The sequence below is a fragment of the Clostridium sp. genome (assembly GCF_050717635.1).
Taxonomy (GTDB): Bacteria; Bacillota; Clostridia; order Clostridiales; family Clostridiaceae; genus Clostridium_AD.
Genome location: NZ_JBOITO010000025.1, coordinates 1 through 57,671, shown reverse-complemented (window position 1 = coordinate 57,671; position 57,671 = coordinate 1). Strand labels below are relative to the sequence as shown.

Annotated in this window: 59 protein-coding genes, 7 tRNA genes, 2 pseudogenes, 2 riboswitches and 1 other annotated feature (1 of these 71 running past the window's edge); of the genes and pseudogenes, 18 read left to right on the top strand and 50 right to left on the bottom strand. The window is 32.0% G+C overall.

Going from position 1 to position 57,671, the window contains the following annotated elements; genetic code table 11:
- Positions 1-224, top strand: the 3' end of a protein-coding gene (trhA, locus tag ACREWB_RS11075) for a PAQR family membrane homeostasis protein TrhA (protein WP_431547497.1). 430 nt of this gene lie to the left of the window's left edge; 224 of the gene's 654 nt are visible here — the last part of the coding sequence; its start codon lies off the left edge, out of view; the stop codon is at positions 222-224.
- Between the two features lie 68 nt (positions 225-292).
- On the top strand, positions 293-781 hold the full coding sequence (locus ACREWB_RS11070; RefSeq protein WP_431547496.1) for a thioredoxin family protein: 489 nt from the start codon (positions 293-295) through the stop codon (positions 779-781).
- A gap of 76 nt (positions 782-857) precedes the next feature.
- Here ACREWB_RS11070 and nth read toward each other — a convergent pair whose 3' ends face one another.
- The 10 genes from nth to ACREWB_RS11020 form a co-directional block, all read right to left on the bottom strand.
- Positions 858-1,535: an endonuclease III gene (gene nth, locus ACREWB_RS11065; RefSeq protein ID WP_431547495.1), complete on the bottom strand. Its 678-nt coding sequence runs from the start codon at positions 1,533-1,535 to the stop codon at positions 858-860.
- A complete protein-coding gene (locus ACREWB_RS11060) occupies positions 1,532-2,491 on the bottom strand; it encodes an L-threonine 3-dehydrogenase (protein WP_431547494.1) in 960 nt (319 codons plus the stop codon). The genes nth and ACREWB_RS11060 overlap by 4 nt, the downstream gene beginning before the upstream one ends.
- A 56-nt stretch (positions 2,492-2,547) precedes the next feature.
- A complete protein-coding gene (locus ACREWB_RS11055; protein ID WP_431547493.1) occupies positions 2,548-3,741 on the bottom strand; it encodes a glycine C-acetyltransferase in 1,194 nt (397 codons plus the stop codon).
- A 325-nt stretch (positions 3,742-4,066) separates the two neighbouring features.
- Positions 4,067-4,771 carry a lysophospholipid acyltransferase family protein gene (locus ACREWB_RS11050; protein ID WP_431547492.1) on the bottom strand — a complete coding sequence of 235 codons (705 nt, stop codon included), beginning with the start codon at positions 4,769-4,771 and terminating at the stop codon, positions 4,067-4,069.
- A 38-nt stretch (positions 4,772-4,809) separates the two neighbouring features.
- On the bottom strand, positions 4,810-5,802 hold the full coding sequence (queG, locus tag ACREWB_RS11045; protein ID WP_431547491.1) for a tRNA epoxyqueuosine(34) reductase QueG: 993 nt from the start codon (positions 5,800-5,802) through the stop codon (positions 4,810-4,812).
- A 14-nt stretch (positions 5,803-5,816) separates the two neighbouring features.
- Positions 5,817-6,401 carry a serine O-acetyltransferase EpsC gene (epsC, locus tag ACREWB_RS11040; protein WP_431547490.1) on the bottom strand — a complete coding sequence of 195 codons (585 nt, stop codon included), beginning with the start codon at positions 6,399-6,401 and terminating at the stop codon, positions 5,817-5,819.
- 29 nt (positions 6,402-6,430) lie between these two features.
- Positions 6,431-7,342, bottom strand: coding sequence for a cysteine synthase A (gene cysK / locus ACREWB_RS11035; RefSeq protein WP_431547489.1), 912 nt, complete (start codon positions 7,340-7,342; stop codon positions 6,431-6,433).
- A 109-nt stretch (positions 7,343-7,451) separates the two neighbouring features.
- Positions 7,452-7,700: a binding site (T-box leader), on the bottom strand.
- Between the two features lie 150 nt (positions 7,701-7,850).
- Entirely contained in the window at positions 7,851-8,831 is a 981-nt protein-coding gene (locus ACREWB_RS11030) for an NAD(P)/FAD-dependent oxidoreductase (RefSeq protein ID WP_431547488.1), read from the bottom strand.
- A 131-nt stretch (positions 8,832-8,962) separates the two neighbouring features.
- Positions 8,963-9,038 (bottom strand) — tRNA-Trp (locus ACREWB_RS11025).
- Positions 9,039-9,062: 24 nt separating this feature from the next.
- A tRNA-Trp gene (locus ACREWB_RS11020) sits at positions 9,063-9,138 on the bottom strand.
- 116 nt (positions 9,139-9,254) lie between these two features.
- On the opposite strand from ACREWB_RS11020, the gene tsaE reads away from it, so the two are divergent.
- The 4 genes from tsaE to ACREWB_RS11000 all read left to right on the top strand — a co-directional run bounded on the left by tsaE (position 9,255) and on the right by ACREWB_RS11000 (position 11,909).
- Positions 9,255-9,713 carry a tRNA (adenosine(37)-N6)-threonylcarbamoyltransferase complex ATPase subunit type 1 TsaE gene (gene tsaE, locus ACREWB_RS11015; RefSeq protein WP_431547487.1) on the top strand — a complete coding sequence of 153 codons (459 nt, stop codon included), beginning with the start codon at positions 9,255-9,257 and terminating at the stop codon, positions 9,711-9,713.
- Positions 9,710-10,423, top strand: coding sequence for a tRNA (adenosine(37)-N6)-threonylcarbamoyltransferase complex dimerization subunit type 1 TsaB (tsaB, locus tag ACREWB_RS11010; RefSeq protein ID WP_431547486.1), 714 nt, complete (start codon positions 9,710-9,712; stop codon positions 10,421-10,423). The genes tsaE and tsaB overlap by 4 nt, the downstream gene beginning before the upstream one ends.
- Positions 10,416-10,865, top strand: coding sequence for a ribosomal protein S18-alanine N-acetyltransferase (gene rimI, locus ACREWB_RS11005; protein ID WP_431547485.1), 450 nt, complete (start codon positions 10,416-10,418; stop codon positions 10,863-10,865). The genes tsaB and rimI overlap by 8 nt, the downstream gene beginning before the upstream one ends.
- Positions 10,866-10,994: 129 nt before the next feature.
- Positions 10,995-11,909, top strand: coding sequence for a polysaccharide deacetylase family protein (locus tag ACREWB_RS11000; RefSeq protein ID WP_431547484.1), 915 nt, complete (start codon positions 10,995-10,997; stop codon positions 11,907-11,909).
- Positions 11,910-11,969: 60 nt separating this feature from the next.
- Here ACREWB_RS11000 and ACREWB_RS10995 read toward each other — a convergent pair whose 3' ends face one another.
- Together ACREWB_RS10995 and ACREWB_RS10990 are read right to left on the bottom strand one after the other, a co-directional pair.
- Entirely contained in the window at positions 11,970-12,596 is a 627-nt protein-coding gene (locus tag ACREWB_RS10995; protein WP_431547483.1) for an ECF transporter S component, read from the bottom strand.
- Positions 12,597-12,683: 87 nt separating this feature from the next.
- A riboswitch (FMN riboswitch) is annotated at positions 12,684-12,797 on the bottom strand.
- 57 nt (positions 12,798-12,854) lie between these two features.
- Positions 12,855-15,017 (bottom strand): Tex family protein, encoded by a 2,163-nt coding sequence (locus ACREWB_RS10990; RefSeq protein ID WP_431547605.1) that lies wholly within the window; start codon positions 15,015-15,017, stop codon positions 12,855-12,857.
- Between the two features lie 144 nt (positions 15,018-15,161).
- On the opposite strand from ACREWB_RS10990, the gene ACREWB_RS10985 reads away from it, so the two are divergent.
- Positions 15,162-16,508: a M28 family metallopeptidase gene (locus tag ACREWB_RS10985; protein WP_431547482.1), complete on the top strand. Its 1,347-nt coding sequence runs from the start codon at positions 15,162-15,164 to the stop codon at positions 16,506-16,508.
- Positions 16,509-16,575: 67 nt separating this feature from the next.
- Here ACREWB_RS10985 and prfB read toward each other — a convergent pair.
- The 13 genes from prfB to ACREWB_RS10920 form a co-directional block, all read right to left on the bottom strand.
- A protein-coding gene (gene prfB, locus ACREWB_RS10980; protein ID WP_431547481.1) for a peptide chain release factor 2 occupies positions 16,576-17,683 on the bottom strand; the annotation gives its coding sequence in 2 pieces (ribosomal slippage) (positions 16,576-17,604 and positions 17,606-17,683; 1,107 coding nt in all).
- Positions 17,684-17,798: 115 nt separating this feature from the next.
- On the bottom strand, positions 17,799-20,300 hold the full coding sequence (gene secA / locus ACREWB_RS10975; protein ID WP_431547480.1) for a preprotein translocase subunit SecA: 2,502 nt from the start codon (positions 20,298-20,300) through the stop codon (positions 17,799-17,801).
- A gap of 195 nt (positions 20,301-20,495) precedes the next feature.
- Positions 20,496-21,026 (bottom strand): ribosome hibernation-promoting factor, HPF/YfiA family, encoded by a 531-nt coding sequence (gene hpf / locus ACREWB_RS10970; RefSeq protein WP_431547479.1) that lies wholly within the window; start codon positions 21,024-21,026, stop codon positions 20,496-20,498.
- Positions 21,027-21,539: 513 nt separating this feature from the next.
- The gene (locus ACREWB_RS10965; RefSeq protein ID WP_431547478.1) at positions 21,540-22,220 is read right to left on the bottom strand and encodes a ComF family protein; all 681 of its coding nucleotides are present in this window, start codon (positions 22,218-22,220) and stop codon (positions 21,540-21,542) included.
- Positions 22,193-23,221 carry a hypothetical protein gene (locus ACREWB_RS10960; RefSeq protein ID WP_431547477.1) on the bottom strand — a complete coding sequence of 343 codons (1,029 nt, stop codon included), beginning with the start codon at positions 23,219-23,221 and terminating at the stop codon, positions 22,193-22,195. Before ACREWB_RS10960 ends, ACREWB_RS10965 begins: the two co-directional genes overlap by 28 nt.
- A 50-nt stretch (positions 23,222-23,271) precedes the next feature.
- On the bottom strand, positions 23,272-25,503 hold the full coding sequence (gene recD2, locus ACREWB_RS10955; RefSeq protein ID WP_431547476.1) for an SF1B family DNA helicase RecD2: 2,232 nt from the start codon (positions 25,501-25,503) through the stop codon (positions 23,272-23,274).
- 219 nt (positions 25,504-25,722) lie between these two features.
- Complete coding sequence (gene metK, locus ACREWB_RS10950) at positions 25,723-26,898, bottom strand: methionine adenosyltransferase (protein WP_431547475.1); 1,176 nt, start codon at positions 26,896-26,898, stop codon at positions 25,723-25,725.
- 81 nt (positions 26,899-26,979) lie between these two features.
- Positions 26,980-27,082, bottom strand: a riboswitch (SAM riboswitch).
- A 109-nt stretch (positions 27,083-27,191) separates the two neighbouring features.
- A tRNA-Tyr gene (locus tag ACREWB_RS10945) sits at positions 27,192-27,276 on the bottom strand.
- 85 nt (positions 27,277-27,361) lie between these two features.
- Positions 27,362-27,446: transfer RNA gene (locus ACREWB_RS10940), tRNA-Tyr, on the bottom strand.
- A 62-nt stretch (positions 27,447-27,508) separates the two neighbouring features.
- Positions 27,509-27,584: transfer RNA gene (locus ACREWB_RS10935), tRNA-Val, on the bottom strand.
- 37 nt (positions 27,585-27,621) lie between these two features.
- Positions 27,622-27,706, bottom strand: a tRNA-Tyr gene (locus ACREWB_RS10930).
- A 5-nt stretch (positions 27,707-27,711) separates the two neighbouring features.
- Positions 27,712-27,786 (bottom strand) — tRNA-Thr (locus ACREWB_RS10925).
- Positions 27,787-27,870: 84 nt separating this feature from the next.
- Positions 27,871-28,539 (bottom strand): hypothetical protein, encoded by a 669-nt coding sequence (locus ACREWB_RS10920; RefSeq protein ID WP_431547474.1) that lies wholly within the window; start codon positions 28,537-28,539, stop codon positions 27,871-27,873.
- Positions 28,540-28,670: 131 nt separating this feature from the next.
- Between ACREWB_RS10920 and yyaC the strand changes: the two genes are divergently transcribed.
- Positions 28,671-29,222: a spore protease YyaC gene (gene yyaC / locus ACREWB_RS10915; RefSeq protein ID WP_431547473.1), complete on the top strand. Its 552-nt coding sequence runs from the start codon at positions 28,671-28,673 to the stop codon at positions 29,220-29,222.
- An 87-nt stretch (positions 29,223-29,309) separates the two neighbouring features.
- Here the strand turns inward: yyaC and ACREWB_RS10910 are convergent, their stop codons facing one another.
- The 19 genes and pseudogenes from ACREWB_RS10910 to ACREWB_RS10820 form a co-directional block, all read right to left on the bottom strand.
- The gene (locus tag ACREWB_RS10910) at positions 29,310-30,344 is read right to left on the bottom strand and encodes a rod shape-determining protein (RefSeq protein WP_431547472.1); all 1,035 of its coding nucleotides are present in this window, start codon (positions 30,342-30,344) and stop codon (positions 29,310-29,312) included.
- A 126-nt stretch (positions 30,345-30,470) separates the two neighbouring features.
- Positions 30,471-30,725 carry a sporulation transcriptional regulator SpoIIID gene (gene spoIIID / locus ACREWB_RS10905; protein WP_431547471.1) on the bottom strand — a complete coding sequence of 85 codons (255 nt, stop codon included), beginning with the start codon at positions 30,723-30,725 and terminating at the stop codon, positions 30,471-30,473.
- Positions 30,726-30,844: 119 nt separating this feature from the next.
- On the bottom strand, positions 30,845-31,627 hold the full coding sequence (locus tag ACREWB_RS10900; protein ID WP_431547470.1) for a peptidoglycan DD-metalloendopeptidase family protein: 783 nt from the start codon (positions 31,625-31,627) through the stop codon (positions 30,845-30,847).
- 209 nt (positions 31,628-31,836) lie between these two features.
- Positions 31,837-32,889, bottom strand: a complete 1,053-nt coding sequence (gene spoIID / locus ACREWB_RS10895) for a stage II sporulation protein D (RefSeq protein WP_431547469.1) — start codon at positions 32,887-32,889, stop codon at positions 31,837-31,839.
- 152 nt (positions 32,890-33,041) lie between these two features.
- Positions 33,042-34,313, bottom strand: coding sequence for a UDP-N-acetylglucosamine 1-carboxyvinyltransferase (murA, locus tag ACREWB_RS10890; RefSeq protein ID WP_431547468.1), 1,272 nt, complete (start codon positions 34,311-34,313; stop codon positions 33,042-33,044).
- A 27-nt stretch (positions 34,314-34,340) separates the two neighbouring features.
- Positions 34,341-35,054, bottom strand: coding sequence for a YwmB family TATA-box binding protein (locus ACREWB_RS10885; RefSeq protein ID WP_431547467.1), 714 nt, complete (start codon positions 35,052-35,054; stop codon positions 34,341-34,343).
- A gap of 304 nt (positions 35,055-35,358) precedes the next feature.
- A complete protein-coding gene (locus ACREWB_RS10880; protein WP_431547604.1) occupies positions 35,359-35,757 on the bottom strand; it encodes a F0F1 ATP synthase subunit epsilon in 399 nt (132 codons plus the stop codon).
- Between the two features lie 45 nt (positions 35,758-35,802).
- A complete protein-coding gene (gene atpD / locus ACREWB_RS10875) occupies positions 35,803-37,200 on the bottom strand; it encodes a F0F1 ATP synthase subunit beta (protein ID WP_431547466.1) in 1,398 nt (465 codons plus the stop codon).
- Between the two features lie 15 nt (positions 37,201-37,215).
- Positions 37,216-38,070: an ATP synthase F1 subunit gamma gene (gene atpG / locus ACREWB_RS10870; RefSeq protein ID WP_431547465.1), complete on the bottom strand. Its 855-nt coding sequence runs from the start codon at positions 38,068-38,070 to the stop codon at positions 37,216-37,218.
- A 93-nt stretch (positions 38,071-38,163) separates the two neighbouring features.
- Complete coding sequence (gene atpA / locus ACREWB_RS10865) at positions 38,164-39,681, bottom strand: F0F1 ATP synthase subunit alpha (RefSeq protein ID WP_431547464.1); 1,518 nt, start codon at positions 39,679-39,681, stop codon at positions 38,164-38,166.
- 16 nt (positions 39,682-39,697) lie between these two features.
- On the bottom strand, positions 39,698-40,231 hold the full coding sequence (locus ACREWB_RS10860; protein ID WP_431547463.1) for a F0F1 ATP synthase subunit delta: 534 nt from the start codon (positions 40,229-40,231) through the stop codon (positions 39,698-39,700).
- Position 40,232: 1 nt separating this feature from the next.
- Positions 40,233-40,715: a F0F1 ATP synthase subunit B gene (locus ACREWB_RS10855; RefSeq protein ID WP_431547462.1), complete on the bottom strand. Its 483-nt coding sequence runs from the start codon at positions 40,713-40,715 to the stop codon at positions 40,233-40,235.
- 77 nt (positions 40,716-40,792) lie between these two features.
- Positions 40,793-41,041: an ATP synthase F0 subunit C gene (gene atpE, locus ACREWB_RS10850; RefSeq protein ID WP_431547461.1), complete on the bottom strand. Its 249-nt coding sequence runs from the start codon at positions 41,039-41,041 to the stop codon at positions 40,793-40,795.
- Positions 41,042-41,069: 28 nt separating this feature from the next.
- Complete coding sequence (locus tag ACREWB_RS10845) at positions 41,070-41,750, bottom strand: F0F1 ATP synthase subunit A (protein WP_431547460.1); 681 nt, start codon at positions 41,748-41,750, stop codon at positions 41,070-41,072.
- Between the two features lie 4 nt (positions 41,751-41,754).
- Complete coding sequence (locus ACREWB_RS10840) at positions 41,755-42,129, bottom strand: ATP synthase subunit I (RefSeq protein ID WP_431547459.1); 375 nt, start codon at positions 42,127-42,129, stop codon at positions 41,755-41,757.
- Between the two features lie 549 nt (positions 42,130-42,678).
- Entirely contained in the window at positions 42,679-43,806 is a 1,128-nt protein-coding gene (gene wecB / locus ACREWB_RS10835; protein ID WP_431547458.1) for a non-hydrolyzing UDP-N-acetylglucosamine 2-epimerase, read from the bottom strand.
- A 60-nt stretch (positions 43,807-43,866) separates the two neighbouring features.
- Positions 43,867-44,895 (bottom strand): MraY family glycosyltransferase, encoded by a 1,029-nt coding sequence (locus tag ACREWB_RS10830; protein WP_431547457.1) that lies wholly within the window; start codon positions 44,893-44,895, stop codon positions 43,867-43,869.
- A 43-nt stretch (positions 44,896-44,938) separates the two neighbouring features.
- Positions 44,939-45,130: pseudogene (locus ACREWB_RS10825) on the bottom strand (cytidine deaminase); the annotation flags it as partial.
- On the bottom strand, positions 45,124-45,549 hold the full coding sequence (locus ACREWB_RS10820; RefSeq protein WP_431547456.1) for a deoxycytidylate deaminase: 426 nt from the start codon (positions 45,547-45,549) through the stop codon (positions 45,124-45,126). The gene ACREWB_RS10820 and the pseudogene ACREWB_RS10825, both read right to left, overlap by 7 nt.
- A gap of 280 nt (positions 45,550-45,829) precedes the next feature.
- Here ACREWB_RS10820 and ACREWB_RS10815 point away from each other — a divergent pair, with 280 nt between their 5' ends.
- The 5 genes and pseudogenes from ACREWB_RS10815 to ACREWB_RS10795 form a co-directional block, all read left to right on the top strand.
- Positions 45,830-46,048 carry a PadR family transcriptional regulator gene (locus tag ACREWB_RS10815; protein ID WP_431547455.1) on the top strand — a complete coding sequence of 73 codons (219 nt, stop codon included), beginning with the start codon at positions 45,830-45,832 and terminating at the stop codon, positions 46,046-46,048.
- A gap of 21 nt (positions 46,049-46,069) precedes the next feature.
- Positions 46,070-46,687, top strand: a complete 618-nt coding sequence (locus tag ACREWB_RS10810; protein ID WP_431547454.1) for a DUF2812 domain-containing protein — start codon at positions 46,070-46,072, stop codon at positions 46,685-46,687.
- Between the two features lie 340 nt (positions 46,688-47,027).
- Entirely contained in the window at positions 47,028-47,246 is a 219-nt protein-coding gene (locus ACREWB_RS10805) for a hypothetical protein (protein WP_431547453.1), read from the top strand.
- A 313-nt stretch (positions 47,247-47,559) separates the two neighbouring features.
- Positions 47,560-48,417, top strand: a complete 858-nt coding sequence (gene xerA, locus ACREWB_RS10800; RefSeq protein WP_431547452.1) for a site-specific tyrosine recombinase/integron integrase — start codon at positions 47,560-47,562, stop codon at positions 48,415-48,417.
- Positions 48,410-48,739, top strand: a pseudogene (locus ACREWB_RS10795) (IS91 family transposase); the annotation flags it as partial. The gene xerA and the pseudogene ACREWB_RS10795, both read left to right, overlap by 8 nt.
- A gap of 16 nt (positions 48,740-48,755) precedes the next feature.
- On the opposite strand, the gene ACREWB_RS10790 reads toward ACREWB_RS10795, so the two are convergent.
- The 6 genes from ACREWB_RS10790 to ACREWB_RS10765 all read right to left on the bottom strand — a co-directional run bounded on the left by ACREWB_RS10790 (position 48,756) and on the right by ACREWB_RS10765 (position 52,386).
- Positions 48,756-48,905: a hypothetical protein gene (locus ACREWB_RS10790; RefSeq protein ID WP_431547451.1), complete on the bottom strand. Its 150-nt coding sequence runs from the start codon at positions 48,903-48,905 to the stop codon at positions 48,756-48,758.
- A 93-nt stretch (positions 48,906-48,998) separates the two neighbouring features.
- Positions 48,999-49,139, bottom strand: coding sequence for a hypothetical protein (locus ACREWB_RS10785; protein WP_431547450.1), 141 nt, complete (start codon positions 49,137-49,139; stop codon positions 48,999-49,001).
- A 457-nt stretch (positions 49,140-49,596) separates the two neighbouring features.
- Positions 49,597-50,472, bottom strand: a complete 876-nt coding sequence (locus tag ACREWB_RS10780) for a hypothetical protein (protein WP_431547449.1) — start codon at positions 50,470-50,472, stop codon at positions 49,597-49,599.
- A 132-nt stretch (positions 50,473-50,604) separates the two neighbouring features.
- On the bottom strand, positions 50,605-51,012 hold the full coding sequence (locus ACREWB_RS10775) for an ASCH domain-containing protein (protein WP_431547448.1): 408 nt from the start codon (positions 51,010-51,012) through the stop codon (positions 50,605-50,607).
- Positions 51,013-51,074: 62 nt separating this feature from the next.
- Positions 51,075-51,368, bottom strand: coding sequence for a hypothetical protein (locus ACREWB_RS10770; RefSeq protein WP_431547447.1), 294 nt, complete (start codon positions 51,366-51,368; stop codon positions 51,075-51,077).
- A 370-nt stretch (positions 51,369-51,738) separates the two neighbouring features.
- Positions 51,739-52,386: a TetR/AcrR family transcriptional regulator gene (locus ACREWB_RS10765; RefSeq protein ID WP_431547446.1), complete on the bottom strand. Its 648-nt coding sequence runs from the start codon at positions 52,384-52,386 to the stop codon at positions 51,739-51,741.
- A gap of 274 nt (positions 52,387-52,660) precedes the next feature.
- On the opposite strand from ACREWB_RS10765, the gene ACREWB_RS10760 reads away from it, so the two are divergent.
- The 5 genes from ACREWB_RS10760 to ACREWB_RS10740 all read left to right on the top strand — a co-directional run bounded on the left by ACREWB_RS10760 (position 52,661) and on the right by ACREWB_RS10740 (position 57,293).
- A complete protein-coding gene (locus ACREWB_RS10760) occupies positions 52,661-53,365 on the top strand; it encodes a response regulator transcription factor (RefSeq protein WP_431547445.1) in 705 nt (234 codons plus the stop codon).
- Positions 53,362-54,768 carry a HAMP domain-containing sensor histidine kinase gene (locus ACREWB_RS10755; protein WP_431547444.1) on the top strand — a complete coding sequence of 469 codons (1,407 nt, stop codon included), beginning with the start codon at positions 53,362-53,364 and terminating at the stop codon, positions 54,766-54,768. The genes ACREWB_RS10760 and ACREWB_RS10755 overlap by 4 nt, the downstream gene beginning before the upstream one ends.
- A gap of 78 nt (positions 54,769-54,846) precedes the next feature.
- Positions 54,847-55,509 carry a methyltransferase family protein gene (locus ACREWB_RS10750; protein WP_431547443.1) on the top strand — a complete coding sequence of 221 codons (663 nt, stop codon included), beginning with the start codon at positions 54,847-54,849 and terminating at the stop codon, positions 55,507-55,509.
- A gap of 53 nt (positions 55,510-55,562) precedes the next feature.
- A complete protein-coding gene (locus ACREWB_RS10745) occupies positions 55,563-55,886 on the top strand; it encodes a hypothetical protein (RefSeq protein WP_431547442.1) in 324 nt (107 codons plus the stop codon).
- Between the two features lie 36 nt (positions 55,887-55,922).
- Complete coding sequence (locus tag ACREWB_RS10740) at positions 55,923-57,293, top strand: alpha/beta fold hydrolase (protein WP_431547441.1); 1,371 nt, start codon at positions 55,923-55,925, stop codon at positions 57,291-57,293.
- Positions 57,294-57,671 lie beyond the last annotated feature (378 nt).

The following is a 57,671-nucleotide window of genomic DNA, read 5'->3' as shown; positions in this document are numbered from 1 at the left end:
TTTTTGCTATTGTGCCTATTATAAAAGCTATTTCCTTAGGTGGTTTTATGTGGCTACTCGGTGGTGGTCTCTTTTATACAGTAGGTGGTATTATATATGCCACTAAACGTCCTAAAATAAACCTAAAGTTTTTTGGATTTCACGAAATATTTCACATCTTTATTATGTTAGGAAGTTTATGTCATTTTATACTTATGTTCAAATATATAATGTACATTAACTAATTTGCAATAGTTATTATTGGATGGTAAAATTATAATTAATAATTTTACAGAAAGTAGGGATATTAATTATGATAAACTTATCAGATGGTACAACATTTGAAACTTATTTAGACCAATCAAAGCTTAACTATGGTGAGATACAACTTACTGCTTATAATTCTACTTATCTATCCTTAGTCACTAAAGAATCGTTGAAAATTATAAATCGCACTGTCAATGTAGCTGTTTTTTCCGAAGGATACTGTCCTGATTGCATTGTTACCCTACCCTTCATTAAGAGAATGGCGGAAGAAAACAAAAATATAAACTTATATTGTTTCCCCAAAACTGGGTACGAAACTTTTCTAGAAGAATGCACTGGCGATGCAAGAATTCCAACTATCATAACCTTTGATGGTGAGATGAATCCTAAAGGTGCCTACGTAGAGTTTCCCAAAAAAATGTTAGATAAAATGGCTTCATTAAAAAATGAAGAAAAGAAAAACACAATTAATGATTATAGGCAAGGAAAATATAATTACATGATTGAAGAAGAACTTTTAGATATATTACAATAAACATCTTCAAAAAATAAACACCTTTAATATTATACAAATATTAAGAGTGTTTATTTATTAATTCTAAATCCTTGAACTAAACCCTAGCGGACCTAAACTTAATCTTAGAGGTTTTATTAAAATTACTTTTACCATTTAAGAATTCACAATAAGGCGCTATAGGGCACTCCTCACAATTAGGTTTTCTAGCTTTACATATTTTTCGCCCATGCCATATAAGATAATGATGAGCATCACTCCAACTTTTTTTAGGAATGTTTTTCATGAGCTCTTGCTCTACCTCTTCAACATTTTTCCCGAAAGCAAGACCAATTCGTTTTGAAACTCTAAAAACGTGAGTATCTACAGCTATAGCTGGAATACCAAAAGCATTAGATAATACTACGTTAGCAGTTTTTCTACCTACACCGTTAAGCTCTGTTAATTCTTCCATACTGCTCGGTACTTCTCCATTATGTTTTTCTAATAAAATTTTTGTAGCCGCTAAAATATTTTTACTCTTATTATTATAAAATCCACAGCTTTTAATTTTTTCACCTAATTCCACCGGAGATAAAGTAATCATAGTTTCTGGCGTATTGTACCTGGTGTATAGCTCTTTTGTAACAATATTCACTCGCTCATCTGTGCATTGTGCTGATAGTATGGTAGAAACTAAAAGTTCATAATGATTTGCAAAATCAAGACCACATTTTGCTCCAGCGTATGTCTCATTAAGAATCTCTAACACTGCTTTGATATTTTTTTTGATCATTTAGTACCGATTCCTTTAGCTCTTAATTTTTGAAACATATCAGTAGTCATTTTTGCTAAATCATATTTAGCATTAAAACCCCACTCATTCACAGCACAAGTTGGATCAATTGAGTTTGGCCATGAATCAGCAATTCCTTGTCTTTCTGGATCAACATCATACTCCATTTTAAATCCCGGTATGTGCTTTTTAATTTCATCAGCTATTTCTTCTGGTGCAAAACTCATAGCTGCAATATTAAATGCATTCCTATGAATTAATTTTGATCCATCAGCTTCCATTAAATCAATTATTGCATTTATTGCATCTGGCATATACATCATATCCATTTTTGTTCCTTTTGCAATAAAAGAAGTATATTTACCTGACTTTAATGCTTCATAATATATATCCACTGCATAATCAGTTGTTCCTCCTCCTGGGAGAACTTCATAAGAAATTAGCCCCGGAAAACGTACTCCTCTTGTATCAACTCCAAACTTTTTACAGTAATAATCACATAACAATTCTCCTGCAACTTTATTTACACCGTACATAGTTGTGGGCCTTTGTATTGCATCTTGAGGGGTATTATCTTTAGGTGTAGATGGTCCAAATGCGCCTATAGAACTTGGTGTAAAGAACGAAAGCTTAAGTTCTCTAGCAACTTCTAAAGCATTTACAAGCCCACCCATATTTATATTCCAAGCTAGTTGTGGTTTTGCTTCCGCTGTTGCTGATAATAGTGCTGCTAAATGAATCAATGTGTCTATTTCATATTTTTTGCAAAGTAAAAGCATAGTTTTATGATCAGTCACATCTAATAACTCAAAAGGCCCGGTGGTAACTACCGGGCTATCCTCTAGTTTTTTTAAATCTGTAGCTATTACATTATTACTACCATAAACTTCTCTCATCGCCATTACTAGTTCTGAACCTATTTGTCCTAAGGCTCCTGTTACCAATATTTTTTTCATATGTTCCCTCCAAATCTTAATAAATATTTAGTCTATTTTATTATTTTATTATTTTATTATTTTATTATTTGCATTTCTCTGCCAACTTTTGCATAAATAGCTAGTGCTTCATCTAACATTTCTTTTGTATGAGATGCTGTAGGCATATTTCTTACCCTCCCAGTTCCTTTTCTAACAGTTGGGAATACTATTGATTTTGCGTAAACCCCTGCTTCAAAAAGTCGTTTACTAAATTCTTGTGTTTTAACTTCATCACCTATTATACATGGAGTAATTGGGGTTTCACTATTTCCAATATCAAATCCAAGATCTTTTAACCCCTTCTTCAAATAATTAGCATTTTCCCAAAGTTTATCATTAAGCTCAGTACTTTCTGTTAGAATATTAATAGCTTCTATAGCAGCACCTGCTGATCCAGGAGTTAGTGATGTTGAAAATAAGAATGGTCTAGCCCTAACCATGAGCCAATCAATTAAATCTTTTGATCCTGCTACATATCCGCCTACAACTCCAATTGCCTTTGACAGCGTTCCAATTTGAAAATCTATTTTATCTGATAGGTTAAAGTGATGTACAGTACCCGCACCACTCCCAAGTACTCCTGAGCCATGAGCATCATCTACATATGTTATTAAGTCAAACTCCTCTGCAATCTTAACAATTTCCGGAAGCTTTGCAATGTCACCGTCCATAGAGAATACACCATCAGTGATTACCATAATTTTTTCATATAAACCTGATTCTACTGCTTCTTTTGCCTTATTTCTTAAATCTAGCATATCAGCGTGTTCAACTCTTATAATTTTTGCACCGGATAATCTACACCCATCTATTATTGATGCGTGATTTAATGAATCCGAAAGAATTGCATCTTTTTTACTCATTACTGCTGAAATTGCACCCATATTGCAATTGAAGCCTGACTGAAATGCAATAGCTGCCTCTGTATGTTTAAATTTAGCAAGTTTTTGTTCTAAATCTGTATGAATTTCCGAAGTACCATTAATTGTTCTAACCGCACCTGCTCCTGCACCATATTTCTTAGTTGCTGCAATGGTAGCTTCAATAAGTCTAGGATTAGTTGCAAGACCTAAATAATTATTTGAAGAAAGGTTAATTAATTTTTTATCCCCTATAGTAATAACAGGTCCATTAGGACCTTTCAACACATTTATTTCATTATACAAACCTTTACTTTTTAAATCTTCTAAATTTTCTTTTAAGTATTTTCCTAGCATTTTGCTTCCCATAGTAACATACCTCCAACCTTTTATTTTGTAAATTCACATAAGATTTTATGTGAATTTTATATTTAATTACAACTCTATTATATCTCACTTAAGTACAAAATACTTATTTAAATTATATAATTCTTTATAATTTATTGCATATGATATTTATATCTGCTTTGTATGGTGTAAAATCTTATATAAAAAGGTTCTATTTTCTTTATTATGTTAAATTAATGAAATTTTTCCTTCATTTTTTTAACAATTATATATTACTTTAGATTCCTAAACTCCAATAAAAAAAACAAGGTTTTAGTTTTCACACCAAAATTCTTGTTTATTTACATTACTCTAAATATACTCCCCTATACTGCTCTGGTAGCAGTATAGCGATACTACACATTACATCATGCATTACTCTATCATGATACTGGTTTTTGTCTTCATCTTCATTTTTACTTGGAATTATAATAGGATCACCAACATTAATATTTACATCTGCATGATGAAATCTTTCAGAGGCCATGTCACCATTTTTATCTATAGGTAGCAATAGTTCCGTTCCCCATATTCCCATTGGAAGTATTGTTGCCTTTGATAATTTAGCCATTAATAAAAGACCCTTCTTGCCCTCTATCATTTTTCCATTCCTACTCCTGGTTCCTTCTGGAAAAATCATAATATTGTTGCCTTGCTTTAGGGTACTAATAATTTTTGATATAGCTTCTTTATCTGCAGAATTCGGTTTTATATTTATAGTCTTAGCCACATGAAAACCTAGTTTGGTAAGCTTATTATCTGTTAATTTTACACCAGCAACAAAAGTTACATTATTATCCTTTAATAGTTTATTCATAATTATACCATCTGCATTACTTAAATGATTGCATATGAAAATTATTGGGGATTTTGTTGCATTAATTTTTTCCATTCCATTAGTTTTTATATTTGCATACTTATTAATATACGTGTCTAGCAATCTTTTAGCTATCAAAGTTACAGTCTTGTCCGGTAAAAAGTCTATTATTTTTAACAATACTTTCGAAACCATTAGAATTCCACCTTTCACAAAAAATCCTTATAAAATTATTATAGTTTGAAAATCTTTAAAAGTCTATAATAATAATCTCTTATATAAGGCGATGTATCCTTCTCCATAGTTTTAATTTTAACTTTTCCAATAGAAATGGCATTAATAAGTGCATTTCTTTTAAGAATATTTTTACCTCTCCAGCCGCAAGAAGTTATTTTGTATTTCTCTTTAAACTCTTGATTATTAGTTACCATTAACCCTTTAAGGTTATTGCAACTCATATGTTCATAGGGCTTGAACTCACTAAGATCACTAAACACTATTCCGCTGTTATATGGGCAGGCTTCCTGACAAGTATCACAACCAAATAATCTACCATTTAATTTTTCAAACCAAAAATCCTCTATATCTTTTTTTTGAGTTATATAGGCTAGACAAATATTCGAATTATTATTTATTCCAAGTGTTCCCTCAACTATAGAACTTGTAGGGCACGCTTTCAAACATATATTACAATCACCACATTTTGTCATAACTTTTTCATCGGGCATCATTATTAAATCTGTTATAATTTCTCCTAAAAAAACATAAGATCCGTACTTTTCTGTTATTAGTGCGTTATTTTTCCCTATGAATCCTACCCCACTGCTGCACGCAATATATCTCTCTGGTAGCGCATTACTATCCACAAAACTCATAGCTTTACCACCTATAGATTCAATAAATTTACAAATTTTATTCATATACTCCGTTGTTACAACATGATAATCTCTTCCTAGCGTATATTTCGAAAAATGAGCACTTTTATTAAAATCCGAATTATATAGATATGGAAACGCTATAGAAATTATAGTTTTTCCTTCCTTCATATATAAAAAAGGATTTATTCTCTTATCTATACTATGCTCCTCAAACTGATTTTCCAGCCCTAGCTTTTTTCTTTTCTCAAAATAAGGATTTAGCTCATGATAAATTCTACATTCGCTAAATCCAATTGTGTCCAACCCTTGTTTTTTACAGTACTCTATTATTTCTTCCTTAATACTCATATTGTCAGTCCTTTTTATATTATCATATCATTGTAGATTCTTTTAGTGTTCCCTAAATAGTCCTTAATCTCTATTATAGTTACAGTTTTTCCAAAAATCTCTCTAGCTGGAATACCTACAGCAGTTGACCTAGCTAATACATCTTTAAGAACTACAGCATTGGCTCCAATTTTACTACCAGCTCCTATGCTAATTGGCCCCAAAATCTTAGCACCAGCGCCCACAACAACATCGTTCTCTATAGTAGGATGTCTTTTGCCTTTATCCTTACCTGTTCCGCCTAGTGTAACTCCTTGATACAAGGTTACATTATCCCCTATTTCTGTAGTTTCTCCGATAACTACTCCCATTCCATGGTCTATAAATAATCTTTTCCCTATTGTAGCACCTGGATGAATTTCTATTCCAGTGAAAAATCTAGCTATTTGAGATAGTGCCCTGGATATAAAATAAATTTTATGCTTATATAGAAAATGAGCTATTCTATATAATATTATAGCATGAATAGACGGATATAATAATATTACTTCAACCCAGTTATTCGCTGCTGGATCTTTGTCTAATATATTTTTAATTTCATTTTTTATTATTTTATACATATTATTCGCCCCCTATAAATCCTGTAACTTTAATCATAAATCCCCATAGAAATATATTTTTCTCCTCCATCAGGCGAAACAGTAACAACTTTCTTACCCTTGCCTAATCGTTTAGCAATTTTTATAGCTGCCGCAATATTTGCGCCTGTTGAGATTCCAACGAGTATTCCTTCTTCTTTAGCCATTAGTTTTGCCATTTCAAAAGCTTCTTCATCAGATACTTTCATTATCTCATCCACCACGCCACTATCATAAATATCTGGTGTGAATCCTGCACCTATTCCTTGTATTTTATGTGGACCCGGTTCTCCTCCTGATAGTACAGGAGATTTTTCTGGTTCAACCGCAACTACTTTAATATCACTCTTAATTTCTTTAAGCCTTTTCCCTACCCCAGTAATTGTTCCACCAGTACCTACCCCTGCTACAAAACTGTCTACATCTTCTATATCGCTAATAATTTCTTCCGCAGTAGTGGCATAGTGTTTTTCTGGATTTGCTAAATTAATAAATTGTTGTGGTATAAAAAAGCTAGGATTTCCCTCTGCTATTTCCTTTGCTCTATTTATAGCACCCTTCATACCTTTTGTTCCATCTGTAAGCACAAGTTGTGCTCCATATGCCTTAATTAAGTTCCTTCTTTCAACGCTCATGGTATCTGGCATAACAATGATTACCGTGTATCCTTTAACTATTCCAATCATAGCTAAGGCTATCCCCATATTTCCGCTGGTTGGCTCAACTATAGTATATCCATCTTTTAATAATCCGAGTTTTTCAGCTTTTTCTATCATCCCAAGAGCCGCCCTATCTTTTATGCTTCCAGCTGGATTAAATTTTTCTAGTTTTACAAATATATCAGCCATGTTACCCTCAACCAATTTATTTAATTTTAATATTGGTGTTGCTCCTATCATATCTAAAACGTTGTTATACATCATAATAATATCCCTCCAAATTTATAATTAGTAAATCATTTTTAAAAATCTATTTATACATCTCTAATATATTATTTTAAATATTTTTGGGTACAAAAAAAACTCCCTCTATTTTAGAGACGAAGTTTTGCTTCGTGGTCCCACTCTAATTTATAACCACTTTAGTGATTATAAAGCCACTTTTTTTCAAGCACAGCGCTATGCTCTATCACAATAACGGGCGAATCCCGATGCAGCCTACTATATTCGGTGCATAACTCCAAAGGGCACTTCATATAAGTTTTCCATAAGAATCTTCTCAGCTTTAGATTCTCGCTCTGTATGCTCTTCTTATATTACTTTCCTTCTTCTAAGTATTTCCTAGTATTTTAGTATGAATTACTTTAACTTTATTATATTATATTCCCAGTATTAAAATATGTCAACACTTTTTTATTTATTCACAACATAAAATTTTTTAATAAAAAACTGTTAGAATAAACTAACAGTTAAATCCTCAAAACTCTCCTCACTAACCTTCGTAATTCTTTAAGTATTGTGAGATGCTAATGCCTACACTAAGACTGTGCATTACTACATTTTCAGAAGTATCATTTCCATAAGCTACATTCCCACATGCGAATATCCCATCTATATTAGTTTGTGAATTTTCATCCAATCCAATTTGACCAGTTAACGAATTAATTAATATTTTTGCTTTAAGTGCTAGTTCATTATCAGGATATAAATCTACAGATAAAAGTAGTGCATCACAGATCATATATTCTTCACTGCCTTTAATAACTTCATTATTATCATCTAGCTTCACTAATGTAACACCCTTAATCCTATTTTTCCCTTCAATCGCAACTATCTTATGCTTTGTTCGTAATGGTATATTAAAGTCACTCAAAAACACACCTAGTTTTTTATCAGTTACATTAATAGCATCATTACTTTCAACCACCACTTTAACATTAGCTCCTTCTATTGAAAGCCGGCTTGCCATTCTTAATGCAATATCTCCTGTACCTAATACAACTATCTCTTTTCCTGGCATATATCCTTCTATATTTATAAACTTTTGCACTGTCCCTACAGTGTATATACCTGCGCATCTGCTACCTGGTATATTCAGAAATCCTCTTGGTCTTTCTCTGACGCCAGTAGCAATTATTATAGCTCTTGATTTTATTTTAAAGGTTCCATCCTCAGAATTAACTGCATTAATTTCTTTATCATGGTTTAGACTTAATACCGTAGTATTCAATTTGTAGGAAATATTTAACTTACTTACTTTATCTACAAACTTTTGCACATATTCTGGTCCCGTCAAATCTTCACCAAAAACTTCCATACCAAATCCATTATGAATACATTGATTTAAATTCCCCCCAAGTTCATCTTCTCTTTCTAAAATCAAAATTTTACTATCATAATGTTCTTTAGCTGAAATGGCAGCTGCAAGACCTGCTGGCCCACCGCCAATTACTACTATGTCATATTGTTGCATTTCATAGCCTCCAGTATTATAGTATTTATTATTAACAATCCATTATGAAACATATTAAATCATCTTCTGCGAAGCTAAAATATAATTAAATACACGCAAAAACCTGTGAAAATAATTTCACAGGTTTTATTTGGCAGGGGTAGTAGGGGTCGAACCTACAACCAATGGTTTTGGAGACCACTACTCTACCAACTGAGCTATACCCCTTTATTCGCGTATTAAATTTTAAAGTGGCAGGGATAGTAGGGGTCGAACCTACAACCAATGGTTTTGGAGACCACTACTCTACCAACTGAGCTATATCCCTAAAATACATCCAAATTATATCATGTATTTTTATTATATGCAAGTATTTTTTATATTTAGCATATTACCTTTTCTTTTTTTATTTTTTAGGATAAACTATCTAGTGAGGTGAAACTTATGGAGTTTATAGTAACGTCAGTAGAAGAAACTTATAAAATAGGAAAATTAATAGGATTGCTTGTAAATCCAGGCGATATAATATGCTTAATTGGCGACTTAGGCACTGGCAAAACTCAAATAGCTAAAGGGATTGCACGTGGGTTAGACATTGAAGACCATATTACAAGCCCCACATTTACTATTGTAAATGAATATACAGGTCGTTTAAAATTATATCATTTTGATGTGTATAGAGTAAATGACCCTGATGAAATAGCCTCTATAGGCTTTGATGAATATATATTTAGCGATGCCGTTAGCATAATTGAATGGGCTAATTATATTGAAGAATTGATTCCACCAGATAATTTAACTATCACCATTGAAAAATCAATAGAATTTGGAGACGATTATAGAAAAATCAATATTCAATATTCAGATAGAAGATATGATTATATAAAGGAGCTAAAACTATGAAAATTTTAAGTTTAGATTCTGCTACAGAATCTGCAACCTGTGCTATTCTTGATGATAGCAGGGTGCTTTCTGAAATAACCTTTAATTGTAAAAAACAGCATGCTCAAATACTTTTGCCAATAATCGATGAACTTTTTAAAAGTACTGGAATGAGTATAAGTGATATTGATGGTTTTGTAGTGTCGAAAGGTCCGGGTTCTTTTACAGGACTTCGAATAGGACTTGCCACCATTAAAGGCTTGTGTCAAGGCTCAAAAAAACCTTTTGTAACTGTCTCAACCCTAGATTCACTAGCATATAACTTAGCATATACAGACGGAATTATTTGTCCTATACTAGATGCACTAAGAGATAATGTTTATACAGCCTTATATAACTTTAATGATAACAAACTTAATAGAATAAGCGATTATATGAACGTGTCTTTAAATGAACTAATAAATATTTTAAAAGAAAAAAATTGCCATATTTCATTTGTAGGTGCTGGTACTTTGAAATTTAGAGAAAGACTTCTAACACAGTTATCTAATATAAATTTTGCACCAGCCCATTTAAATTTAGCTAAGGCTTCTTCCCTTGGAGAATTAGGCCTTAAACTCCTATCAAGTGGAGTGAAAGATGATATATATTCATCAGTTCCTATTTATCTTAGAAAACCTCAAGCTGAAAGAGAATATGAAGAAAAAATGAGGCGTAGAAAAAATGAATAGTGATTTTAAAATATGTCCAATGGATGCTTCATCCATTAAGTCTATAATCAATATTAATCAGTTAAGCTTCCCAATTTCCTGGAGTTTAGAATCCCTTCAAAGTGAATTAGACAATAAATTCGCTAAATATGTAATATTAAAAAAGGGGAATTCTATAGTAGGTTATGGAGGAATGTGGATAATTATAGATGAAGCCCATATTACTAATATTGCAGTTCACCCCGCGGCTCGTGGTGTTGGTGCTGGAGACATGATTGTGGAAGCATTATTTAGAATTTGTAGAAAGCAAAAGGTTACAGCAATAACCTTAGAGGTTAGAAGCTCTAATTTTACAGCTATAAACTTATATGAAAAACATGGCTTTGAAAAGGTAAGCATTAGACCCCATTATTACGAAGATAATAGAGAAGATGCGGTAATTATGTGGAATAGAAACCTATAGAATGTATTATTAAACATTTACCAAAATATCTAATAATATGCTACAATGTAGGAGAATTGTTTTAGTGTATACATGTAATTTATTAAGCTATAATTCAAATTTAAAATTATTGGGATAGAGGTAACATTTATGAATAAGAAATTTATTTTAGCACTATTTTGCGCAATATTATTGGTTGGATGTAACTCTTCAACTAAACCTACTTCTGGTACAACAATTACAGTAACAGAGGATTCTAAGAGTGAATTACAAAAACCAGTGGATAAACCAACTAAAACTACACTTTTATCAACAACTTTTAAACAGCCAGTTGTTAGAACCTTTGAACTGAATGAAACTGTAGCGAAAGAAGTACCAATTCTTATGTATCACCATCTACTAAAGAAAAGGGAGAACACATTTACTAACAATGGTGTAGTACTTAACCTTGAAAATTTTAAGGAGCAAATGGATTACTTACATAATAATAAATATACCACAATAAATCTAGCAGAACTTGAGCAGTGGGTTTTAGGTAATATAGACCTACCTAAAAAAACTGTATGTATAACCTTTGATGATGGATACTTAAGTAACTATATTTATGCATATCCTATTTTAAAGAAATATAATTTTAAGGCAGCAATTTTCTTAATTACATCCTATATTAAGGATGACAGTGTGGAATTCGCTTCTCAAAAACAACAGTTCTTAAACCGGGATGATATTAGTAAGACTGATGATGTATTTGAATATTCAAACCATACTCATAATTTACATAAATCCGAGAATGGTAAAGGTTATTTAATTACAAAACCTATAGACCTTGTAAAAAAAGATTTATTGAAAAATATAGAACTAACCGGTAGCCCTTATTTTTCTTATCCTTATGGACACTATAACGATGATGTATTAGCTCTTCTTCCGGAAATAGGCATACGAATGGCTGTTACTGTTAAAAACGGTACTGTAAAGAAAGGAGATTCCTTATTAAAACTCAAGAGATATGGAATATATCCTAAAACAACTATATCTATATTTAAAAATATGGTTAATGGTGAATAATAAACAAAAGGGGTGCTACATCTATAATTACTTTATAGGTGCAGCATCCCTTTTAGTTATCTAATTTTGTTGTCTTCTTTTATATTCAGTCTCCATATGCTCTTTGTGAAGTATAGGTGACACACTCTTATATAAAGCTAAAGTTACAGTGGATACTACTATTCCTTTAATGAAGTTGAAAGGGATAATAGACCAAATAATAAAAGTATTCAAATCTGTAATATTATGATTTACTTTTGTTCCCATTCCTATAAAAGCAGTTATTGGAAGCCCTAATGCCTTTACATACAATGGTAGGACAACAAAATAATTTAATATTCCAGCAAAAACTGACATAACAATTGTCCCTATTAACAATGCAACAATAGCACCGTTCTTACTTTTTCGAATCTTATATATATACCCAGATACTAATACCAAACAGGATCCCACTAGAAAATTTGCAAGTTCTCCCACAAATGCTGTTTTACCTGCTAAAAATCCATGTAATATATTTTTAACAAGTTCAATAATAACACCTGCTATAGGTCCTAGCGCAAAGGCCCCCAGTAGAGCTGGCAAATCACTTATGTCTATTTTTAGGAATTCAGGAAATATTGCAATTGGTAACTCAATGTACATTAAAAGAAAAGCCATAACAGATAAAAGTGAAATTTTAATAAGTTTAACAAGTTTTTCGTCTCTCATTTTTATACCCCCTAATTGAATATTCTTCTAGGGATGGATACAATAAAAGCCCTGACACGTAACTATGTCAGGGCAAATTCACATATATCTCATCTTCTTTCATCCAGACTTTACTGTCGGCTTCGGAGTTAAACCGAATCTGCCTTACGGCTCGCGGGCTTTACCGCCGGTGGGGAAATTCGCCCCGCCCTGAAGATTATTAAATTTTTATTTTACAACTTAATTATACACATCTTAAGTTAATAAAGCAACTAATAATTACTGAGTTTTCATTGATAGTGATATTCTTTTCCTCTTCTCATCAACTTCAAGCACACTAACCTCAACTATATCTCCAACACTAACCACATCTAATGGATGCTTTACAAATTTATCCGATAGCTGGCTTATATGTACTAACCCATCTTGGTGAACTCCAATATCAACAAAAGCTCCAAAATCGGATACATTCCTAACCGTCCCCATAAGTTTCATCCCCGGCTTAAGATCAGACATTTGAACTACACCTGTTTTTAATATAGGCTTCGGCATTTCCTCTCTTGGATCTCTACCTGGCTTTTTAATTTCTTTAATAATATCTCTAAGGGTTGGAACTCCTATCTCTAACTTTTCTGCTACCTCTTTAATATTAATATCTTTTAGTCTCTCATCCAAATCTTTAAAATTCAAAGATTTAAGATCAGCTTTAGTATACTTAAGAGATTCTAATAATTTTTTGGCAGCAATATATGACTCAGGATGAACTGAAGTGTTATCTAAAAATTCTTTACTATCCATAACCCTTAAAAAGCCTGCACATTGCTCATAAGCTTTTGCCCCTAATCTTTTAACTTTTAATAATTCTTTTCTAGCTTTAAACTTACCATTCTCTTCTCTATAAGCTACTATATTTTGAGCTATAGAAGCATTTATCCCTGATATATAAGATAATAATGACGGTGTTGCTATATTAAGGTCTACACCAACCACATTAACACAGTCTTCAACTACCCCTTTTAAGGATTCATCAAGTTTTTTAGGTGCAACATCATGTTGATATTGACCAACTCCAATAGCTTTAGGATCGATTTTTACAAGTTCAACTAATGGATCTTGTAGTCTTCGTCCTATAGAAATGGCTCCCCTAATAGATACATCTATGTCTGGATATTCTTTTGATGCAAGTTCTGAAGCAGAATACACTGACGCCCCAGCTTCTGAAACTATAACATAGTACAAATCTTTTGAGCATTCTTCTTTTAGTTCTTTAATTATTTGAGCAAAAATTTCTTCAGACTCGCGACTAGCTGTTCCATTACCCAGAGATACCACCTCTACATTATGCTTCTTTACTAATGCTTTAATAATACCTATAGATTTTTGAATACCGTCCTTGCTACCTGCTGTAGCATATACCGTAGCTATATCTAGAACCTTCCCTGTCTCGTCTAGTACTGCTATTTTGCACCCAGTCCTAAACCCAGGGTCAAATCCAAGCACTACCTTTCCTTTTATAGGAGACTGCATTAAAAGAGCCTTCAGATTAGCTTTAAATATTTCAATGGCACCAATTTCACCTTTTTCCGTTAGCTGAGACCTTATTTCTCTTTCGATTGACGGAAATATAAGCCTTTTTACAGAGTCAACTATGCTTTCCTCTATATACTTATCAGTTTTAATATTTCCCTTTAAACATTTGTTCTTTAAATAATCAACGATTTTTTCATTATCAACTTTAATTTTTACAGAAAGTATCTTACTATTCTCACCTCTATTTATTGCAAGAATTCTATGTGGAGGAATAGTCCTAACACTTTCTTTATACTCATAATACATTTCAAATGGAGTAGTATCGTCACTTCCACCCTTAGTTTCTACAATCCCTTGATTTTGAACCAGTGCCCTAATCCACTTTCGAAAATTAGCTTCATCCGAAATCATTTCACTTATAATATCTCCAGCACCCTTTAGTGCATCTAGTGCTGTGTTAACTTCTTTTTCCTCACTTATGAATTCTTCAGCATACTCATCAATATCACCTTTAAACTCTCCGCTGAAAATAATTTCTGCAAGAGGCTTAAGCCCTTTTTCCATTGCAATGGTAGCTCTAGTTCTTTTCTTAGGCTTAAAGGGTCTATATATATCCTCAATTTCAGTCAAGGTCTCACATTTATTTACTGATAGCTCAATTTCCTCGGTTAATTTTTCTTGTTCTCCAATTAAACGAATTACATCTGCTTTTCTTTCTTCTAAATTTCTAAGATATATAAGTCTCTCAGTGAAATTTCTAAGAATTATATCATCAAGTCCCCCAGTTACTTCTTTTCTATATCTAGCTATAAAAGGGACTGTGTTCCCTTCATCTAATAACTGGATTACATTTTCAGACTGCTGCTTTGTTATTCCAAATTCTTTAATCAATCTATTCTCTACATTCACCATACTTTTTCGACTATTTTTCAATACAACTAAATAGTCAGTCCTCCTCTCAAATTTATATTTTACTTCGCGAAATTAACATATTTAATCATACCACCATTTCTATACTCATATTTATATAAAAGATAGAAATTTTAGGAGAGATATATGAAAAATTTAATATGTTCTTTTTTTCTAACCCTTTGTATTTTATTATTTTATTATAGCTCACATATATATTATACCCTATATAGATTCAATGCTACAAATGTGTACCAAAACATAAAATATATCTCTTCAGACCAATTTAAGGGACGACTTCCTGGCACTTTAGAAAATCAAGAAATAGCTATTCTTATTAACAAGTCATTTAAAAATAGCGGCCTTTCCCCTTATAAAGGAAAGGAATTTCAAAATTTCAAAGTGCTATACCCTAGGAAAACTGAAAATAGCCCGTATTTAAGTGTACGAGATACAAAAGGCAATCTATTAGAAGATTTTGTTTATAGTAAAGATTTTAAAGAAGATATGTTAAACTTCAAAGTCAATAATTTAACCTTCAAGCAAAATAATGTTACAGAAATAACCAATGATTCCCTTAAAGTTCATACCGCCGATGGCCCTTTCGTGTTCTTTGTTCCACCTAATAATGATTTATCCTTTAGAAGTTCCTTTATTTCCACTTCCAATTATAACATGTATATTATGATTACTAAAGAAACGCTTATAAAACTTAAAAATTTATTAGAAAGCAATTGCATAGTTGATTGCCTTTTACCTTATGAGACCTCAGAAACTAGTGTAAATAACGTTATGGGTTATTTAGAAGGCAGCGATACCTCTGCCTCACCAATAATTGTCTGTGCGCATTTTGACCATCTAGGTACCGATCTAAATGGCACCATATATAATGGTGCTCTAGATAATGCCTCCGGTCTTTCCTTCATGCTAGAAATGAGTAAGTATTTAACTTCACTTGGCAAACCCTCTCGAAGCATTCTTTTCTTAGGGTTTAACGCAGAAGAGTTTGGGTGTTTAGGTTCAAACCAATTTGTCACAGAATATAAGGATGATATAAAAGATAGTAAAGTATTTAATTTTGATATGATTGGAAGCAATAACGCTGTACCCCTATGCATAATGGGTGGAAAAGAAGATACCGATAAAACGCCTTTTATAGAATCAGTTTCAAATACTTTAAAATCCGAAAAAATAACTTTTGATTATCTTTTTGAAGATGCTAGTGATCACGATGGCTTTAGGCATGAAAATATTGATGCTATAACTTTCTGTGACAATGATATGACTAGGATACACACCCCTAAAGACACTTTCGAGCATATAAGCTTGTCTTCCATTGAAAGATGTTATAATGTAGCTTCAAAAGAGATTGTAAAATATACTTTTAAAAATAGCATCATTATTATATATTATAAAGAATGTTTCCTACTCTCTATACTAAGTATCCTTATATTTTCGTTGCTTTATAGGAAGATTAACAATGAAAATCTCTAAGAACAATTTAATGCCCCTAATAAATAAAAAATCCAGTAGAATAATTATATTCTACTGGATTTTTTATTTATTTATTTATTTGCCTTAGATACGCCTCAATAAAAATGTCAATGTCCCCATCCATAACTGCATCTACATTTCCCATTTCCGTATTAGTTCTATGATCCTTGACTAAATTATATGGATGGAATACATAGGATCTAATCTGGCTCCCCCATCCATTATCTTTTAAATCACCCGTTAAGTCTTCTATTTTATCCTTTTTTGCTCTTTCCTTTAAATCTAAAAGCTTTGCCATTAGCATCTTCATTGCAGTGTCTTTATTACTATACTGGCTTCTCTCATTTTGACACTGAACAACTAAGCCTGTAGGCAAATGCGTAATTCTTACAGCTGAATCAGTTTTATTTACATGTTGCCCTCCAGCGCCTCCTGATCTATATGTATCAACCCTGAGGTCTTCAGGCCTTATCTCAATGTCCTGATCTTCAGTAAGCTCTGGAAGCACTTCACATGAAGCGAAGGATGTCTGCCTCTTACCATTTGAATTATAAGGTGAAATTCTTACAAGCCTGTGCACTCCCTTTTCAGTCTTTAAATATCCATAGGCAAACTCACCAATAATTCTTAATGTAACTGCTTTAATACCTGCCTCATCAGATGACTGATAATCTAAAACTTCTATTTTATATCCCTTTTTTTCACACCATCTTGAGTACATTCTATAAAGCATTTCCGTCCAATCTTGAGCGTCATTTCCACCTGCACCAGTATGCAATGTTAAAATCGCATTATTTTTATCATATTTCTCAGATAGTAAAATTTCTAATCTAAATCTATTGGTGTCATTCTGGAGTTCCCTTAATTCGCTTTTTATTTCTCCCATAGAAGAATCATCTTCTTCCTCTTGACTTAACTCAGTAAGCACTTCTAAATCTTCTATTCTACTAATTACTCCATTAAATCTATCTATTTTATCTTTAATGCCCTTAGCCTCTTTAGTAACTTCTTGTGCCCGAGAAATATCTTCCCAAAAACTAATTTCCTGCATTTTAAACTCAAACTCCCCTAATTGCTTTTCCATAGATGTTATGTCAAAGAGACACCCTTATTTCTTCTACGTTACTTTTTAACTTAGTTATTTCACTTAATATTTGTTCCATTTGTATTATCAATTAATACACCTCACTCATTTTATTTATTTCAAAGGACCTTCTAAAAAAAAGGAATGAGCAAGAATTAATTGCTCACCCCTTTTATGTCAAAATTTAAAGTTGCTTTCTATCGTTACTATCCCCTACCGCAGCAGTTTTTGTATTTTTTCCCTGATCCACAAGCACACTCATCATTTCTTCCTTGTTTAGCTTGCTTTTTTATTGGATCTTTTTTAAGAGAGTCATCGTGATTTGTTGATGTAATTTTGGCAACCATCTCTCTTTCAGGTGCTTTCTCAATTTGTACATGAAATAAGTATTTAACTGTTTCTGTCTTAATTGTCTCAATCATATCCGCAAACATGTCGCTACCTTCCATTTGGTACGCTTGTGTTGGATCTTGTTGCTTGTAAGCTCTAAGCCCAATACCTTGCTTTAAATGCTCCATATCATCAATATGATCCATCCACTTACTATCTACTACCCTTAGAAGAATAACTCTTTCAACTTCTCTTATTTGCTGCTCACCAAAATGTTGTTCTTTCCCAGCATACATTTTTTGAGCTATATCCAAAAGACTTATTTTAATTTCTTCAACAGTAGTTTTAGAAAGCTCATCTACCGATACTGTACCTTTGGGCATATATATTTCTTCAATATAGCTAATAAGTTTTGATAATTCTTCTTCAAAACTTTCCTCATGTCCACTAATATGTGAATCAACTGCACCTATGACAACATCTTTTATCATTTCCTCAATTTGTCCTTTTAAGTCTTCTCCTTGAAGAACCTCTGTTCTTTGTCTATAGATTATTTCTCTTTGTTGATTCATTACATCATCATATTTAACAACATTTTTTCTTATATCAAAATTATTTCCTTCAACTTTCTTTTGCGCACTTTCTATAGCACCACTGACCATTTTACTTTCAATAGAATCTTCATCAGTTAATCCTAATTTTTCTACAACCCCTTGAAGCCTTTCGGAACCGAATATTCTCATTAAATCATCCTCAAGTGATATATAAAACCTAGAGCTTCCTATATCTCCTTGACGACCAGAACGCCCTCTAAGCTGATTATCAATACGCCTAGATTCATGTCTCTCAGTTCCAATTATCTTAAGTCCACCAGCTGCAACAACACCTTCTTCAAGCTTAATATCTGTACCACGTCCTGCCATGTTAGTTGCAATGGTAACCATACCAAGCGCGCCGGCATGGGCTATTATTTCTGCTTCTCTTTCATGGTATTTAGCATTAAGTACTTGATGAGGAATTCCCCTTCTTTTAAGCATCTCAGATATTAGCTCTGATTTTTCTATACTTACAGTACCTACAAGAACAGGTTGTTTTGCCTTATATGTTTCAACTATTTCATCTATTATAGCCTTATATTTACCTTTTACAGTCTTATAAACTAAATCTGGGTTATCAATTCTTGTAAGCGGCATATTAGTAGGTATAACTAATACATCTAGTCCATATATTTCTCTAAATTCTTCATCTTCTGTAAGTGCTGTACCAGTCATACCTGATAATTTTTTGTACATTCTAAAATAGTTCTGGAATGTAATAGTTGCAAGTGTTTTTGACTCTTTCTCTATCTTTACGCTCTCTTTTGCTTCAATTGCTTGATGTAATCCATCACTATACCTTCTACCTTCCATAAGTCTTCCAGTAAATTCGTCCACAATGATAACTTCACCATCTTTATCCATGTAATCTTTATCTTTTTTCATTATGTAGTTTGCTTTTAAAGCCTGAACTACGTGATGTTGTACACCCATATTTTCTGCATCAGCATAATTTTCTATATGAAAATACTTTTCAGCTTTATCTATTCCCTCGTCGGATAATATTACGGAAGAAGTTTTCTCATCTATAGAATAATCCGCTTCTTTTACCAGCCCTTTTACAAAATAATCTGCTACTTTATAGAAATCAGTAGATTTTTCTCCTTCTCCAGATATTATAAGTGGTGTTCGAGCTTCATCAATTAATATTGAGTCGACCTCATCTACAATTACAAAGTTTAATTTCCTTTGGACTTTTTGTTCACTATGAACAACCATGTTATCTCTTAGATAATCAAACCCAAATTCATTATTTGTTCCATATGTAATATCTGCATTATATGCCTCTTTTCTTTGAGTTGGATCTATATCATGAATTATTACGCCTACAGAAATCCCTAAAAATTCGTGTATTCTTCCCATCTCATCTCTATCTCTTTTTGCGAGATAGTCATTAACTGTAATTATATGAACTCCATTTCCTGTTAATGCATTCAAATATGACGGAAGTGTAGCCACTAAAGTCTTTCCTTCACCGGTTTTCATTTCAGTTATTCTTCCTTGATGAAGTATTATACCACCAATTAGTTGTACTCTAAAATGCTTCATTTTGAGAACTCTCCATGAAGCTTCTCTAACTACAGCAAAAGCTTCAGGCAATATGTCTTCTAAAGTCTCTCCACTATTTAACCTAGTTTTAAATTCTTCTGTTTTTGCTCTAAGTTCTTCATCGCTTAAACTAGTCATTTTCGAATCTAGTTCTTCAATCATGTCTACAGTGTCGTTTATTTTTTTTATTTCTCTATCACTATAACTACCAAACATCTTATCAAAAAGTCTCATACTATTCATCCTCACAATTCATTTTTCTTTAAAATATACACTTGTTAAGTATATCACTTAATTCTTAGCTATTCAACTTATACTTCCCATAAATTTTGTAAATAAATTCAATGATTTTATATCATATTTTTTTAAAATTAAAAAAGGATTAAAGTAGATATTCACACTTTAATCCTTTAAACTTGGTATATCTTTTTAGAATTCTGATTCTATCAAACCATAATTTCCATCTTTTCTTTTATATACTACGTTAACCTCTGAAGTATCGTCATTCATATATACGAAAAAGCTATGACCAACTAATTCCATTTGAAGTACTGCTTCTTCTGCTGACATAGGCTTGAACGCAAATTTCTTTGTCCTTACTATTTTGATATCATCATCATCTTCAATATTTTCATATTTGGGAATACCCTGAAATTTAAGAGAATTTCCATGAGCCCGTTTTTCTAATTTTGTTTTATGTTTTCTAATTTGTCTTTCTAATTTATCAACAGCAAGGTCTAAAGAAGCATACATATCATCATTTTGCTCTTCTGCCCTTAAAATAACTCCATTAAAAGGAATTGTAATTTCTATGGTGTGTCTATTCTTTTGAACACTAAGCGTCGTCTTAGCTTCCACATCCGGATTAAAATACCTATCAAATTTGGATATCTTCTTTTCTATAATATTTTTCAAGGCTTCTGTTATCTCAATATTTTTTCCTATCACGTTAACTTTCATACTTACAGCCCCTCTCTAATGTATATATACTGCTTTATTAAAAGCATGTTATATGTTGTTATAAGTATTGTATTACTTTTCATCTTAAAAAACAACCACTAAATTTAGAATTCACATAATATTAACGCAATTTAAAGTAAAATAACTCAATATGCCTTATTATTACCCTGTTTATTGAGGTATCCTACACATTGTCTTCAACTGAATTTTATGATATTTTTTTTTACATTAATTAAGTCATTTTTTGCGTCTTAATATATAAAAACTCCTAATATAATATCAGGAGTTTTTATATATTAAGTTAGTTGACCTGGTCTTTGACCCCACACTCGCCTGCTGGAGCTTTTGCTACTCGGATTTAACCTCTCACTACTTACACTCTCGCCTATTATGGCGGCAGGACTAACCTCTAAGCCGCACCATGCTCACTAAACTTTGTTTAACTTACGTGGATCGTTTCGCCTGCGACTGGCATCGACTTTCAACCACAAACCTAACTTACTACACTAAGAATTATACTCTACTTTTAGCTATAGTCAATATGCAAACATTGCCTATTTTACTTTTTTTCAAATTGCTAGCACAATGAAACGCAGTAGCCCCAGTGGTTATAACGTCATCAATAAGTAGTATTTTTTTATTTATCATATGATCATTTGCTTCAATTGCAAAGCAGGTCTTCATATTTTCCCACCGCTCTTCACCATTTAGACCAATTTGATCCTTCGTATCCATAATTTTAATTAAATTGCAAATAACTGGTATATCTAACCACCGCGATAAATAATTTGCTAAAAACTCACTTTGGTTATACCCTCTATTTTTCAGTGCGCTTTTTGTCATAGGTACATATGCTATTAAGTCAAATTGCAAATTTTTTTCTTTTATAAATTCCAACATATACCTAGCCAAAATTTCTCCACAGATAAAGTCACTTCTATACTTAAGTCTAATGATTAACTCTTTTACAATATTTGAATAGTAAAATACTGACAAAACTAGATACCTTTCATCATTATTCCCTATATAAAAATGATCTTCGCATGGCCTCAATTTTTCCCTACATTTAGTACATAATGGTTCGATTTCTTCACTATATCCACTACAGATTACACAACACTCGTCCCCTGAATATATAAGTCGTGCTAAACAATAAAGTATGTTTTTTATATATTTAATAATCCTTTGTCCCACGCTTTCTGATTAAATTTTCTAGCCATACTTCTAGCTTTATCCATTTCTTCAGTTTCAATATTAGCTAAAAATATCGCTTCTCCCCTTTGTACATTCTCATTTCTTCCAACCTTACTTGATAAATATAATAATTGCTTATGATTAAATTTAATATCATCCGCAAAGTAAACTATAACATCAACTGCATCAAATACTAGATAACTTTCTTCAAAATCATTAGTTACTATTATGCCCTTATGTTGCTTCATAAACGATATTAGAATATCAGCAGGACTTTTCTTTCTAATAAATAAAAATAGATTTTCACTTAGCTTCTCTTTAAAGTTACTTAGATACTGAAATACCGCTGTAGCTTTTTCTTCATCGGGTGTAAAAATTATCACCTTTCTATTAGATATAATTGACCATTTTAAGTATTCATATACTACTAGTGGTATGTCAATGCTTAAATTTATTCTTGTAGTTATAATTCTAGGTTCTATAATCGGAATTTTATTATTCTTTAGAGGGAACATAATTGGAGCATACTCGCTTAGGATAGTCTCTACGGAATAAGCTATTGCCGTGCCATCCTCTTTGCACATTTTTAGTAATACTTCTTTTATTTGTAATTCGCTGTATTTAGGAAAACTCCTAATATCGTTATAAATAACCAAATCAAATTTCTCTAAAAGTTTTGACGCATTTTCGTAATTGCATATATGTAAATACTCATTTAACCCGTTATACTCACAATCGGAATAACATATATCCACGCCTAAATTAGTATATTTTTCTAAAAAGTGAATAATATCAATACTGGGCTTCTCTTCATTAGTTATATACAACATGTTTTTCTTTTCATTGGCATATTTAATTATAGTTTCAAGCAATATATCAGAAGAATTGTAAAATACAGATATAACATCTATTCTTTTTTTTCCAATCAAAGAATATCCTAAAATTTCTTTGCTAATTGTATTTTTTTCTTTACCAAGGTTCAATTTCGAATAGAAAAACATATAAAATACCCTCCACAGTTGTGATTTATTTCAACAGGACTTAGCCAGACCTAATTTTCATCAAGACTTAAGTTCTCATCTACTATCTGTCTTATTCGAAATCTTAGCGCAGAATATCTTTCGAAACTTCTGTTATTATCTTTCATAAAACTAATAGCCTTTATCTTACCTACTAAAATAACCATATTTTTAGCTCTAGTTATTCCAGTATAAAGCAAGTTTCTGTTCATCAAAAGCGGTGGTCCCATAAACATAGGCATAATTACAACTTGAAACTCACTTCCTTGGCTTTTATGAATTGTAATAGCATATGCTAGAGCTAATTCATCTAAATATACCCCTTCATATTCCACACGTTTATTATCATCAAAAACAACTATAACATTTTCATTATTATCATCAATATCGTAAATATACCCTACGTCGCCATTAAAAATCCCAGTACCTTCTTCAGCCTTTGCAGTAGTTTTATTCCACTTTATAGAATAGTTGTTTTTAATTTGCATAACCTTATCCCCTACCCTAAAAATAGTATTTCTATAGTCCTTTTCTTTTTTATTTTTAGATTTTGGATTCAATATTTCTTGAAGCCTTTCATTTAAATTTTCTATACCAAGTATTCCTTTTCTCATAGGTGATAGTATTTGAATATCCTTCATTTTATCCCATTCTTTATTAAATTTAGGTAGTCTTGCGTTAATTAAGTTAATTATACTATCTAATGTTTTTTCCGGATCATTATTTTCAATAAAATAAAAATCTTTACCCCTTTTATTTAAAATAGGCATCTCACCATTATTAATTTTATGAGCATTCACAATAATCATGCTTTCTTTAGCTTGCCGAAAAATTTCATTGAGTTTCACTACTGTAACACATTTGCTTTCAATAATGTCCCTTAATACATTCCCCGGTCCTACAGACGGCAATTGATCAACATCACCAACAATTATAAGCCTAGTCCCTATACTTATAGCTTTGAGTAGGCTGTTCATAAGCATAATATCTATCATAGATGCTTCATCTATAATGAGCACATCACAATCTAAAGGCGATTCCTCACTTTTAAAAAACTGCGTTCCATCATCACCACCCATACCAATCTCAAGTAACCTATGTATTGTTTTTGCGGCGTGCCCGGTAGTCTCTGTCATTCTTTTAGCAGCGCGTCCAGTAGGTGCAGCCATGAGCACTTTCATTCCTGCTCCTTCAAATACTTCTGTTATACAGTTGATTATAGTAGTTTTCCCTGTTCCAGGCCCCCCTGTTATAACTTCCATACTATGCTCTACGGCACCACAAATAGCAGCCTTTTGAGACGTTGCAAATTGTATGTTTTTTTCTTGTTCAAATTCTTTGATTTTATCTTCAATATTTATATTAAGCGCATCACACTGAGCTACAGATAAAGTTATAATTTTTTTAGTTACCCCCAGTTCACAATAATAAAAAGGTATAGTAAATGCACATTCTTCTTCATCAATATTTTCTACTTTTAATTTTCCTTGTACTACATTATCATAAACATTACTCTGTATTTCCTCATCAGAAACTCCCAGAATATTTTTAGCCTGATTGTATAATTTCTTTAAGGGCATATAAGTATTTCCCATAGTACAAAACTCATTAACCACATAATTTATTCCACTTTGTATTCTAAAAGGAGATTCTTTATTGATTCCTAAACTTTGTGCTATCCTATCGGCAATTTTAAACCCAACACCATCAATGGTTTCAGTTAACACATATGGATTCTCCTTTACTACTTTTATAGATTCTGCGCCATATTTTTTATATATTTTAACGCATTGATTAGGTGTTACTCCATAAGTTTGAAGAAATATCATTATAGTTTTAACTTCTCGTTGCTTAGAATAAGACTGAAAAATCAGTTCTATTTTTTTTTGTCCTACACCATCAATCTCTTTTAATTTTTCAATTTGGTTATCTAGTATATTCATGGTGTCTTCACCAAATCGCTGTACAATTTTTTTAGCAGTTACTGGTCCAATTCCTTGAATTACTCCTGATGCTAAATATTTTTCCACACCCACAATTGAACTCGGGATTACTTCCTCACATAAAGTTATTGTAAATTGCTTCCCAAATTTAGGGTGAGTATTCCAATCCCCTGTTAATTTTAGATTCTGGCCTTCACTAATATATGGCACAATGCCAACAATCGTTATTTTCTCTTTATTATTATTCAAATGTGCAATTATATACCCATTTTCATCATTATGAAATACTATATCTTCAACGGTTCCTTGTATTTCTGGCATAAAATCTCTCCTACTTATAAATTTTTAAGATACCAATAATATTATTATTACTATTAGTTTTATTATATCATATGTATTTCATATGTATTTCATATTTTCATTTACAGTATACCCCTGTCTTAAGTTTTATCAAAATTCTAAATAATAATCAACATATTAGATAAAAGTTCAGGGATAACAATTATTAATTGTTATCCCTGTTAATTGCTATCTTATTTATTATAGATATTTTTTTATTTCTTCCACCTTATTTAGTTTTTCCCAAGTCAGGTCTAAATCGTTTCTACCAAAATGTCCATATGCAGCTGTCTGTTTGTATATTGGTTTTCTAAGGTCTAGTTCTCTTATGATAACAGCCGGTCTTAAATCAAATACCTTTTGGATTATTTCAACAATTTTATCATCATCAATTTTACCTGTACCAAAAGTTTCAGCTTCTATAGAAACTGGTTTTGCTAAACCTATTGCATAAGCTAGCTGAATTTCTAATTTATCTGCTATCCCTGCCGCTACTAAATTTTTAGCAACCCATCTTGCAGCATACGCTGCTGATCTATCAACTTTTGTTGCATCTTTTCCAGAGAATGCTCCACCGCCATGCCTTGCGTATCCACCATAAGTATCCACTATTATTTTTCTTCCTGTTAAACCAGAGTCTCCTTGCGGTCCTCCAATTACAAATCTACCTGTTGGATTTATATAATATTTAGTATTTGCATCCAAAAGTTCACTTGGTACTATAGGTTTTATTACATGCTCTATTAAATCATTTTCAATTTGATCATGAGATGCCTCATCTCCATGTTGAGTTGAAATAACAATAGTATCTATTCTTACTGGCTTATTATCTTCATACTCCACAGTAACTTGTGTCTTTCCATCCGGTCTTAAATAATCTAAAGTGCCATCTTTTCTTACTTCGCTTAACCTTCTTGCAAGTCTATGAGCCATAGCAATTGGAAGTGGCATGTACTCTGGAGTCTCATTAGTTGCAAATCCAAACATCATACCTTGGTCTCCAGCGCCTATTGAATCCGTCTTATCAGACCCACCTAGCTTTGATTCTAAGGCCTCATTAACTCCCATAGCTATATCTGCTGATTGTTCTCCAATAGATGTAATCACAGCGCATGTACTAGCATCAAATCCATATTTTGCTCTAGTATATCCTATACCCTCAATAGTTTCCCTAACAACTTTAGGAACATCTACATAACAATTAGTTGTTATCTCTCCCATAACTAAAACCATTCCTGTAGTAACCGCCGTTTCACAAGCAACTCTAGCATAAGGATCTTGTTCTAAAATAGCATCAAGTATAGCATCTGAAATTTGATCGCAAATTTTATCTGGATGTCCTTCTGTAACTGATTCTGATGTAAATAATCTTTTCATTATAATTCTCCTTTCTGATATTAAAAATTTTCAAAAAAATAAAACCCCTTCTAACTATAAGAAGAGGTGTTTTAAACATCTTTCTTATCTCGCAGAATATATCTGCAGGAATTGGCACCATGGTGTATTGCACCGGTTGCCGGGTTTCATAGGGCCTTTTTCCCTCCACCTCTCTTGATAAGAGTTAACAATATTAAGTTTTAATTATACTACCACATAAATTTAATAGTGTCAATAAATCCTATACACACATAAAACTAAAATAAATAAAAAAGACATCTTAAGATGTCTTTTGGTGGAGGAAGATGGATTCGAACCATCGAAACATTACGTAACAGATTTACAGTCTGCCCCCTTTGGCCACTCGGGAACTCCTCCATATATGAAGCTGGCAATAAGAATTGACCTTACAACCTGCTAATATAAACTTTTTTCTTATGCCTTACAATCTTCTAATAATAAATGGTGGAGGAAGATGGATTCGAACCATCGAAACATTACGTAACAGATTTACAGTCTGCCCCCTTTGGCCACTCGGGAACTCCTCCAATTATATGACTAACAAAATTCATATACACATGTTAATCTATGAAATTTAAAAAATTGTTTATGGTGGGAACAACAGGGTTCGAACCTGTGACCCTCTGCTTGTAAGGCAGATGCTCTCCCAGCTGAGCTATGCTCCCAAACTTTAAAATAATGCATATTATATAATAACATAAATGGTGGAGGAAGATGGATTCGAACCATCGAAACATTACGTAACAGATTTACAGTCTGCCCCCTTTGGCCACTCGGGAACTCCTCCAATTATGGAGCTGGCAATAGGAATTGAACCTACAACCTGCTGATTACAAGTCAGCTGCTCTACCGTTGAGCCATGCCAGCCTATTATATTATTTATCGCTTTATCTTGTCGACAAGAATCATTATACAATATTATTTACTTAATTTCAAGTGTTTTTTTTATGATTAATATAATTTCTCCGCAAGCTCCATGTCTATAAACTTTCCAGCTATAATTCGCACTTTTTCATATTCCTTTTCCGATAAGTTTTCTTTTAATAATTTCAACGCTTTAAGAACCCCATCCTCGGCATCCTGCGCATACAAATAGTTTTTAACTTTTTTATAATCCTCTTTGCCTAACTTAATACTTACATATAACAACTTTATCTTATCAGCGGCAGTTAAGTTTTCTATTATTTTCCCTGTTGATACTTTAAACACTGATTGTTCATTTTTTTTATTATCATAATTGTTATCTTCTAGACTGTACCACTCTTTAAGTAAATATTTTTTATTACATATATATTTGTCCACCGCAGTTTCTTCTATATCTGCCTTAGATGAACCTGCATCCAAACTAGCAGTACTATTTTCACCTTTACTTTTAATATCACTACTAACTTTTTCATCTGGCATATCCCCTTCCTCTAAATTATCTTTCACATAAGGAGTTTCTATATCGGCATTTTTGCTTGGAATTAAATTACTGTTACTCTCTACTACTGTTTGTTTAAATATTTCATTTTTCTCATATTGATTCCTATTACTTATATAGTCGCTATACAAGTTCATAGTCGTAACACTTATAACTGTAAAAAGAATAATAATCCATCGTGAATATTTTTTTCCCATAAGAACATCCCCTCAAATAATTAATATACATAAATTATTTGCCAAATAATCACTTTTTTATTCTTTTATAATAATAATAGTTGAAATTTATTCATATAAATTATTGATAGGAACATAAGGAGGTATATTTCTTGAGTAAAGCTAAGACCGATTATAAAGATCCTTTAGCCTACTATACAATTTCTAATTTTTTAAAAGACTATATCGATGACAATACTTTAATTGTTTGCATAGGCACCGATAGATGTATAGGTGATTGTCTAGGTCCTCTAGTAGGTACATTTTTAAAAGATAGTTCCTTTCCCTTACCTGTATATGGCACAATTGATAACCCAATCCATGCATTAAATATAGATAGTAAGCTAGCTAAAATAAATGCTTTACATCCCAATTGCACTATAATAGGTGTAGATGCATGTTTAGGAGACGTCTTAAATATAGGTGAAATCCAAGCTAGAAATTATCCCATTCATCCTGGTAAAGGCGTTGGAAAAACACTTCCCAAGGTAGGTAACGTATCTTTGATAGGTATAGTAGATTCCAGTGATGATAGTGAACTCTTCACTAATAGAAACATAAGGCTCAGTTTAGTAATGGAAATGGCAAGTGTTTTAAGTAGATCCCTTTTGCATTCATATTATTTATATTCCTGTGCCAAGGAAAAAAGCTTAAGTCCCGTTTAAAATCAAATATATACCGTATAAACATAAACAAGCAATACAATTAAACTAATAATTGTATTGCTTGTTTATATAGCTTGTTTACACTTTTTAATCCCTTGTATATATTTCTCCTCCATTAAATGAATTGTCTAACTTATCCATATAATCCAATACTTTTCCTGTTCCCATAGCTACACAGGAAATAGGATCCTCTGCAAGATATACTGGAACTCTAGTAAATTCTTGTATAAGCTTATCTAATCCCTTTAATAATGAGCCCCCACCTGTCATAACTATACCTTTATCAGCTATATCTGCTGCAAGTTCTGGTGGTGTTTTTTCTAATACGGAATGTGTACATTCTGCTATTAAATTGACTGTTTCTTTTAAAGCCTCTCTCATTTCTTCCGAAGATACTGTTAAATTTTTAGGAAGACCCGTAATTAAATCTCTTCCTCTTATATCCATAGTAGCTACTTCATCTTGTTTGCACGCACAACCTATGTTTATTTTTAAATTTTCTGCAGTTCTCTCACCAATCATCAATTTGTGTCTTTTTCTAATATACTTTATAATGGCTTCATCAAATTTATCTCCAGCTACCTTAATTGATTCGCGTACAACCATACCTCCTAAAGAAATAACTGCAACATCAGTAGTTCCACCACCAATATCAATGACCATGTTTCCACTTGCTTTTGTAATATCTAGTCCTGCTCCAATTGCTGCTGCTAGCGGTTCTTCTATAAGATAAACTTTCTTAGCTCCAGCATTTCTACCTGCATGTTCTACTGCCCTTCTCTCTACTTCCGTTGCTTCGCAAGGGACGCATATTACTACTCTTGGAGCCGACAGCCTTCTTTTACCACAAGCCTTCTTTATAAAATGTTTTAACATCTTTTCAGTTATATCATAATCTGAAATAACCCCGTCCCTCATAGGACGTATGGCCACAATATTGCCTGGTGTTCTCCCTATCATTTGTCTAGCCTCTTCTCCAACTGCCAATACCCTATCTAAATTTCTATCTATGGCAACAACAGATGGCTCTTTCAAGATAACACCCTTACCTTTAATATATACAAGTACTGTGGCTGTGCCTAAATCTATTCCCATGTCTGTACCTAATCGAAAAAAAAACATCTCAAAACTCACTCCTGCTCTTTAGTATATTCGTTATTTAAATTATACTAAACTTTATTCTATAAAGCCATAAAAAAATCCTCTTTTTTTGCTTTAATATTTTTTAGTTTTTAGTTTCAAATGTTTTTATCCCTCTACTGCCTTGTATTTAAGTTTAGTTGCCCTGCCTCCTCTAATATGTCGCTCAGCTTTATTTATATCCAATATTGTTTTTGCTTCGCTAGCAATCAGCGGATTTATTGTAGGTAGTCTTTCCGTCATATCCTTGTGTATAGTGCTCTTGCTAACTCCAAACACTTTGGCAGTTCTTCTTATTGTAGCTTTTGATTCAATAATATACTTAGCAACTTCCAGTACTCGATCTTCAATATAGTCTTTCAAAGTGTTACCTCCTAAACCCTTGTATATTTATAAATATGCAATACCTTGCTTTTAAATTCCATTCCAATCAGTCATTTTTCGATAAATTCGTAAAAATGGCTGATTGGTATGATTTTTGATTATTCTTTAGTTTCTACTGTTTGATATTTTTCATACGTTACATAAATCGCAGGGTCTACATTCTTACTATTTTTCAAAACTTCAAAATGCAAATGAGGACCATAGTCTTCATTAAATGAGTTCAGAGTAGTGTTTCCCACTTTGCCAAGCTTTTGATTTTTAGTTACTACATCGCCTTTCTTTACTAATATCTTTGCATCCAAATTAGAATATCTGGTAACAAATCCATTTGCATGATCTATTACAACCATTTGACCCTTTTGATTAGTAACATCAGTACCAACTTCCTTGATTGTTCCAGCCATAACAGCTAGAACCGGTTCACCTATCTTTACATGAATATCAATCCCTAAATTGTTACTATAGCTCCCAGTAGTCGTCCACAAAACTGCATCAACATCTTTTGAATATGCCCTTGCAAGAAGTCCATTAGCTACAGGTTTTTCAAATTTAACACTAATTGTTTTAGACACCGGGGCAGTTGAATTTGTAGTTGTAACCTTTTTAATATTAGGTACTGACTTAAGTACCTGAGTCTTAGCTTCATTTTCTTTTTTTACTTGAAGCGCATCCTCATATTTTTTTTCTTTCTCTTTTAAAACTTTTGTTGCATTCGCTTGTTGTTTTTGTGTTTCTAGTTGATTGCTTGCTACTTCTTTTTTATTGTTACTTGATGATATAGATGCCACAGTAGCTACTATACATAAACAAACAAATAAAATAACGTAGAAGCCCTCCTTCTTAAAAAAATTTAATGTTTTGTTGTTTGATTTCTTATCCATACAAACACCTCCACTTGTATTTTTGTCCATAATGTATTAAAACATACATATTTTATAAATTTTTTTCTATTTATTTCATATTTTTGTATTATTTTTAGCTTTAATCCATTATTTATATGAATCTTTTTTTATTTACCTTCAATTTTAATGAATAAATAAAAAAACCGGTTATCTTTTTTAGAGAATAACCAGCTTAACTATATGATTTTTTATTTTGATATAACAGTACCGCTATAATAATGATTTAATATTTCAATATAATTTTTTCCAGACTTAGCCATTGCATCAGCACCCCATTGGCTCATTCCTACTCCATGACCATATCCACTGCAATTTATTTCTACGTCATTTAAGCTAAACACTATTTCAAAATTAGATGACTTTAACCCTAGCATAGTCCTAAATTTACTACCTGTCATGGTTATACTTCCTACCTTGATAATCTTGACGCTTCCAGCCTCACTCCGCTCAATTATTTTTATTCCCTTCTTAATGTTAGCTAGTGATAAATTAGCATTATTATAATTGTTATTTATAATTCTACTAAGCTCACTATACTTAAAAATGTTGCTACTTTTAAAACTTCCTGCTCTTTCTTCTCCTGGACTTTCTACACTCTTTAAATAAGGTACACTACCACTAAATACATCTTCAGAATTTTCCGTTTTGCCACTACTGGTTGCAAAATAATAAGGCTCCATTACTAATTTACTATTATAGGTTAATACTTGCCCTGACGTACTTTCAACCGCCATTTTAATTTTTTGAAAGTATTTTTCTCCTGAATTTTTGCTTGCCTTTTCCCATGCTCTTATTAATTCGTCCTTAGTCTTATAAACTTGACAATGGACCGTGTCACATAAATCAGCCCCTTTACCATTTTTGCAAGGTGCTCCATCTAATTCAGATATATGAGCTAAAGCATAGGTCCTAGAAGCTACTGCTTGAGCTTTTAAAGCTTCTATATCAAAAGCTGCCGGCATTTCAGAAGCAACAACCCCAGTAACATATTCTTCTAAATTAATGTCCCGTATAATATTTTCTTTTGTGATAAGCACTTTAACACTAGAAATTTTGGGAAGCGAAATATATTTAGTAGCGCTTTCATTAATTTCAAATTTATTTACAAAATCTTTTTTATTCGTACTTTTATTACCTTCCCCTCCCACTATTAAAAGAGAAGTTATAACTATAAATGCTATAAATGCAACTATTAACAAAAGAAAGTTTTTCAAATGTCTTGTAATAAAAACTCTTCTCATTTTTTTCTCCTCTCGCTATACAATATAGTAATACTTAAACCATAAAAAAAATTGGAATATACACTAACTTATATATTCCAATTTATTATATTTTATATTAAAAATAAATAATTATATCATTTTATTATTAAAAGTAAATAAACTTCATTATATTATTTACTAGAACTTACTCTTTTTATATCCGCTCCTAAACCCCTTAATTTTTCTTCAATACAAACATATCCTCTATCAATATGATATATGTCACTTATTATAGTGGGGCCCTCTGCTGTAAGCCCTGCCAATATTAATGCCGCTCCTGCCCTTAAATCAGTAGCTTTAACTTCCGAACCTGTGAACTTGTCTATACCTTCAATTACTGCGCTTCTACCTTCTATTTTTATATTTGCTCCCATTCTCTTGAGTTCTACAGCATGCATAAACCTATTTTCAAAAATAGTTTCTGTAATTATGCTCGTACCTTTTACAGTACATAACAAACTCATCATTTGAGCTTGCATATCCGTTGGAAATCCTGGATATGGCATGGTTTTTATATCTATTGGATTTAACTTATTCCTACCATCAACTATTATACTATTTCTATTAACCTCAATCGCTACTCCCATTTCCGTAAGTTTTGCTATTATTGGTTTTAAATGAATTTGATCAGTACCATTGATTTTGAACATGCTTTTTGTTATTGCAGCAGTTATCATAAATGTTCCTGCCTCTATCCTATCATAAATGGGTTTATAAACGACTTCTTTAAATTTAAAATCTTTGACCCCCAAAATTCTAATAGTATCTGTGCCTTCTCCACTTATTTCTGCTCCCATAGCCCTTAAAAACCTCGCTAAATCTACAATTTCTGGTTCTTCTGCTGCATTTCCAATCACTGTTTCTCCCTCAGCTAGTGTGGCCGCCATCATTATATTTTCTGTAGCACCTACTGAAGGATAATCTAAATATATGTTATTGCCTCTTAATTTTTTAGCTTTTGCCTCCACATATCCGTGCCCTACAGATACCTCTGCACCTAGTGCAGATAATCCTTTTAAATGTAGATCAATGGGTCTGGTTCCAATATTACATCCACCAGGCAAAGAAATTTTAAAGTTTCCAAACCTTCCAATCATCGGACCCATTATTAAAAAAGAAGCCCTCATTTTTCTAACTAATTCATCGTTAGCATCATTATCAAATAGATTTGCAGTATTAATTTTAACTCTATTGTTTATTTTATCTATACTAACATCTGCTTTAAGAGATTTTAATACCTCACATATTACAAATACATCTTCAAGCATAGGTGCGTTTTCAATGATACAACTATTACCATTTAATATTGTTGCTGCAAGTATAGGAAGCACTGCATTTTTAGATGCACTAATATTCACTTCCCCCTGTAATTTTTTCCCACCACTTATTATTAACTCATCCATTTTTTTCCTCCACCATATTATTAATTTTCAATAAGTTGTAATTATTTCAGGTGTACCTATGATAATGTACCTTCCAGATGAATAATTACATACAGCATAATTAAAATCAATTAGCTTGTTATTATTTACTACGGCATTATAATTTTTCGTATATGCCACAGTACTTAATCCACTATTAATATTAACCGTCTCAATGTTTTTAGTTCCATGCGATTCTAGAATCTTTATTATACTTTGATTAACGCTATAAATATCTTCTACATTTTCACTGTTTTCTCTGATTTTTGCCTTCAAATATTGATAATATTTAATATTCTCCCCTCTATGTCCAATGCTAAGGCTAACTTTATTTTTAAGAGATACCAGTCCATTTTCATTACCTATCTTGCTCATGTTTACAGTTATTACGTGCTTGCTATTACTTTTTAAAGCCTGTATATATCCCTTAATATTCCCACCTGAAAACTCAATAGAGTAGTAATCTTCATTTTCAAAAATTTTTGATCTTATTTCTTTATTATCAAGATCTAATGTTTGAAATAAATAGTTACATACTTCCTTTGGTATTTCTTTCGTTTCAAAATTTACCCTGAGTCCATATTCTGAAATTTCACCTTTAGTTTCCAGTAGTATTTCATCAAATAAATTAATTTTCTCCTGCGCATCTGAAAAGCTAACATTAATTCCAAAAATAATTAAACATATTACTATACACAAAAGTACAATACTTTTTCTTTTCATTTTAATCCCCCTATCCTTTAATTGAATTATTGACAATAATTTACTTTTATATTCTTTAAAAGGACCTTTATATTGTTACCATTAATAAAATCATCCCCCAGCACAAATGTGAAGAGGGCTATTTCATTAAATAGTATAGATAGGGGATCTTATAAGAGTTAAACTTATGAATTGATTGTTATATATGTCTATTCTCTATATTATTAATATATAAAACTTAGACGAAAATGTGCTTAAAAGAATTTAACCTCATTTTTTGACGTAAAAAATGGAGACAAATTAATTTATCTCCATTTTATACTCCCTATTCTTTTGTTTTTATTCTCATAAGCGCCCTTAAAATAGCATTTTCTGCTCTTTTAACATCAATATCATCCTTATGAGTCAATCTTTCTTCTGCTCTTTCTTTAGCTCTATTTGCTCTTGCTAAATCTATATCTTGTGGCCATTCACAGGTACTACATAACATTTCTACGCCCTCATTATGCACTCTTAAAATTCCTGCTCCCGTAAAAGCTTTTAAGTCTTTACCATTTAACTCGATAAATTTTGTTACTGTAGGTTTTGTTGGAGAGATCATAGCAACATGGTTCGCAAGAATACCAAACCTACCATCATCATTCTCCGTATTCAAACTGAGGATTTCACCACTATAAAACTCTTTTTCAGGAGTGAGTATAGTAAGCTTCATATGATTTTCCATATAAAAACACTTCCATTTCATTGTTCATATTCTATTATAAACGCCTTATTCACTAGCTAGCGTTTTTGCTTTTTCTACTGCTTCTTCTATAGAACCAACAAACATAAATGCTGCTTCTGGTAATTTGTCATGCTTGCCTTCAAGTATTTCTTTAAACCCTCTTACTGTTTCTTTTACCTTAACAAATTTGCCCTTCATTCCAGTAAATTGTTCTGCAACAGTAAATGGTTGTGAGAAAAATCTTTGAACCTTTCTCGCCCTTAGTACTACCGTTTTATCCTCTTCAGATAATTCATCTATACCAAGTATTGCAATAATATCTTGAAGTTCTTTATATCTTTCTAATATATGTCTAACCTTTATTGTAACATCATAATGTTCTCTACCAACTATCCTAGGATCAAGCATTGTTGAGGTAGATTCTAGCGGGTCTACTGCCGGATAAATACCAAGCTCAACTATTCCTCTAGAGAGTACCGTAGTAGCATCGAGATGAGTAAATGTAGCAGCCGGTGCTGGGTCTGTTAAGTCATCTGCCGGTACATACACAGCCTGCACCGATGTAATAGATCCTTGTTTCGTAGATGTAATTCTCTCTTGAAGTGCTCCCATCTCCGTAGCCAGTGTTGGTTGATACCCAACAGCACTTGGTATTCTTCCAAGGAGTGCTGACACTTCTGAACCAGCCTGTGTAAATCTAAAAATATTATCTATAAATAACAGTACATCTTGCCCCTGATCTCTAAAATGCTCACACATGGTAAGACCAGTTAAAGCAACTCTCATTCTAGCTCCTGGCGGCTCATTCATCTGGCCAAAAACTAATGCCGTTTTATCTATAACTCCCGACTCTTTCATTTCATTATAAAGGTCATTACCTTCTCTTGTTCTCTCCCCAACTCCTGTAAATACCGAAAGTCCATTATTTTCTTTTGCAATATTGTTCATAAGTTCTTGAATAAGGACCGTTTTACCAACCCCTGCACCACCAAAAAGTCCAATTTTACCGCCCAATTGATAAGGTGCTATTAAGTCTATTACCTTAATACCTGTTTCAAACATTTCTGGGTTAACAGACTGCTCTTCAAAGGTTGGGGCTAATCTATGAATAGGCATGTATTTATCCGCCACAACTTCTCCCATTTCATCAATAGGTTTTCCAAGAACATTAAATAGCCTTCCCAGTACTACATTTCCAACTGGGACTGATATTGGATTTCCAGTATCAACAGCTTTTAATCCTCTCCTTAACCCTTCTGTGCTTTCCATAGCTATTGATCTTATAATATCATCACCGATATGTTGCTCAACCTCAGCTACGATAACTCTATCTTCCATCTGAATTTCAATGCTATTGTGAATATTAGGAAGGCCCTCTGATTCAAACTTTATGTCTATAACAGGCCCTATTATTTGTACTACTTTTCCTATATGTCCTGGCACTTCTCTCACTCCCTTTTACCTTTGAGCTTCCGCCCCTCCAACTATTTCTGAAATTGCTTGTGTAATTGCGCTTTGTCTAATTCTATTATAACTCAATTTAAGTTTATCAAGTATTTCGTTAGCATTGTCAGTAGCTGACCCCATTGACTGCATTCTAGTTCTGTGTTCACTAGCCTTTGAATGTAGCATAGAGTTCAACATTTTACCGCTTAAAAATAAGGTGGCAATCTCATACATTAATTTTTCATCTATTGCCTCAATATCTACATATTCTTTACTGTTTTTCACTTCACTATCAGCATTTAGAGGAAGTATCTTCTCAATTTTAACTTCGTTTTTTAATGATGAGATAAGCTTTTTATAAACAATGTGAACTTCCCCTATATCTCCGCTACTATACATACTAAGTGCATTATTAATAATCGTTTTAGCTTCCTTGTAAGAAGGCGTATCTGATATTTCAATGTATTCAGCCACAGTTTCAACATTAAGCTTTTTAAGTATGGTTTTTCCCTTTTTACCTACAATAATAACTTTATAATCTTCCTTATTACTTTTAAGTTTAATCATCATTTCATTTATTATAGACCAATTGAATCCACCGCAGAGTCCTGTATCTGACGTAAGTACAACATATAATTTTTTGTTGCTATTATTTCCTCTTACATAGATACTATCACCTTCATAATTATCTATTAAATTTTTAATAGTGTCCTTTAGGGCATTCATATAATTATTATTAATATCTACCTTTTCTCTTATCTTCTTGTATTTAGCTGTAGCAACTAGTCCCATGGCTCTGGTGATTTTTGTAGTATTCGTTATGGATTTTATTCTTCTCTTAATTGCAACAAGCCCCATACCTGCCATGTTTCACCTCTCTTTAGCCTCCATAAATATATTACAGAGGCAAATTGATATTTTCCTACTTATCTTGCATTAACTAATCCTTTTAAAACGACTCTAAAATTCCTTAATTGAGAATACTTTTTTAAACTCCTCTATAGCTTCAATAAGTTGCTGTTTTAGTTCATCATCTAACATCTTATTATCCACTATTGCTTTGCCTATTTCTCTATGATGTGTATCCATGTATTCTAAAAATTCACTCTCAAATCTTATCACTTGGTGTACCGGAATATCCGTAAGATAGTTATTGGTTCCAGCAAAGAAAATCATAACTTGCTTTTCTACTGGCATAGGCATATATTGATCCTGCTTTAGTATTTCAATTAATCTTTTCCCTTTTTCCAGTCTCATCTTCGCATCTTTATCAAGATCTGTACCAAATTGGGCAAAAGCTACAAGTTCCCTATATTGAGCGAGTTCTAGTCTTAAAGTCCTGGTAACTTGTTTCATAGCTTTTATTTGAGCATTTCCACCAACTCTCGATACCGATATTCCAGCGTTAACAGCAGGTCTTTGCCCCGAATGGAAAAGTTCAGCCTCAAGAAATATTTGCCCATCTGTTATAGAAATAACGTTAGTTGGTATAAACGCCGTAACATCCCCTGCGAGAGTTTCTATTATAGGAAGAGCAGTTAATGATCCACCACCTAATTTATCTGAAAGTTTTGCCGCTCTTTCAAGTAACCTTGCATGAATATAAAATATATCTCCTGGATAAGCCTCTCTACCTGGCGGTCTACGAAGTAATAGCGACATAGCTCTATAAGCAACTGCATGCTTAGATAAATCATCATATACTATTAATACATTCTTCCCATTATGCATAAAGTATTCTCCCATACTACATCCAGCATAGGGTGCTAAATACTGAAGTGGTGCTGAATGAGAAGCTGTGGATGCCACCACTATTGTATAATCTAAGGCTCCCATTTCAGATAATGTGTTAACAATGTGCGCAACAGTTGATTGCTTTTGACCAATTGCTACATATATACATATGACATCTTTACCCTTTTGATTTAAAATAGTATCTATAGTTAAGGCTGTTTTACCTGTTTGCCTATCTCCAATTATAAGTTCTCTTTGACCTCGCCCAATTGGGACCATAGAGTCTATTGATTTTATTCCTGTTTGAAGTGGAACTTTAACTGATTGCCTATCAATAACTCCAGGCGCTTCAACTTCTACTTCTCTCGTCTGCGTAGTCTTTACTGGACCTTTTCCATCTATAGGTACACCTAACGCATTTACAACTCTTCCAAGCAATGCCTCTCCCACAGGAACTTCTACCACTTTACCGGTTCTCTTTACAATATCGCCTTCTTTGATACCCTTTTCAGGCCCTAAAAGCACACATCCTACATTATCCTGTTCTAAATTTAGCGCCATACCAAAAACTCCATTGGGGAACTCTAACATTTCATTTTCCATACACTCATCTAACCCATACACTCTGGCAATTCCATCACCTATTTGAATTATAGTACCTGAGTCAACGGTGTCAATTTTCTTGTCATATCTTTCTATTTCTTTTTTTATTATAGATGTTATTTCTTCTGGTTTTATGTTCATAAACTCACCTCTATTCCTATTTAGCCATTAATTTTTTCATTTCCTCTAATTTGATTTTTAGTGTACCATCAATAACATCGTCTCCGACCCTTATATACACCCCACCTATAATTTTTTTGTCTATTTTTTCAACAAATATAATTTTCTTATCATAAATATTTATTAATTTTGTTCTGAGGTTTTCTCTTTCAGAATCGTTAAGTGGTATTACTGTTTTAACCTCTACTAACAATGTGTTATTACGCTCTAAGTGGATCTTTTCCATTTCTTTAAGTTTCTCTTCAGTAAAAAGTATCCTATCTTTTTCTATAAGAATAAGCAGAAAGGACAAAAGATCTTCGTCAATTCTCCCCTTGAAAATGTTAATAAATATCTTCTTCTTTTCAGACGTACATACAAAAGGCTGTTTAATTAATTTCATGAAATTAGCATCATTGTTCATAAGTGAAACAATTTCCCGTAAATCATTTAAATATTCTTCTACTTTCCCTTTTTCCTCAGCAACTGTATATAGTGCTAGTGCATATCTTTTATCTAAGTATTCATACATTTTAGCTACCTACCTTAAAAATAAAATCCTCAATTAATTTTCTGTGTTCACTTTCATCGATATGCTTGCCAAGAGCCTTCTCAGACAATACTAAAGATAAATCTATAACTTGCGCTTTAATTTCACTTTTTGCTTTTTCTTGTTCTCTTTCAACTTCAACTCTTGCCCTTTGAATTATAAGTTCCGCTTCTTGTTTTGCACTTTGAATTACTTCTGCAGATATCTTCTCAGCCTTTTTCTTATATTTTTCAACTATTTTCTTACCCTCATGTTTTGCTAACTTTAATTTTTCACCATTTTCTATTTTTGATCTATTAGCCTCTTCTTTATCACTATTCGCCTTTTCAAAAGAAGAATCTAATTCTTGTTTTCTCGTTTGTAATATCTTGCTTACTGGTATAAATAGAAAATATTTAGCAATGAGAAGTAGGAAAAGGAAATTTACCATTGCAGCTATAATATTACCTAAATCCATCTCTAGCATATAGAATCACGGTTTATCAAGTTCTTTTAACCTCATGAAAACCGAGACTTTCACCTACCTTCCTTTTACTATTTCTCTTATCCTTTTACACCAAGCAAAATTAGTAATAATGCGATTAAGAAACCATAGATAGCAGTTGCTTCTGATAGAGCACCACCTATAACTAATGCCCTAAGTATCTTATCACTTGCTTCTGGTTGTTTTGCAATACCTTCTACGGCCTTTGCCGTAGCATTTCCTGTTCCTATTCCACCACCTATAACCCCGATAGCTGCTATTCCTGCTCCTATTGCTGACATTCCTGCTATAAACCCTGCTGAATCCATAATATATTCCTCCTATTTCTTTTTTATTTTAATGTTCTGAAATTATTACAATATTAATCATTGTTAGCATTACAAATATAACCATTTGGATAGTACCATCAAATAAATCAAAATACATATGTAACGGTATTGGTATTCCCAGTTGTGCCACCCAAGTAATTTTACTTAGTCCGCCATATGCTAATTCCATAATTATGGTTGCTGCAAACATATTTCCAAATAATCTTAGACTTAAAGATACCGGCAGCATAATTCTCTCCAATATATTTATTGGAAGTAATATAGGTAGTGGTTTTGCATAGCCAGTAAAATATTTTTTAAGACCCGCTTTTTTTATTGTGTAGCCCTGTATCACTATAAATGTAATTAAACCCATTCCCAAAGTTACACTATAATCTGTAGTCGGTGGCTTTATTCCAAATAACCCTACCAAGTTCATTGATAAAAGATAAATTCCTAATGTACCTATAAACGGAACAAATTTTTTAAACCTTTTACCCATAGTCTCTTCTACTGTTTTTTCCACAAATTCAATGAAAATTTCAACTATCGCTTGTTTTTTGTCTGGTATTTTTTTAAGATTTATATTAATAAATACTATTAGTAAAATAAGTACCATCACTATTACCCATTGTGTTATTAAACTAGCTGTAATTTGAAAATCATACCCAAATAAATTTACACTAGGTAATTTTGCAATTCCTCCCACATGCTCACTTCCCTTCACATTCTTTAATATTAATTCCGTAAAGTACTATAGAAATAAGTTGTGAACTATATCCTAATATAAACGCAATTATACTAAAATTGTAATAATTAAAAATTATTACGCCTATTACGCACACGAAAATAACCCTAAAAGCAAATCCAAAAAAAGTAATGAATCCATATTGGTTTTTAACTTTATTAAATATAAAATCAACAGATATTAAATTTAATAATAAATTAATAGTTGCTAAAAAGAGACCTAACAAAAAAAATACTGCATATTTTTTATCAAATAGATAAATTACAGTAAATCCAAAGAGTGCTATGAAAAAATTAAAATAATTAATCTTTTTATACATCTGTGTCGACTTAATATTCAATTTTTACTTCTCCTTCACTATTTGTTTATACTTTTAATTATAGTCCTCTACTATACATAAATAAAAGACCAAATTAGTCAATGTTTTAACGTATATCTTTAAATAATCTTATTAAATCGTTTAAATAATATATTTCTTCGGATTTGCTCCATTTTAAGAACTATTACTATTTAACCAATAATTTATAAAACAGTTATTCGTTTATCTTAATATTCTGATAAATTTCAATTAAAATTTTAATGAATTTGACTTTCACTGAGGTCTAAATACATTTCTATTATAAATTGTATATAATTAAACAATTACAAAAACTTTATAACGTATATATTTCCAAGCGATTAGTTTGTTTTTATAGTGTAATTGCAATATATTATTTTTAAAATATCGTTTTTCTCGATAATTCTTTTCACATTTATGTTATTTTTATCATAAAGAGATTAAATTATGCATATACCCAAACAAAAATAGATTCAAGAAATTATAATTCTTGAACCTACTAAAAAAACATCTAACCTATACCATAATTTTATTAACACATATATACGTTTATTAAGATTTCTTATCAAAGTAATTCAATAACACATCTACTATTTTAGCAGAAGCATTACCATCACCATAAGGATTAGTTGATCTACTCATACTATTATACTCACCTAAATTTCTGAGAAGTATACTCGTTTTTTGTACAATCTCTTGTTTATCCGTTCCAACTAGCTTTACAGTGCCAGCCTCCTGAGCCTCTACCCTCTCAGTAACATCCCTAAGTACTAAAACCGGTTTACCTAAATGAGGCGCTTCTTCTTGAATTCCACCTGAATCAGTCATTATTAGATAACATTTTTTCATTAAATTATGCATTTCACTGGTATCTAATGGATTAAGTAAATGTATCCTATCTATACCTTCTAATATTCTGTACACCATATCCTTTACTACTGGATTTGGATGAACTAGATACAATACTTCTACATTGCTATTTTCTTTTACTATGATTTTTAGTGCATTACATATATTTTCAATTCCACTTCCCCAATTTTCTCTTCTATGAGCCGTGACTAATATTATTTTTTTATTTTGGTAATCAAGTGCATTTAGATCACAATCTTCAAAAACATAATCGTCTTTAATTGTATACTTCATAGCATCTATAACTGTATTGCCTGTAACAAAAATTATGCTTTCATCTACACCCTCTCTTAATAAATTTTCTTTGGAGGTATTAGTAGGTGAAAAATGCAAGTCTGTAAGAACCCCCGTTAACTTTCTATTAATTTCTTCTGGGTAAGGATAAAATTTATTATGACTTCTAAGCCCAGCTTCTACATGTCCAATAGGTATTTTCCTATAAAAAGCCGCAAGAGATGCAGCAAAGCTTGTAGTAGTATCTCCATGTACAAGTACTATATCAGGCTTCTCACTGTCTAGAATGTCCTCTAACCCTTGTATCACAGCGCAGGTTATCCCCGTTAAGCTTTGTTTTGATTTCATTATATTCAAATCATATTTAGGTACAATATTAAAAATTTCTAGGACCTGATCTAATATCTCTCTATGTTGAGCAGTAACACATACCGTACATTGTATTTGAGGAACCTTTTCTAGTTCCTTCACTAAAGGTGCCATTTTTATAGCCTCAGGTCTTGTACCAAATATTACTATAACCTTAATAGTTTCCACCAGATACCCTCCTAACTTATTTTTTTTCTATCCGTTTATTGTATCGTAAGTATGTATAATTTATTCCCTATGCTTAAAAATACCATATTTCCAAGCTGTCAAAACTGATACAAACATTACTAATCCCAACAAAAAATATGCCCTTTGATTACTTATTTGCATTGCTATAATGGATATTGCACCCAAAACTGCACTTATTAAATACATAATAAAAACCGCTTGTTTTTGGCTCAGTCCCATATTTAAAAGTCGATGGTGCAAATGCCCTTTATCTGCTTGCATTATAGATTGCCCATTAACTTTTCTTCTAATCATGGCAAAAAGAGTGTCATAAATAGGCAATCCAAAAGTTAAAATCGGCACCACAATTACAAAGACTGTTGCAGATTTGATTGCCCCTTCAATTGAAATAGCCGCTAAAAGAAACCCTAATAATTGGGAACCCGTATCTCCCATAAAAATAGAGGCAGGATTTAAATTATATGGTAAAAACCCTAAAATCGCCCCACTCAATACAGCGGTTAGAAATGCTGCTTCCAATCTTCCATTAATTAAAGAAACTATCATTAATGTAACACAGGATATAAATGCTACACCAGCTGCTAACCCGTCTAATCCATCTATTAAATTAAAAGCATTAGTCACACCGACAATCCATATTATCGTTATAGGAATTGTAATCCATCCCACACTCAGGTAAGGATATATTTCTCTAAACGGATTAGTTACAATTGATATACTAATTCCTGATTTCAAAAGACATATAGCTGCTATGATCTGTATTAAGAGCTTATATCTAGGCCTTAAATCTTTGATATCATCTAAAACTCCTCCGATAACAATTATAGTTGCTCCTATAATTATACCTGTTTGAGAAGGGGTTAAAATACCATTGTATAAAATGACTCCTAAAACAAAAGCTAAATATATAGCAAGCCCCCCCATAACTGGAGTAGGTTTTTTATGAATTCGCCTTTCATCTTTAGGACTATCAACGGCCTTCACCTTAATTGCTATTTTTTTAACTATAGGAGTACTTATAAAAGAAATTAGCGCTGCAATTATTGCTATAATATAAATATTACTCATATAAAATCCTTTCCTTCATAAAATCATTGTATTTGTTTGATACTTAATATCCGCCATCACCCTTAAGTGAGTCATCATTTTCTATCCACTCTTCTACATATACGATATTGTATTGTGTTTGGTTATCTCTAATTATTACCTTTTCTATACCTGAATTAATTATAAATCTTTTACATAAAGAGAATGGAGATGCATTTAGAACTAATTCTCTAGTTCCCACCTTTTTTCCTATAATACCTTATTATCTTGGTCTAAATTAACCAATTCTATCCATGTTGCATATTGGAACCAATTTATTGAAGGCTTATACTCTTTAGCAAAAACTACCCTTGTTACACCAGAATTTATAATTACCTTTTGGCACTCTGGACAGGGCGTATGGGTTACATATAATGTTGAACCTGCTCTTTCTTCAGGTGAAACTTCCATCAAGCAATTTACTTCTGCATGTATAGTCCTCACACAATGATTATCCTTCATAAAGCATCCTTCACTCTCACAATGTGGTAACCCTTTTGGACTTCCATTATAACCCGTTCCTTTTATTCTTTTCTCCTTTACAAGCACTGCTCCTACATGTAATCTATCACAAGTGCTTCTTTCTGCGACCTCAAGTGCTATATCTATAAAATAATTATCCCAATCTTTTCTCATTGTCGTAAGCCCCCATCAAAAACTATGCTATTAACAATAATATCACATCCATTATTAATTTTATAGATTTAGTTTCAAATTAAAAGAATAATTTACATTTACATTTACAGGATAAAATTCTATATCTTCTTCGAATGTACAAACAGTGGTTTTAGATATTGCTATTAATGCTACCATTTATTTGCTCAAAATTTTCCATAATTTATTTATTACCCATTAATATAATTATAGTATAAGTTCGCGTTTTATCAACCAAAAGTTCGCTTTTTACCTAAATTAGATGTTAGGTGTTTTCAAACATAGTAATATAGTTAAAGTTGCTGCTGGTACATTATATGGTGCTATTGAAAAACTTTTGAAGGAAAAACTAATAAAATCAGTAGAAAGTGAAGATAAACGAAGAAAAGTGTATGTGATTACTTATAAGGGTAAAGAGGTATTAAAACTTGAGATTGTTAGAATGAGGCATTTAATAACTATATCTCAAGATATAGTTTAATAATAGAAGGGAGCAAAAATCATGAAAAAATTTAAGATGTTCGTAGACATGGATAAAGAGGAAGAATACTTAAATGGAATGGCTAAAAGTGGATTTGTGCTTAAAAAATATGGTTTTTTTGGAGTTTATACTTTTGATAAAGAAGATTCTGTAGATTTGAATTATAGAGTTGATTATCGTACATTTAAAAATAAAAGACAATTTGAGGAGTATAAAATTTTATTTGAAGATGCTGGTTGGGAGCATGTTTCAGGAACACAATTATCATTATCAGGAGGACAATATTTTATTCCTAAATTATCAAATATAGGACTGCCTGATATTTTTTCAGATACAGAATCAAAATTGGCAAGATACAAAAGATTTATTGATCAGTGTATTGGTAGTTGTGTGTGTATTTTAATTTATATGTTTAGTATGTTAAAAACCAATAATTTGAGATATTTAACACCTGGACTATGGGAGAAAAATGGAGATGATTTTTGGAGAGCTTTTATTATTGAAACCCCAGCTGTAGTTTTACGATTTCTGCCTTTTATAATTCTTCTTATATTATCAATAATGTATGGTAATAGGGCCTTTAGAGCAAAAAAGATGTACAATAAAAGTGTAACTGAAAATAAAAATAATTGTTTATAATGTAAATATAATTATAATCCAAGGAATCAGTTAGATTAGGGGTAAGGCAACGAATTCACGAATCGTTGCCTTACCCCATTGAAAGATAAAATGCAGTTAAGTATTCAATTAAATTTAATTAAGCAATTATAGTTCTTAATATTTTTTTTATTCAATATAACGTTTCTTATATTGTATGGCTTTTATGGCTTAAAAGCACAAAACTCTTTATGTGAAATATATATAATCTATAGTATAATTAGTGAAATGAGCTGATTTGAGCTTTCTAGAATATCGTTTATTAAACACCATGAATTAATAACATGATACGTTTTTAGTTGAAAAGGGGGCGCCACCACACATGATATACAAACTTAGATATTTAATCATAGCAATTGCATTTTTTATTTTATTAAAATTGCTTGTGCCAATTTCTGAATTTATGAATTGGAATATAGCGAAAGAAAGTCAAGATTTAGTGGTAATTATTGTTGGTTCATTAGCTATTATTTTTTCATTACTGGCAGTAGTTTTTGGCATTAAAGAAAATTACAGTCGATGGATTCGTGAAGATAAGTAAAAAAAAGTGCATAAAAGTAGTGTATCTTCTCAATTAGACACCGTTTATGCAGTGAAAATAGTGTATATCAACATATATAAATGAAACAATGAGGGTATAGGATAGTTATAAAGAACAATAAAATGTCGTGAAAATTTCAATTGAACTAAACCGCTAACAGCGGTGGCAGACGAGTGCTAATTATGTTAATTTAATTTTTACTTATATAAAATATAAAGAAATATCCTATTTGACTAGGATATTTCTTTATTATAATGCACACTTCCTATAAACTTTTATTGATGAAATAAAAAATAAGGAAGTGTTATTATTTATGTCAGAATTAAGAGAAAAAATGAAAATGGATATGGAATTAAGGGGTTATAGCCCTGGGACCATAGTAGGCTATATTCGTCAAGTCAGTAACTTTGCTAAATTTTATAACAAATCACCAAAATATTTAGGCGAAAAAGAAATACGTGACTACTTACATTATTGTATCATGGAAAAAAAATTAAGTGAAGTAACCGTTAATCATATTAATGCAAGTCTTAAATTCTTTTATACTAAAACATTAAATATATATTGGAATGTTAATCAAATTGCAAGGATCAAAGTACCAAAGAAATTACCTTCTATTTTGTCTCCTGAAGAAGTTAATTCTATTTTTGATGTTACTGAAAACCTTAAGCATAAGGCAATCCTCATGACGATTTACTCCGCAGGATTAAGGGTCAGCGAAGTTTGTAATCTTAAAATAGCAGATATTGATAGTAAAAACATGCAAATATTAATAAGGCAGGGCAAAGGCAAAAAAGATAGATATTCACTGTTATCGGAAGTAAATCTTAAAATTCTCAGAGAGTATTGGACAAGATATCATCCTACAGAATATTTATTTTCTGGAAATGGTCGTACACATGCTATAACTCAACGAACTGTTCAAAGAATATTAGAAAGATCTATGAAAAAGACTGGAATCACTAAACATGCATCAGTCCACACACTTCGCCATTGTTTCGCTACCCATTTACTGGAAAATGGAACAGATATATGTTATATTCAAAGACTTTTAGGACATAGGAACATAACTACTACCACCATATATTTACATCTTAGGAGGCTGGATCTACTTAATATAAAGAGTCCATTGGATACTTTTCTAGATAAAAAAGGTGAACGAGATGATTGAGATTCAAGATATATTTAATCAGTATGGCGATGAATACAGAAAAAATCATAAGCTACCGTTACATATTTTAAAAACTATGATAGATATTGAAGCTTGTAGAACAGCAGAGCTTGGCGGTCATATAGACGAATGTGATGAATGTGGGCACGTTAGGGTTTCTTATAATTCCTGCCGAAACAGGCATTGTCCTAAATGCCAAACTTTAGCCAAGGAAAGATGGCTTGAAAAAAGAAAAGAGGATTTATTACCCGTAGGGTATTTTCATGTAGTTTTCACTATACCTCAAGAACTTAACTATATAACTCTTACAAACCAAAAGGATAGGAAAATCTCAAATTTTATTTGAGATTACTGGGTTGAAAATACTTTTTTAACGATTCTATACCAATTTCCAAATCACTTTTCTCCATAACTTTTTCAATAGTTCCCATTTCCAATTCTTCTGCCAGGGCTATAATATCTTTTAAGGTTTTATATGAATGTTTCACTTGAGCCTGTAGACGGCATAGTTCAGTTTTTAAAATACCTGAGTAAAATCAAGTTGCTCTGTATAAACTTTTATTGTACGTTGTACAATTGAATCATTCAAGACAAGGTTTATTACGAGCCTCCAAGAGTGTTATATATTGTTCTTTAGCATCTGTTAACTGACTATCTATTAAATTTGCAATCATAGGCATATTCTTAATGGGTTGCCAATTTGGTTGTGGTTTATTATTCATAAATATTTTATCCTTTCATCAAATATTTCGTTTTTATTTGAATTTAATTTTCATAAAATGACCTATCTTTAAAAAGTTCCTATAATGTCAAGAGTAGGAACTTATTTTAAGATTAGCTTACCATATGCCTCTAAAATACTCAATAAAATGCTTTAAATACACCTAAGTTCAAGTTCCAAAATAAGATTCGGAACTTTCATATATGGAAAATTAGAAATTTCCTATTGCTTCTGGTGACAGCTATGTTCTTCATACCCCCCTAAGGAGTATCGTTTGTTTTGTTAAGCTAAACAAGTAAAACGGACCACCCAAAGGTCGTCCGTTAATGTATGATTCATCAATAACTGATCAAATTACTTCTCAGCACTGCACTTATCTGATATATAGATGGTATATTAATAGGTAAGGCTGGAAATAATATACTGAAAAGTAATGCTAAAGTAACAACATTCATCAACTATATTAACATTTTTTTTTTATAATTAAATAGTTCAATTATTTTGCTTAAAGAAAGAGAATACACAAAATAATTTACACCCTCGATTTTCTTTTCATCTATTCCCCTTTTGGTAACTACATTGTTCTTTTTAATAACTTTGGGGGTATCTTTTGGAATTGTTCTCTTCTTCTCCAGTTTTTCTAATAATTCTTTATATTTACTTTGATATTCCTCTATCTCTTTATTATGTTTGAATTGTTCCTGGCTAAATTTGTTATTTAATTCTTCTTTTACTTTTGCAACTTCTAATCTTATATTTAATTGATATTCTTTTTTTAATGTTTCTAATTCCTTTTGATTATCTTTAGATAGCTTCTCAATGCTCTTATTCAACTGGTTAACATTATAATCATTATCCCTAATGATATTATCTTTATCTATGTTTCTGGCCTGAGCATCCGAAAGCAACTTCTTATACCCTTCCAATTCAATCTTATATTGTTTATATTCTTGTAAATCACTCAGCAACATATCGTTCTTATTTTTATATTCTTCTACAATTAAATTCTTATCCTTTATATTACCCTCTAATCGCTCCATTTGTTTGCTATGATCAATTCTAATGCTTAGTAATTCATCACTGCTCTCCTTGCTATCTTTTTGTACTACGAGTAAATCTCCGTAAACCTTTTGTAATTCTTCCTTTTGTTGTGTAATACTACTTTTTTTATCTGATAACATATTTTTATATTTATTCTTTAATTCTTCAAGCTCTGCATTTTTATTTCCTATTAAAGTGTTGCTGCCATCTGCAATACTTATAAAAGAATTTAGTATTGCATCTAAATTAGCTTGGATAATAGTAGTGTCTTTACTTAAAAAACTATAGTGCAAGTGGTGGACAGTTTCCTCCTGCGCCACCTGTTTTTTTAAGCCAATTCTGAAAGGAGTTTTTTATTAATGGGATATGTTTTCCGCTTATTTAAAACGATATATGTGGACATATCAACCTCTTATTGAATAATTCTATTCCAGTACTTCAACAAGCTCAAATAACTCTACTATAAGTATTTCATCATCTGTTAATTGAATATCCTTTACCGTATTATTCCATGCAGTTCTGTGGTCACCTTGAAACTTTTGAACTTCTTCACCATCTCCTTCTCCTCTTACAAGTCTGATATCTGGATCTCCAAAAGTTGTTTCGAAAACATCTATGATTCTAATATTACATTTAGGTTCTTCCTGATTATTAACTACAGTTACCATTTTACCTTTTGTTTCATATACCTCATTTAATTCGTGTTCTTCATAAAGTATTTTAAAACTGCAAGTTGCTGTTTTTACTCTATCAATAATTTGTTGAATTAACATTTCTCCAATTCCATTATCTCCATCCCAACCAAAGGATGATATATTTTCATATATTTTCATGATTCTCTTCTCCTTTAATAAATTTATTTCAATGTTTTTCTATAGATGTAGACTATCTAACATTATGCTTTATTAGCATTTATAAAGCCCTCTATATAAGATTTCTCATTTTCAGAAGGTTCCCTATTAAATTTATTCATAAATAGCCTAATTGCATGTTTAGCAGAAGTGACCTCACAGGCTATCTGTGCTGTAGTTCGTAGTAATTCCCAAAAATCACTTATCTCTTTCCTATCGCATACTGGCTCATGTGATATGACATAATATTCTGCATAATACTTTTCTATTTTATCTATCATCTTTAATAGCTCTTCCCTATCATATCCATATAAGCCGTTATATTTTCTACCATACATACCATTTGAAAAATGAGCTGCATTTCTAATTAAATGTAATGGATACCCTGTTATTTTTGACCATTTTTTATTATGGGTGTTTTTACCTTACCCGCCAAAAATGTATATTAGCATATTTAATAGAATCAAAATAGAAATTATGTTACATAACAATATCAATTATCAGTATTAAGTAACATTCAATTTATGATTTTCATATAAAACATTCAAAATCGTTGCCAAATAAGGAAAGCGAAAGTTACATAAGTATATTGTGTAAATTTCAAAACACCTAAAATCCGTATTAATAATATCTTTTGCCCCTAATATACTTTTTTGGCGGGATAGGTAAAACTACCTATTAGATTCTCCCCCCTAGGATTTTTACGATTTATTCATTGCTGTTGCCATTTCCGCTGCCAAACATCTGCATAACTTTCATAAAACTTCCGCTTTCAGCACCGAGTAGCCTTTCTGCGTTGAAAACAAATGCTTGCATACGTAAAGCGTTCTCATCCCTTGTCATTTTAACCATATCATCATCAAAAACAGTATTTGTATATACCACAATCATTTCCATGCATTCATAGGGGTGCGGCGTGCTGAATAGTCCCTGTTCAATGCCCTCGCGTATTATTCCTGTCAGTATAGGCGTAACTCCGCTTAATATTACCTTTTGTATTTTCGCATGCATAAGCGCGTTCTGCGGTTTATGAATTTGATCTATAATTTCCTTGCCGTTCCCGCCGCTTATGTTCAGTGCCATTACAACGCGGATAATGCGCTCATTTACAGGTATGCTCTTGTCTGCAGCGATATCCTGCGCCGCGCCTAAAACACGGACATTATACCTCTCAATCAGCGCGTCCAATATATCCTCCTTGGATTTGAAATGATAATACAGCGTTCCCCGCGCAATACCAACTTGTTCGAGAATATTGTTTGTACTTGTACCGTCAAAGCCCTTATGACCGAAAAGATTATCGGCTGCGTCAAGTATTTCATTTCTGCGCTCTTCAGCTTCTTTTACTATTCTCATTTTTATGTCTCCTCGTAGTAGACTGACTGTCTGTTTGTCTAGTAATATAATTTCATACTTATTATCAGTTGTCAAGAGTGTGTGCTAAAATTTTTCAAAAACTTAAAAAAACCAAGGTACCTTTTGAGAGGTCTCCCCGGGATTTAGGCATTATAATAATTAATTTGAATATTATGGTATACTTAGTAATAACTAAAACACAGAATATATAAAGTAAGTTATCACAGCACATAATTCAGTTTTGGTAAAATACATAATAAGGAAGTGGTTTTTTTTGAACGTATTAATTGCAGAAGATGAGAAGGACATCAGAAATCTTTTAAAGCTACAGCTTGAGCAGGAGGGGTACTATGTATTTACTGCTAAGGATGGTATAGATGCTTTAGATGTCTTACAAAACAAAGTCATTGATCTTGCCATACTTGACGTTATGATGCCTAGACTTGATGGTTTTAATCTGCTGCGAAAAATCCGTTTAACAAGCAATATACCTATCATATTTCTCACTGCTAGAGATAATGATATGGACAAGATTTTAGGACTTGGAATTGGTGCGGATGATTACCTTGTAAAACCATTTAGTATGGCTGAGCTACTTGCGAGAGTTGGAGCGCAGCTAAGACGCAGTCTTGAATACTCTTCCAAAAATGTGCAAGTCTTCTCCAAAATAGAGTATGGTAGTTTGCGCCTAGATAAAGACGCGTGCTGCGTCTATAAAAAGGATGTACTGGTGGAACTTAATGCAAAAGAGTACTTGCTACTTAAGCACCTGATGGAGAATCCTGAAAGGGCTTTTACTAAGAAGCAGTTATACAAGGCGGTATGGGATGAGGATATATATTGCGACGATAACACCATCATGGTTCATATAAGCCATATCAGAAATAAGATTGAAACTGATCCAAGGAATCCGGAATATGTAAAAACTATTCGTGGTATTGGATATAAATTCCATAAAAATAGCGAGGTTAGCTTATGAAAAGTAAAATAGAAAGCCGATTTTTGGCTAACTATGCACTTATGTTTATTATATCTATTATTGTAGCCATATCTGCATTTATGCTTTTGAGTTTTGCAAGTGATGTTATATCAAAGAACCTTGTTAAGAATAATTATACTGCAGAAAGCCTAATGCAGGATGACTACAAAAACATTGACACTTCGCAGGTTATAAATAACGGCGGTGGTGTACAGGTAGTTGATACTAATTATGAAATTATACATACAACAGGCATTAACACTATTTCAAAAGATAAACTTACCACATCAGAATTCACAGATTTTTTAATAAAGAGTAAAAGTATAGGAATAGACTACAGCTATAGTATTGAATTCAATTCTAGAGAGCAATTTTGGTTAGTAGTGACGTTTCCGACTTCTATCAGAATTGGTATGGATTTCGCATACAACAAAGATATTGATTCAGCAGATAAACATGCAACAATTGGTGTCGTTATTGCTGTTATTCTGTTTTACCTTATACTGCTTTCAATATGCACTGTAATATATTCTAAGCTAACATCTATAAGTATTATAAATCCCTTAAAAAAACTTTGCAACAGTGCAAGTCGGCTCAAAGATGGGGATTATACATCAAGAGTTGATCTTAATTTAAAAAATGAGTTTGGAGAATTAGAATATATATTTAATGAAATGGCAGAACAAATTCAGAAAGAAATACATCTAAGAAAACAGTCAGAAGAAAATCGCAAAAGGCTAATACTTGATATCTCTCATGATCTTAAAAACCCTATCGCAAGCATTATGGGTTATGCAGAATTCAGTTTTAACAAACTCGATTTATCAAAACAAGAACACGCTGCATACATGAAAATAATATATGAAAATAGCTTGAGAGCAAACAATTTAGTTAATGACCTATTTGAATTGTCTAGAATGGAAAGCTCCGAATATTCATTGAATAAAACAAGTGTTGATATATGTGAATATATGAGGGAAGAACTAGGGTTTTTCATAAACAACTTGGATAAGGCTGGATTTGCATATGATTTTGAAATACCAGAAAAAGAAATCTTGATTGAGATTGATTTAAAACAGATGAGCAGAGTGATACAAAATCTCGTTGACAATGCACTAAAATATAACACAAAAGGAACGTTATTAATAATCCGCTTATTTGAACAAGATGGTGGAGTTGTTATAATCTTCAAGGATAATGGCATTGGAATACCTACAGAAATTGCAAAGGATATATTTCAACCGTTTGTAAGGGTCGATATTGCAAGAAACTCACAAACCGGTGGCACAGGTCTAGGACTTGCTATTGTTAAAAAAATTATCGAAACACATGGAGGCAGTATTTGTGTAAAAACAGAGGTCAACTGTGGGTGTGAGTTTGTTATTAATATGCAAAGGATTTAAGATTGATTTAAGAAATATATAAGATTTAATGCAGTCCTAGTTAAGTATACCTTGCTATAATAATGGAAAGGGTACGAAATGGGGCTGTTTTCTGTTTCCTGTACAAATATAGAGAGGGGTGTATCAGCTATAGAGACATTAGAAAGTCATTTTTATAATTGGTTAGGAGTCTTGTTCTTTGTTTCGATATATAGTGCGGTGCTTTTATTTGTACCTTTTTATAAAAAGATGGACAAAAGTCCTAGAGGAATTTATATTGCTTTTTTAATAGCTTTTGCTTTTGAGATGCATGGCATACCATTTAGTATGTATGTTATTTCATGGATTGTAGGAAAAAACCTACCAGAAGGCATTCTGTGGGGACATACATTAGTTGGATCAATTGGTTTTCTTGGTATGTATATCAATTTTATATGTATTATAGTTGCATTATTGCTTATAGTAAATGGTTGGTACTATATTTACAGTAAATACTGGTCAAAGGAAAAAGGAACAGGGTCCCTTGTGATAAGTGGTGTATATAGATTCATTCGTCATCCACAGTACACTGGTCTGCTACTTTTGTCTTTTGGGATGATGGCAGATTGGGCAACATTACCGATGCTTGCACTGTCTCCATTAATGATAGTAATGTATGTCCGTCTCGCAAAACGGGAGGAACAAAATATGCTCATTGAATTTGGTGTGGAATATAGCGATTATATGAAAAATACAAAGATGTTCATTCCATTTATCTTTTAAAATGTAAATGAATTGTGTGTATAAAAAAATCAATTTAAAGGAGCTCTATAATTATGAGAACTAAAAAAAAGTATGTTTATTCAATTCTAATAGCAATGGTTTTAATAGTTTTTACAGGTTGTAATTTAAGTGATACAGTAAAAGAAATCAAAATGGAACCTGGAGTAATGGATATATCTATTAATACTTACAAGAACTCAGTTAAGGTGGGTGTTATTCTTAATAGTAATGTAGACTTTACAACTACAGAAGATCTTGCAGAAAAATATGCACTAATAGTTAAGAAATATTATAAAAAGCGAGATATTTATTTGAGGATAATTCAAAACAAAGAGGAATTAAGTAGCTATAGTATAGAAATTTTATTTAAAAAATAAATTAAAAAAACATTAAATTGTTTTAAGGGGGATATAATGAAAGACACATTAAAAAAAGAAACAATTCTTCAAGGTTTGAAACGCAATTGGTTTCGTAAGATATGGTTTCTTATACCACTAATTGGTGTCGTTATAATAGCTGCATACGTTATTTTTATACGTCCACATCTTATGCTAACGATGAAAACTGTTCCTATAGAATTTGGGTTTGCTTTTATATTGATTCTTTCTTTGGTTTTAGCAATAGTAACTCTTTTAGTTTCAAGTTTGATTACATTAGTTATTGCTATCTGTACACGAACAAGAGCAAGAATAACACCTTGGCTTTTAAAATTACGCAAGCAGTTAATATTAATATTAATATTAGTGTTTGTAAATGTTATTTCTGTAGTATGTAGCCAATGGATGGCATACACTCCACCTATACTTTCTGACAATGGGAAACCACTCGCGGGCAGCATTGCTACTTTGGAAAAAGTAACTTTAGGTGACAGTGAGCAGTGGATAACTATCCGCGGGAAAAACAAGAATAATCCGGTACTACTTTTCCTAGCTGGTGGGCCAGGTGGATCGCAGCTAGCCGCAACTAGAGAAGAATTAATAAAGCTTGAAGATGATTATGTGGTTGTTAACTGGGATCAACCAGGGTCGGGTAAGTCAATGGATGCTATACCACTTAAATCAATTACCCCGCAGAGATACATTTCCGATGGTCATGAACTAACAAAGTATCTATGCAAAAGATTTAACCAGGAAAAAATATATATACTTGGTGAATCGTGGGGGAGTGCACTCGGAATACTCCTTGTACAAAACTCCCCAGAACTATTTTCTGCCTTTGTTGGTACCGCTCCGATGGTCGAATTCGTTGAAACCGATCTTCATATGTACGATCTAGTGCTCAAGCTAGCAAATGAAAGGGGAGATACAGAACAAATTAATAAAATGGAAAATCAAGGTCTGCCCCCATACTATGGTAAAGGAATGGTTTGGAAATTTAGTACCCTCTCACAGTATTTGAGTAAATATATGGCAAAAAACCCTGAAATCGAGAATGCGGGTTATAATACACTAGGCGAAATTGGAGGTCCTGAATATGGTTTGTACGATAAAGTAAGTTGGGCGCTTGGTTTGGTTACTACATTCAATCAAGTCTATCCACAGTTGTATGATATAGATCTAAGCAAGCAAGCTATAAAATTAGATGTTCCTATTTACTTTATGATGGGTCGCTACGATATCAACGCATCACCAGAAATGGCGCAGGAGTATTTTAATGCAATAGAAGCTCCACATAAAGAGTTTATTTGGTTTGAACACTCCGGACACGAAATATGGAGGAACGAGCCAGACAAGTTAGTTTACTTAATGATAAATACGGTATTGAAGGAAACAAAAATAAAATAATTTTAAGGGGATTAATCCCCTTAAAATTGTTAAATAAAACGAAAGCAGGTGAAATTATGTTATATATAATAATGTATCCAACATCCATTTTACTCCGTGCAAGGTCTATGAGTGTATTTATAGATGATTCCTTGTGTGGAGGTAATACTAATATCGTCTAATACAAAATAGGCTTTGCACCTTTGATTACCAAATAATTAAAAGGAGCAAAGTGAAAAGAACAAAATCTCCCTACGGTCGAGTAAAAACCTTTATGCCAAGCAAATATGATAATCTCATCGTCCTTTGATTATCATATTTGCATCACATTCTGGGCATAGAACAATAGGACTACCACTCTTCTTGTCAAATTCCTCAGGTGTATAACATTCAAACGCA

Excerpts from the sequence above, each read along its gene's own strand:
- ACREWB_RS11070 (WP_431547496.1), top strand. The coding sequence starts at position 293 with ATGATAAACTTATCAGATGGTACAACATTTGAAACTTATTTAGACCAA.
- nth (WP_431547495.1), bottom strand. The coding sequence starts at position 1,535 with ATGATCAAAAAAAATATCAAAGCAGTGTTAGAGATTCTTAATGAGACA.
- ACREWB_RS11060 (WP_431547494.1), bottom strand. The coding sequence starts at position 2,491 with ATGAAAAAAATATTGGTAACAGGAGCCTTAGGACAAATAGGTTCAGAA.
- ACREWB_RS11055 (WP_431547493.1), bottom strand. The coding sequence starts at position 3,741 with ATGGGAAGCAAAATGCTAGGAAAATACTTAAAAGAAAATTTAGAAGAT.
- ACREWB_RS11050 (WP_431547492.1), bottom strand. The coding sequence starts at position 4,771 with ATGGTTTCGAAAGTATTGTTAAAAATAATAGACTTTTTACCGGACAAG.
- queG (WP_431547491.1), bottom strand. The coding sequence starts at position 5,802 with ATGAGTATTAAGGAAGAAATAATAGAGTACTGTAAAAAACAAGGGTTG.
- epsC (WP_431547490.1), bottom strand. The coding sequence starts at position 6,401 with ATGTATAAAATAATAAAAAATGAAATTAAAAATATATTAGACAAAGAT.
- cysK (WP_431547489.1), bottom strand. The coding sequence starts at position 7,342 with ATGATGTATAACAACGTTTTAGATATGATAGGAGCAACACCAATATTA.
- ACREWB_RS11030 (WP_431547488.1), bottom strand. The coding sequence starts at position 8,831 with ATGCAACAATATGACATAGTAGTAATTGGCGGTGGGCCAGCAGGTCTT.
- tsaE (WP_431547487.1), top strand. The coding sequence starts at position 9,255 with ATGGAGTTTATAGTAACGTCAGTAGAAGAAACTTATAAAATAGGAAAA.
- tsaB (WP_431547486.1), top strand. The coding sequence starts at position 9,710 with ATGAAAATTTTAAGTTTAGATTCTGCTACAGAATCTGCAACCTGTGCT.
- rimI (WP_431547485.1), top strand. The coding sequence starts at position 10,416 with ATGAATAGTGATTTTAAAATATGTCCAATGGATGCTTCATCCATTAAG.
- ACREWB_RS11000 (WP_431547484.1), top strand. The coding sequence starts at position 10,995 with ATGAATAAGAAATTTATTTTAGCACTATTTTGCGCAATATTATTGGTT.
- ACREWB_RS10995 (WP_431547483.1), bottom strand. The coding sequence starts at position 12,596 with ATGAGAGACGAAAAACTTGTTAAACTTATTAAAATTTCACTTTTATCT.
- ACREWB_RS10990 (WP_431547605.1), bottom strand. The coding sequence starts at position 15,017 with ATGGTGAATGTAGAGAATAGATTGATTAAAGAATTTGGAATAACAAAG.
- ACREWB_RS10985 (WP_431547482.1), top strand. The coding sequence starts at position 15,162 with ATGAAAAATTTAATATGTTCTTTTTTTCTAACCCTTTGTATTTTATTA.
- secA (WP_431547480.1), bottom strand. The coding sequence starts at position 20,300 with ATGAGACTTTTTGATAAGATGTTTGGTAGTTATAGTGATAGAGAAATA.
- hpf (WP_431547479.1), bottom strand. The coding sequence starts at position 21,026 with ATGAAAGTTAACGTGATAGGAAAAAATATTGAGATAACAGAAGCCTTG.
- ACREWB_RS10960 (WP_431547477.1), bottom strand. The coding sequence starts at position 23,221 with ATGTTTTTCTATTCGAAATTGAACCTTGGTAAAGAAAAAAATACAATT.
- recD2 (WP_431547476.1), bottom strand. The coding sequence starts at position 25,503 with ATGCCAGAAATACAAGGAACCGTTGAAGATATAGTATTTCATAATGAT.
- metK (WP_431547475.1), bottom strand. The coding sequence starts at position 26,898 with ATGAAAAGATTATTTACATCAGAATCAGTTACAGAAGGACATCCAGAT.
- ACREWB_RS10920 (WP_431547474.1), bottom strand. The coding sequence starts at position 28,539 with ATGGGAAAAAAATATTCACGATGGATTATTATTCTTTTTACAGTTATA.
- ACREWB_RS10910 (WP_431547472.1), bottom strand. The coding sequence starts at position 30,344 with ATGTTTTTTTTTCGATTAGGTACAGACATGGGAATAGATTTAGGCACA.
- ACREWB_RS10900 (WP_431547470.1), bottom strand. The coding sequence starts at position 31,627 with ATGGATAAGAAATCAAACAACAAAACATTAAATTTTTTTAAGAAGGAG.
- spoIID (WP_431547469.1), bottom strand. The coding sequence starts at position 32,889 with ATGAGAAGAGTTTTTATTACAAGACATTTGAAAAACTTTCTTTTGTTA.
- murA (WP_431547468.1), bottom strand. The coding sequence starts at position 34,313 with ATGGATGAGTTAATAATAAGTGGTGGGAAAAAATTACAGGGGGAAGTG.
- ACREWB_RS10885 (WP_431547467.1), bottom strand. The coding sequence starts at position 35,054 with ATGAAAAGAAAAAGTATTGTACTTTTGTGTATAGTAATATGTTTAATT.
- ACREWB_RS10880 (WP_431547604.1), bottom strand. The coding sequence starts at position 35,757 with ATGGAAAATCATATGAAGCTTACTATACTCACTCCTGAAAAAGAGTTT.
- atpG (WP_431547465.1), bottom strand. The coding sequence starts at position 38,070 with ATGGCAGGTATGGGGCTTGTTGCAATTAAGAGAAGAATAAAATCCATA.
- atpA (WP_431547464.1), bottom strand. The coding sequence starts at position 39,681 with ATGAACATAAAACCAGAAGAAATAACATCTATAATAAAAAAAGAAATA.
- ACREWB_RS10860 (WP_431547463.1), bottom strand. The coding sequence starts at position 40,231 with ATGTATGAATACTTAGATAAAAGATATGCACTAGCACTATATACAGTT.
- ACREWB_RS10855 (WP_431547462.1), bottom strand. The coding sequence starts at position 40,715 with ATGCTAGAGATGGATTTAGGTAATATTATAGCTGCAATGGTAAATTTC.
- atpE (WP_431547461.1), bottom strand. The coding sequence starts at position 41,041 with ATGGATTCAGCAGGGTTTATAGCAGGAATGTCAGCAATAGGAGCAGGA.
- ACREWB_RS10830 (WP_431547457.1), bottom strand. The coding sequence starts at position 44,895 with ATGAGTAATATTTATATTATAGCAATAATTGCAGCGCTAATTTCTTTT.
- ACREWB_RS10820 (WP_431547456.1), bottom strand. The coding sequence starts at position 45,549 with ATGAGAAAAGATTGGGATAATTATTTTATAGATATAGCACTTGAGGTC.
- ACREWB_RS10815 (WP_431547455.1), top strand. The coding sequence starts at position 45,830 with ATGTTAGGTGTTTTCAAACATAGTAATATAGTTAAAGTTGCTGCTGGT.
- ACREWB_RS10810 (WP_431547454.1), top strand. The coding sequence starts at position 46,070 with ATGAAAAAATTTAAGATGTTCGTAGACATGGATAAAGAGGAAGAATAC.
- ACREWB_RS10805 (WP_431547453.1), top strand. The coding sequence starts at position 47,028 with ATGATATACAAACTTAGATATTTAATCATAGCAATTGCATTTTTTATT.
- xerA (WP_431547452.1), top strand. The coding sequence starts at position 47,560 with ATGTCAGAATTAAGAGAAAAAATGAAAATGGATATGGAATTAAGGGGT.
- ACREWB_RS10785 (WP_431547450.1), bottom strand. The coding sequence starts at position 49,139 with ATGAATAATAAACCACAACCAAATTGGCAACCCATTAAGAATATGCCT.
- ACREWB_RS10775 (WP_431547448.1), bottom strand. The coding sequence starts at position 51,012 with ATGAAAATATATGAAAATATATCATCCTTTGGTTGGGATGGAGATAAT.
- ACREWB_RS10770 (WP_431547447.1), bottom strand. The coding sequence starts at position 51,368 with ATGTATGGTAGAAAATATAACGGCTTATATGGATATGATAGGGAAGAG.
- ACREWB_RS10765 (WP_431547446.1), bottom strand. The coding sequence starts at position 52,386 with ATGAGAATAGTAAAAGAAGCTGAAGAGCGCAGAAATGAAATACTTGAC.
- ACREWB_RS10755 (WP_431547444.1), top strand. The coding sequence starts at position 53,362 with ATGAAAAGTAAAATAGAAAGCCGATTTTTGGCTAACTATGCACTTATG.
- ACREWB_RS10750 (WP_431547443.1), top strand. The coding sequence starts at position 54,847 with ATGGGGCTGTTTTCTGTTTCCTGTACAAATATAGAGAGGGGTGTATCA.
- ACREWB_RS10745 (WP_431547442.1), top strand. The coding sequence starts at position 55,563 with ATGAGAACTAAAAAAAAGTATGTTTATTCAATTCTAATAGCAATGGTT.
- ACREWB_RS10740 (WP_431547441.1), top strand. The coding sequence starts at position 55,923 with ATGAAAGACACATTAAAAAAAGAAACAATTCTTCAAGGTTTGAAACGC.